The organism is Streptomyces sp. NPDC057253 (genome assembly GCF_042669125.1).
Lineage (GTDB): Bacteria > Actinomycetota > Actinomycetes > Streptomycetales > Streptomycetaceae > Streptomyces.
On record NZ_JBHUXV010000060.1, the window covers coordinates 1 to 55,982 of the forward strand.

At 71.5% G+C, this 55,982-nt stretch carries 53 protein-coding genes; 30 read left to right on the forward strand and 23 right to left on the reverse strand.

Features of this window, described 5'->3' with window-relative positions:
• From ACFULQ_RS28505 to ACFULQ_RS28515, 3 genes are all read right to left on the reverse strand, one after another.
• The coding region (locus ACFULQ_RS28505) for an NAD(P)/FAD-dependent oxidoreductase (protein ID WP_383549078.1) at positions 1 to 961 on the reverse strand (961 nt) is incomplete at its 3' end.
• Positions 958 to 1,320: a bifunctional 3-phenylpropionate/cinnamic acid dioxygenase ferredoxin subunit gene (locus ACFULQ_RS28510; RefSeq protein WP_383549081.1), complete on the reverse strand. Its 363-nt coding sequence runs from the start codon at positions 1,318 to 1,320 to the stop codon at positions 958 to 960. The genes ACFULQ_RS28510 and ACFULQ_RS28505, both read right to left, overlap by 4 nt.
• A 148-nt stretch (positions 1,321 to 1,468) precedes the next feature.
• Positions 1,469 to 2,554: an S-(hydroxymethyl)mycothiol dehydrogenase gene (locus ACFULQ_RS28515; protein ID WP_383549084.1), complete on the reverse strand. Its 1,086-nt coding sequence runs from the start codon at positions 2,552 to 2,554 to the stop codon at positions 1,469 to 1,471.
• Positions 2,555 to 2,780: 226 nt separating this feature from the next.
• On the opposite strand from ACFULQ_RS28515, the gene ACFULQ_RS28520 reads away from it, so the two are divergent.
• The gene (locus ACFULQ_RS28520) at positions 2,781 to 4,832 is read left to right on the forward strand and encodes a PAS domain S-box protein (protein WP_383549087.1); all 2,052 of its coding nucleotides are present in this window, start codon (positions 2,781 to 2,783) and stop codon (positions 4,830 to 4,832) included.
• 46 nt (positions 4,833 to 4,878) lie between these two features.
• Here ACFULQ_RS28520 and ACFULQ_RS28525 read toward each other — a convergent pair whose 3' ends face one another.
• The 5 genes from ACFULQ_RS28525 to ACFULQ_RS28545 form a co-directional block, all read right to left on the reverse strand.
• Positions 4,879 to 7,254, reverse strand: a complete 2,376-nt coding sequence (locus tag ACFULQ_RS28525) for an ATP-binding cassette domain-containing protein (RefSeq protein WP_383549090.1) — start codon at positions 7,252 to 7,254, stop codon at positions 4,879 to 4,881.
• A 54-nt stretch (positions 7,255 to 7,308) separates the two neighbouring features.
• Positions 7,309 to 7,656: a VOC family protein gene (locus ACFULQ_RS28530; RefSeq protein WP_383549092.1), complete on the reverse strand. Its 348-nt coding sequence runs from the start codon at positions 7,654 to 7,656 to the stop codon at positions 7,309 to 7,311.
• A 54-nt stretch (positions 7,657 to 7,710) separates the two neighbouring features.
• Positions 7,711 to 8,301, reverse strand: coding sequence for a TetR/AcrR family transcriptional regulator (locus ACFULQ_RS28535; protein WP_383549095.1), 591 nt, complete (start codon positions 8,299 to 8,301; stop codon positions 7,711 to 7,713).
• Between the two features lie 15 nt (positions 8,302 to 8,316).
• A complete protein-coding gene (locus tag ACFULQ_RS28540) occupies positions 8,317 to 10,368 on the reverse strand; it encodes a discoidin domain-containing protein (protein WP_383549097.1) in 2,052 nt (683 codons plus the stop codon).
• Between the two features lie 156 nt (positions 10,369 to 10,524).
• Positions 10,525 to 12,153, reverse strand: coding sequence for a cellulase family glycosylhydrolase (locus ACFULQ_RS28545; protein ID WP_383549100.1), 1,629 nt, complete (start codon positions 12,151 to 12,153; stop codon positions 10,525 to 10,527).
• 187 nt (positions 12,154 to 12,340) lie between these two features.
• Between ACFULQ_RS28545 and ACFULQ_RS28550 the strand changes: the two genes are divergently transcribed.
• The 5 genes from ACFULQ_RS28550 to ACFULQ_RS28570 all read left to right on the forward strand — a co-directional run bounded on the left by ACFULQ_RS28550 (position 12,341) and on the right by ACFULQ_RS28570 (position 15,846).
• Complete coding sequence (locus ACFULQ_RS28550) at positions 12,341 to 13,507, forward strand: NUDIX domain-containing protein (RefSeq protein ID WP_383549103.1); 1,167 nt, start codon at positions 12,341 to 12,343, stop codon at positions 13,505 to 13,507.
• Positions 13,508 to 13,633: 126 nt separating this feature from the next.
• Positions 13,634 to 13,786, forward strand: coding sequence for a hypothetical protein (locus ACFULQ_RS28555; protein ID WP_383549106.1), 153 nt, complete (start codon positions 13,634 to 13,636; stop codon positions 13,784 to 13,786).
• 43 nt (positions 13,787 to 13,829) lie between these two features.
• Entirely contained in the window at positions 13,830 to 14,081 is a 252-nt protein-coding gene (locus ACFULQ_RS28560) for a hypothetical protein (protein ID WP_383549109.1), read from the forward strand.
• Between the two features lie 67 nt (positions 14,082 to 14,148).
• Complete coding sequence (locus ACFULQ_RS28565) at positions 14,149 to 14,535, forward strand: DUF779 domain-containing protein (RefSeq protein ID WP_383549112.1); 387 nt, start codon at positions 14,149 to 14,151, stop codon at positions 14,533 to 14,535.
• 72 nt (positions 14,536 to 14,607) lie between these two features.
• Complete coding sequence (locus ACFULQ_RS28570; protein ID WP_383549115.1) at positions 14,608 to 15,846, forward strand: phosphodiester glycosidase family protein; 1,239 nt, start codon at positions 14,608 to 14,610, stop codon at positions 15,844 to 15,846.
• Positions 15,847 to 15,858: 12 nt separating this feature from the next.
• Here ACFULQ_RS28570 and ACFULQ_RS28575 read toward each other — a convergent pair whose 3' ends face one another.
• From ACFULQ_RS28575 to ACFULQ_RS28595, 5 genes are all read right to left on the reverse strand, one after another.
• Positions 15,859 to 16,053 (reverse strand): hypothetical protein, encoded by a 195-nt coding sequence (locus ACFULQ_RS28575; RefSeq protein ID WP_383549118.1) that lies wholly within the window; start codon positions 16,051 to 16,053, stop codon positions 15,859 to 15,861.
• 130 nt (positions 16,054 to 16,183) lie between these two features.
• Positions 16,184 to 17,041 (reverse strand): phosphatidylinositol-specific phospholipase C/glycerophosphodiester phosphodiesterase family protein, encoded by an 858-nt coding sequence (locus ACFULQ_RS28580; protein ID WP_383549120.1) that lies wholly within the window; start codon positions 17,039 to 17,041, stop codon positions 16,184 to 16,186.
• A gap of 180 nt (positions 17,042 to 17,221) precedes the next feature.
• The gene (locus tag ACFULQ_RS28585; protein WP_383549123.1) at positions 17,222 to 18,304 is read right to left on the reverse strand and encodes an acyl-CoA dehydrogenase family protein; all 1,083 of its coding nucleotides are present in this window, start codon (positions 18,302 to 18,304) and stop codon (positions 17,222 to 17,224) included.
• The gene (locus ACFULQ_RS28590) at positions 18,301 to 19,482 is read right to left on the reverse strand and encodes an acyl-CoA dehydrogenase family protein (protein WP_383549126.1); all 1,182 of its coding nucleotides are present in this window, start codon (positions 19,480 to 19,482) and stop codon (positions 18,301 to 18,303) included. The genes ACFULQ_RS28585 and ACFULQ_RS28590 overlap by 4 nt, the downstream gene beginning before the upstream one ends.
• Positions 19,479 to 20,447 (reverse strand): NADPH:quinone oxidoreductase family protein, encoded by a 969-nt coding sequence (locus tag ACFULQ_RS28595; protein WP_383549129.1) that lies wholly within the window; start codon positions 20,445 to 20,447, stop codon positions 19,479 to 19,481. Before ACFULQ_RS28595 ends, ACFULQ_RS28590 begins: the two co-directional genes overlap by 4 nt.
• A gap of 177 nt (positions 20,448 to 20,624) precedes the next feature.
• On the opposite strand from ACFULQ_RS28595, the gene ACFULQ_RS28600 reads away from it, so the two are divergent.
• Positions 20,625 to 21,188 carry a CGNR zinc finger domain-containing protein gene (locus ACFULQ_RS28600; protein WP_383549132.1) on the forward strand — a complete coding sequence of 188 codons (564 nt, stop codon included), beginning with the start codon at positions 20,625 to 20,627 and terminating at the stop codon, positions 21,186 to 21,188.
• Positions 21,189 to 21,192: 4 nt separating this feature from the next.
• Here the strand turns inward: ACFULQ_RS28600 and ACFULQ_RS28605 are convergent, their stop codons facing one another.
• Entirely contained in the window at positions 21,193 to 21,387 is a 195-nt protein-coding gene (locus ACFULQ_RS28605; RefSeq protein ID WP_383549212.1) for a hypothetical protein, read from the reverse strand.
• 158 nt (positions 21,388 to 21,545) lie between these two features.
• On the opposite strand from ACFULQ_RS28605, the gene ACFULQ_RS28610 reads away from it, so the two are divergent.
• Positions 21,546 to 21,920, forward strand: a complete 375-nt coding sequence (locus ACFULQ_RS28610) for a VOC family protein (RefSeq protein ID WP_383549134.1) — start codon at positions 21,546 to 21,548, stop codon at positions 21,918 to 21,920.
• A 56-nt stretch (positions 21,921 to 21,976) separates the two neighbouring features.
• Entirely contained in the window at positions 21,977 to 22,522 is a 546-nt protein-coding gene (locus ACFULQ_RS28615) for a GNAT family N-acetyltransferase (RefSeq protein ID WP_383549137.1), read from the forward strand.
• 172 nt (positions 22,523 to 22,694) lie between these two features.
• Here the strand turns inward: ACFULQ_RS28615 and ACFULQ_RS28620 are convergent, their stop codons facing one another.
• From ACFULQ_RS28620 to ACFULQ_RS28630, 3 genes are all read right to left on the reverse strand, one after another.
• Positions 22,695 to 23,624 (reverse strand): prephenate dehydratase, encoded by a 930-nt coding sequence (locus ACFULQ_RS28620; protein ID WP_383549139.1) that lies wholly within the window; start codon positions 23,622 to 23,624, stop codon positions 22,695 to 22,697.
• A 61-nt stretch (positions 23,625 to 23,685) separates the two neighbouring features.
• Positions 23,686 to 25,332, reverse strand: a complete 1,647-nt coding sequence (locus ACFULQ_RS28625; RefSeq protein WP_383549141.1) for a dolichyl-phosphate-mannose--protein mannosyltransferase — start codon at positions 25,330 to 25,332, stop codon at positions 23,686 to 23,688.
• 139 nt (positions 25,333 to 25,471) lie between these two features.
• Positions 25,472 to 26,044 (reverse strand): helix-turn-helix domain-containing protein, encoded by a 573-nt coding sequence (locus ACFULQ_RS28630; protein WP_383549142.1) that lies wholly within the window; start codon positions 26,042 to 26,044, stop codon positions 25,472 to 25,474.
• A gap of 64 nt (positions 26,045 to 26,108) precedes the next feature.
• Here ACFULQ_RS28630 and ACFULQ_RS28635 point away from each other — a divergent pair, with 64 nt between their 5' ends.
• The 6 genes from ACFULQ_RS28635 to ACFULQ_RS28660 all read left to right on the forward strand — a co-directional run bounded on the left by ACFULQ_RS28635 (position 26,109) and on the right by ACFULQ_RS28660 (position 32,135).
• On the forward strand, positions 26,109 to 27,032 hold the full coding sequence (locus ACFULQ_RS28635; protein WP_383549145.1) for an NAD(P)/FAD-dependent oxidoreductase: 924 nt from the start codon (positions 26,109 to 26,111) through the stop codon (positions 27,030 to 27,032).
• A 29-nt stretch (positions 27,033 to 27,061) separates the two neighbouring features.
• Complete coding sequence (locus tag ACFULQ_RS28640) at positions 27,062 to 28,600, forward strand: ATP-dependent DNA ligase (protein WP_383549147.1); 1,539 nt, start codon at positions 27,062 to 27,064, stop codon at positions 28,598 to 28,600.
• Positions 28,597 to 29,058 (forward strand): NUDIX domain-containing protein, encoded by a 462-nt coding sequence (locus tag ACFULQ_RS28645; protein ID WP_383549149.1) that lies wholly within the window; start codon positions 28,597 to 28,599, stop codon positions 29,056 to 29,058. Before ACFULQ_RS28640 ends, ACFULQ_RS28645 begins: the two co-directional genes overlap by 4 nt.
• 71 nt (positions 29,059 to 29,129) lie before the next feature.
• Positions 29,130 to 30,515, forward strand: coding sequence for an NADP-dependent succinic semialdehyde dehydrogenase (locus ACFULQ_RS28650; protein WP_383549151.1), 1,386 nt, complete (start codon positions 29,130 to 29,132; stop codon positions 30,513 to 30,515).
• Positions 30,516 to 30,539: 24 nt separating this feature from the next.
• Positions 30,540 to 30,776 carry a DUF6213 family protein gene (locus ACFULQ_RS28655; protein ID WP_383549154.1) on the forward strand — a complete coding sequence of 79 codons (237 nt, stop codon included), beginning with the start codon at positions 30,540 to 30,542 and terminating at the stop codon, positions 30,774 to 30,776.
• A 171-nt stretch (positions 30,777 to 30,947) separates the two neighbouring features.
• Positions 30,948 to 32,135, forward strand: a complete 1,188-nt coding sequence (locus ACFULQ_RS28660) for a cytochrome P450 (RefSeq protein ID WP_383549157.1) — start codon at positions 30,948 to 30,950, stop codon at positions 32,133 to 32,135.
• 25 nt (positions 32,136 to 32,160) lie between these two features.
• Here the strand turns inward: ACFULQ_RS28660 and ACFULQ_RS28665 are convergent, their stop codons facing one another.
• Complete coding sequence (locus ACFULQ_RS28665) at positions 32,161 to 33,390, reverse strand: acyl-CoA dehydrogenase family protein (protein WP_383549160.1); 1,230 nt, start codon at positions 33,388 to 33,390, stop codon at positions 32,161 to 32,163.
• Positions 33,391 to 33,561: 171 nt separating this feature from the next.
• Here ACFULQ_RS28665 and ACFULQ_RS28670 point away from each other — a divergent pair, with 171 nt between their 5' ends.
• Entirely contained in the window at positions 33,562 to 34,206 is a 645-nt protein-coding gene (locus ACFULQ_RS28670) for a TetR family transcriptional regulator (protein ID WP_383549164.1), read from the forward strand.
• 90 nt (positions 34,207 to 34,296) lie between these two features.
• Here the strand turns inward: ACFULQ_RS28670 and def are convergent, their stop codons facing one another.
• Positions 34,297 to 34,842: a peptide deformylase gene (def, locus tag ACFULQ_RS28675; protein ID WP_383549166.1), complete on the reverse strand. Its 546-nt coding sequence runs from the start codon at positions 34,840 to 34,842 to the stop codon at positions 34,297 to 34,299.
• Between the two features lie 112 nt (positions 34,843 to 34,954).
• Here def and ACFULQ_RS28680 point away from each other — a divergent pair, with 112 nt between their 5' ends.
• The 7 genes from ACFULQ_RS28680 to ACFULQ_RS28710 all read left to right on the forward strand — a co-directional run bounded on the left by ACFULQ_RS28680 (position 34,955) and on the right by ACFULQ_RS28710 (position 42,861).
• Positions 34,955 to 36,193 carry a MurT ligase domain-containing protein gene (locus ACFULQ_RS28680; protein WP_383549169.1) on the forward strand — a complete coding sequence of 413 codons (1,239 nt, stop codon included), beginning with the start codon at positions 34,955 to 34,957 and terminating at the stop codon, positions 36,191 to 36,193.
• 16 nt (positions 36,194 to 36,209) lie between these two features.
• Entirely contained in the window at positions 36,210 to 36,938 is a 729-nt protein-coding gene (locus ACFULQ_RS28685) for a type 1 glutamine amidotransferase (protein ID WP_383549171.1), read from the forward strand.
• 191 nt (positions 36,939 to 37,129) lie between these two features.
• Entirely contained in the window at positions 37,130 to 38,155 is a 1,026-nt protein-coding gene (locus ACFULQ_RS28690; protein ID WP_383549174.1) for a 6-phosphofructokinase, read from the forward strand.
• A 184-nt stretch (positions 38,156 to 38,339) separates the two neighbouring features.
• Positions 38,340 to 39,290, forward strand: coding sequence for a cytochrome c oxidase assembly protein (locus tag ACFULQ_RS28695; RefSeq protein WP_383549177.1), 951 nt, complete (start codon positions 38,340 to 38,342; stop codon positions 39,288 to 39,290).
• A 70-nt stretch (positions 39,291 to 39,360) separates the two neighbouring features.
• On the forward strand, positions 39,361 to 40,767 hold the full coding sequence (locus ACFULQ_RS28700; RefSeq protein WP_383549180.1) for a DUF6777 domain-containing protein: 1,407 nt from the start codon (positions 39,361 to 39,363) through the stop codon (positions 40,765 to 40,767).
• 35 nt (positions 40,768 to 40,802) lie between these two features.
• Complete coding sequence (locus ACFULQ_RS28705) at positions 40,803 to 42,674, forward strand: protein kinase (RefSeq protein ID WP_383549182.1); 1,872 nt, start codon at positions 40,803 to 40,805, stop codon at positions 42,672 to 42,674.
• Between the two features lie 13 nt (positions 42,675 to 42,687).
• The gene (locus ACFULQ_RS28710) at positions 42,688 to 42,861 is read left to right on the forward strand and encodes a hypothetical protein (protein ID WP_037710178.1); all 174 of its coding nucleotides are present in this window, start codon (positions 42,688 to 42,690) and stop codon (positions 42,859 to 42,861) included.
• 1 nt (position 42,862) lies between these two features.
• Here the strand turns inward: ACFULQ_RS28710 and ACFULQ_RS28715 are convergent, their stop codons facing one another.
• From ACFULQ_RS28715 to ACFULQ_RS28730, 4 genes are read right to left on the reverse strand one after another with little or no spacing between them, the layout of a single operon-like run.
• Positions 42,863 to 44,068: a sensor histidine kinase gene (locus ACFULQ_RS28715; protein ID WP_383549185.1), complete on the reverse strand. Its 1,206-nt coding sequence runs from the start codon at positions 44,066 to 44,068 to the stop codon at positions 42,863 to 42,865.
• Complete coding sequence (locus ACFULQ_RS28720) at positions 44,065 to 45,777, reverse strand: cation acetate symporter (protein ID WP_383549188.1); 1,713 nt, start codon at positions 45,775 to 45,777, stop codon at positions 44,065 to 44,067. Before ACFULQ_RS28720 ends, ACFULQ_RS28715 begins: the two co-directional genes overlap by 4 nt.
• Positions 45,774 to 46,133, reverse strand: a complete 360-nt coding sequence (locus ACFULQ_RS28725; protein WP_383549190.1) for a hypothetical protein — start codon at positions 46,131 to 46,133, stop codon at positions 45,774 to 45,776. The genes ACFULQ_RS28720 and ACFULQ_RS28725 overlap by 4 nt, the downstream gene beginning before the upstream one ends.
• 2 nt (positions 46,134 to 46,135) lie before the next feature.
• Positions 46,136 to 46,885: a LytR/AlgR family response regulator transcription factor gene (locus tag ACFULQ_RS28730; RefSeq protein ID WP_383549193.1), complete on the reverse strand. Its 750-nt coding sequence runs from the start codon at positions 46,883 to 46,885 to the stop codon at positions 46,136 to 46,138.
• 77 nt (positions 46,886 to 46,962) lie between these two features.
• On the opposite strand from ACFULQ_RS28730, the gene ACFULQ_RS28735 reads away from it, so the two are divergent.
• The 7 genes from ACFULQ_RS28735 (at position 46,963) to ACFULQ_RS28765 (ending at position 55,928) form a co-directional block, all read left to right on the forward strand.
• A complete protein-coding gene (locus ACFULQ_RS28735) occupies positions 46,963 to 47,451 on the forward strand; it encodes an Lrp/AsnC family transcriptional regulator (protein WP_383549196.1) in 489 nt (162 codons plus the stop codon).
• 151 nt (positions 47,452 to 47,602) lie between these two features.
• Positions 47,603 to 48,427 carry a dimethylargininase gene (gene ddaH / locus ACFULQ_RS28740; protein ID WP_383549198.1) on the forward strand — a complete coding sequence of 275 codons (825 nt, stop codon included), beginning with the start codon at positions 47,603 to 47,605 and terminating at the stop codon, positions 48,425 to 48,427.
• Entirely contained in the window at positions 48,424 to 49,644 is a 1,221-nt protein-coding gene (gene rocD / locus ACFULQ_RS28745) for an ornithine--oxo-acid transaminase (protein ID WP_383549201.1), read from the forward strand. The genes ddaH and rocD overlap by 4 nt, the downstream gene beginning before the upstream one ends.
• Before the next feature lie 142 nt (positions 49,645 to 49,786).
• A complete protein-coding gene (locus ACFULQ_RS28750; protein WP_383549203.1) occupies positions 49,787 to 52,462 on the forward strand; it encodes a SpoIIE family protein phosphatase in 2,676 nt (891 codons plus the stop codon).
• 89 nt (positions 52,463 to 52,551) lie between these two features.
• A complete protein-coding gene (locus tag ACFULQ_RS28755; RefSeq protein WP_383549206.1) occupies positions 52,552 to 53,781 on the forward strand; it encodes a PP2C family protein-serine/threonine phosphatase in 1,230 nt (409 codons plus the stop codon).
• Positions 53,782 to 54,102: 321 nt separating this feature from the next.
• Positions 54,103 to 54,828 (forward strand): lysophospholipid acyltransferase family protein, encoded by a 726-nt coding sequence (locus tag ACFULQ_RS28760; RefSeq protein WP_383549209.1) that lies wholly within the window; start codon positions 54,103 to 54,105, stop codon positions 54,826 to 54,828.
• A 74-nt stretch (positions 54,829 to 54,902) separates the two neighbouring features.
• Positions 54,903 to 55,928 carry an NAD-dependent epimerase/dehydratase family protein gene (locus tag ACFULQ_RS28765; RefSeq protein WP_383549215.1) on the forward strand — a complete coding sequence of 342 codons (1,026 nt, stop codon included), beginning with the start codon at positions 54,903 to 54,905 and terminating at the stop codon, positions 55,926 to 55,928.
• Positions 55,929 to 55,982: the final 54 nt, after the last annotated feature.

Here is a 55,982-nt window from a genome sequence, read left to right on the forward strand (position 1 = left end):
AGCAGTACGGCGGCCTCGGCGCGGCCGGTTCGACCGCGCCGCCGGCCAGCAGCGCCGCCACGGCCGCCTCGGGCCGCTCCCGGGCGCCGGTCCAGTGCTCGACGCGGCGGTGCCGGCCCGCGCGCGGGTCGTACCAGGAGGCGCAGTCACCGACCGCGACCACTCCCGGCAGGCCGGTGCGGCCGTCGCTGCCGCACACGACGCCGTCGGCGAGTTCGATGCCGGAGCCGGCCAGCCATTCGACGCACGGGCGGGCGCCGACGCCCACGACGACGAGGTCGGCGGGCAGGCTGCGGCCGTCCTCCAGCAGGACGGCCTCGACACGGCTCTCGCCGCTCAGTCCCTTGACGCCGGTTCCGCACAGCAGCCGTACGCCGTGGTCCGCGTGGAGGGCGGAGACGATCCCGCCCATGGCCGCGCCGAGCGGCCCGGCCAGCGGGGTCGGGGCGGCTTCCACGACGGTCACGTCGAGGCCGAGGGCGTACGCGGTGGAGGCGACCTCGGCGCCGATGAAGCCGCCGCCGATCACCACCAGCCGCCCGCCCAGGGCGAGTTCGTCGCGCAGGGCGCGGGCGTCCTCCAGGGTGCGCAGGGTGTGCACCCCGGCGAGGCCCGCCGTGCCGGGCAGGGTGCGGGCGGCGGCGCCGGTCGCGATGACGACGCCGTCCGCCCGGACCTCGCTGCCGTCGGCGAGCCGTACGGCGCGCTGCGGGCCGTCGAGGCCGGTGGCGCGGACGCCGAGCAGCCACTCGGCGCGCAGGTCCTCGTCGTCCGACTCCAGTGCCAGGTCCGCCTCGCCCAGGGAGCCGGCCAGGAACTCCTTGGACAACGGCGGCCGGTCGTAGGGGCGGTGGTGTTCGTCGCCGATGACGACGAGCCGCCCGTCGTAGCCCTGCTTGCGCAGGGAGCGTGCCGCCGACAGGCCGGCGAGGGAGGCGCCGACCACGGCGACGGTTTTCACGCGGGTCCTCCGGCGAGCCGGGCGGCCACGCAGGGCGGCAGGTTGGGCGCGTCCGTGGAGAGCTCGACGTAGATCATGCCGTCCTCGACGCGGACCTCGTGGGTGCGCACCGGGCGCTTGGCCGGCGGGGCGTCGACGGCACCCGTGCGCAGGTCGAACTTCGAGGCGTGCAGCGGGCATTCCACCTCGCAGCCCTCCAGCCAGCCGTCGGCGAGCGAGGCGTCCTGATGGGTGCAGGTGTCGTCGATGGCGAAGACCTCGCCGTCGTCGGTGTGGAACACCGAGACCGGCGGATCGATGTCGAGCCGGTAGGCCTCGCCTCGGGGGAGATCCACGAGACGGCACGCGGGAATCATCATGACACCTCGGTGCGTATAGCGAAACGGATTGCGGTGAACGCAACGTCAGTGTGCGGGCGCCCACAAACCCTTGTCAAGGAGTCCAGGGGGCGGACACAGGGGCGGCTGCCGGTTGCCTTATGCGCAACGCTGTGCGCGATGAGGAACATCACAGCACTACCACGGAGCGCAGCACCTCACCCCGGTGCATCTTCTCGAACGCCTTCTCCACGTCCTCGAGGCCGATGGTCTCGGAGACGAAGGCGTCCAGGTCGAAGCGCCCGGACAGATAGAGGTCGATGAGGGCGGGGAAGTCGCGCGAGGGCAGACAGTCGCCGTACCAGGAGGACTTGAGCGCGCCGCCGCGGCCGAAGACGTCCAGGAGCGGCAGCTCCAGCTTCATCTCGGGGGTGGGCACACCGACCAGGACGACGGTGCCGGCGAGGTCGCGGGCGTAGAAGGCCTGTTTGTACGTCTCGGGGCGGCCGACCGCCTCGACGACCACGTCGGCGCCGAAGCCGCCGGTCAGGTCGCGGATTGCCTCGACCGGGTCGGTCGCACGTGAGTCGACGGTGTGGGTGGCGCCCATCCCGGTGGCCCGCTCCAGCTTGCGCGGGTCGACGTCGACGGCGATGACCTTGGTCGCGCCGGCGAGGCGGGCCCCCGCGAGGGCGGCCATGCCGACCCCGCCACAGCCGATGACGGCGACGGAGTCGCCGCGGCCGACGGCACCGGTGTTCACGGCCGCGCCGAAGCCGGCCATGACCCCGCAGCCGAGCAGTCCGGCGGCGGTCGCCGGGGCCGCCGGGTCGACCTTGGTGCACTGGCCGGCCGCGACCAGGGTCTTCTCGGCGAAGGCGCCGATGCCGAGGGCGGGGGCGAGCGGGGTGCCGTCGGTGAGGGTCATCTTCTGCCGGGCGTTGTGGGTGGCGAAGCAGTACCAGGGCCTGCCCTTGCTGCACGCCCGGCAGGTGCCGCACACCGCACGCCAGTTGAGGATGACGAAGTCACCCGGTTCGAGCCCGATGACACCCTCCCCGACGGCCTCGACGCGCCCGGCCGCCTCGTGCCCCAGCAGGAAGGGGAAGTCGTCGTTGATCCCGCCCTCCCGGTAGTGCAGATCGGTGTGACAGACCCCGCACGCCTCGACCTTCACCAGCGCCTCGCCGGGCCCCGGGTCGGGGACGACGATCGTCTCAACGGAGACCGGGGCGCCCTTCCCCCGGGCGACGACAGCACGAACCTCGTGAGCCATGGGTCACTCCTCTGATGGACCTGTGGGTTGCCTCATTCGATACACGTATCACCATGCGCAACTGAGCATCGAGGAAGGGGAGACATCGGGTCAAGAGGTCGGTTCCGGCCGGATCCGGAAGGGGTTCCGGCAAGGAAAGGACAGTTGGCGACATGTGGTCACGGCGTCGGCCGGGGTGCACTGTGATGGCCCCTACCGCACGCCGGAGGCACGGGTAGGGGTGGGCATGGGCGACGTCACAGGAACGGACCCGACAGCAACGGCGCCGGTCGCCGCCCCACCACCGCACGGTTGCGCCGCGGCCCGCTCGGCGAGGGCCACCGACTACGGCACGGCCGTCCCCGGTACGACCCTCCCGGGCCCCGCGGCCCCGCCGTCAGCCGTACCGGGAGCCCGCGCAACGGGTGCCGTCGTACCGGGAGCGGCCGAGGAAAGGTTCCGCGGGTTGTTGGAGGCCGCTCCGGACGCCATGGTCATCGTCGACGACGCCGGCATCATCAAGCTCGTCAACGCCCAGACCGAGGCGCTCTTCGGCTACGCACGCGAGGACCTGCTCGGCCGTCCCGTCGAACTGCTCATGCCGCACCGCTTCCGCGGCCAGCACGGCGTGCACCGCGGCCGGTACGCCGCCAACCGCCAGGTCCGTCCGATGGGCGCCGGACTCGACCTGCACGGACTGCGCGAGGACGGCACCGAGTTCCCGGTCGAGATCAGCCTGAGCCCCATGGAGACGGCGGACGGGCTGCTGGTGTCCGCCGCGGTGCGGGACGTCAGCGACCGCAAGGCGGCCGAGGCTCGTATCAACGAACTCGCCGCGCTCGTCGAGTCCTCCCAGGACGCGATCCTCGCCAAGACGCTCGACGGATACATCACCTACTGGAACGCGGCCGCACAGCGGCTCTACGGCTACACCGCCGAGGAGGCCATCGGCCGCCATGTGTCGATGCTCTCCCCCGACGCACTGCACGGCGACATCAACGCCCTGCTGAAGCGGCTGCGGCACGGCGAGAAGGTGGAGCACTTCGAAACCCTGCGGGTCACCCAGTCCGGCACTCTGCTGGACGTCGACGTGACCCTGTGGCCCACCCGGGACACCCACGGCAAGGTCGTCGGGGCCTGTGCGATCGTCCGGGACATCAGCGACCGCAAACGCGCCGAGGCCGAACTCACCGAACTGTACGAGCAGCAGCGGCACATCGCGCTCACCCTCCAGCGCAGCCTGATGGGCACCCCGCCGGCCCTCCCCGGACTCGCCACCGCCAGCCGCTACCGCCCGGCCACCCAGGGCGCCGGGGTGGGCGGCGACTGGTTCGACCTGATTCCGCTGGGCGCCGGCCGGGTCGGAGTCCTCATCGGCGATGTCATGGGCCGTGGCCTGGAGGCGGCCGCCGTCATGGGCCAGCTGCGCTCGGCCGCGCACGCCCTCGCCAAGACCGGGATGCAGCCGCGTCAGCTCATGCAGGAGCTGGAGAGCTGCGTCACCGACCTCGACGTCCCCGACCAGCTCGTCACCTGCTGCTATCTGACCATCGCCCCCGACACCGGCACGGTCACCGTCTGTTCCGCCGGTCATCTGCCGACGCTGGTCGCCGTCCCCGGCGAAGGGGTGCGCCGGCTGGCCGTGCCGGTGAACGCGCCGCTCGGGGTCGGCGACGTGCTCTACGAACAGTCGTCGGTGGCCGTCCCGCCCGGTGCCACGCTCGTCCTCTACACCGACGGACTGATCGAGACGCCCGGCAGCGACATCGAGGAGCGGGTCGGCGAACTCACCTCGGTGCTGAACGACTTCTTCCTCGACCAGCCCAGCCTGGAGGCGGCCGCCGACCACGTCCTCGCCGGACTGCTCCCGGACGCGGAGAGCCACAACGACGACGTCACCCTGCTGCTCGCGCAGTTGCCCGACGTGCCGCCCGCCGCCGTGAGCACCGACCTGTCCGCCGTCCCGGAGTCCGTGCCGGAGGGCAGGGCCTTCCTGCGCAAGGCCCTGCTCTCCTGGGACTGCGCCGAGTCCGCGGACGAGGCGCTGCTGCTGCTCTCCGAGACCCTCACCAACGCCGTTCAGCACGCCGAGGGACCCGTCGGGCTGCATCTGTGCCGCACCGACACCGGCCTCACCGTCGAGGTCAGCGACCACAGCCCGCACCTCCCCCAGCCCCGCCTGGCCGCCGACGACGAGGAGTCCGGCCGTGGCCTCCTCCTGGTGAGGACCCTCGCCGAGACCTGGGGCGTGCGCCCGACGGACGACGGCAAGACCACGTGGTTCACGCTGAAGATGTGAGACGGGGACGGGCGGCACCGGTCACTCCCCCACGTAGGCCTCCAGATCACTCCCCCACGTAGGCCTTCAGATGCTCCGCCGTCAGCGTCGACCCGGCGGCGACGAGCTCGGCCGGCGTCCCCTCGAAGACGACGCGGCCGCCGTCGTGGCCCGCGCCCGGGCCGAGGTCGATGATCCAGTCGGCGTGGGCCATGACCGCCTGGTGGTGTTCGACGACGATGACGGACTTGCCGGAGTCGACGAGGCGGTCGAGCAGGCCCAGCAGCTGTTCGACGTCGGCGAGGTGGAGGCCGGTCGTCGGTTCGTCGAGGATGTAGACGCCGCCCTTGTCCCCCATGTGGGTCGCCAGCTTCAGCCGCTGCCGCTCACCGCCGGACAGCGTGGTGAGCGGCTGCCCGAGGGTGAGATAGCCGAGCCCGACGTCCGAGAGCCGCTCCAGGATCCGGTGCGCCGCCGGCGTCCGCGCCTCACCGGTGTCGAAGAACTCCTCCGCCTCCGTCACCGGCATCGCGAGCACCTCGCTGATGTCCCGCCCGCCGAGGTGGTACTCGAGCACCGAGGCCTGGAACCGCTTCCCCTCGCACTCCTCACAGGTCGTCGCGACCCCGGCCATCATCGCGAGGTCGGTGTAGACGACCCCGGCACCGTTGCAGGTGGGACAGGCCCCCTCGGAGTTCGCGCTGAACAGCGCCGGCTTCACACCGTTGACCTTCGCGAACGCCTTCCGGATCGGTTCGAGCAGTCCGGTGTACGTCGCCGGGTTGCTGCGCCGCGAGCCGCGGATCGCCCCCTGGTCCACGGACACGACCCCCTCCGCGGCCGGGATCGACCCGTGCACCAGCGAGCTCTTGCCGGATCCCGCGACCCCGGTGATCACGGTCAGCACCCCGAGCGGGATGTCGACGTCGACGTCCTGGAGGTTGTGCGTGCTCGCACCCCGGATCTCCAGCGCCCCGGTCGCCTTGCGGACCGTGTCCTTGAGCCCGGCCCGGTCGTCGAAGTGGCGCCCGGTGACGGTACCGCTGGTCCGCAGCCCCTCCACCGTGCCCTCGAAACAGACCGAACCGCCCGCCGTGCCGGCCCCCGGACCGAGGTCGACGACATGGTCGGCGATCACGATCGTCTCCGGCTTGTGCTCCACGACCAGCACCGTGTTGCCCTTGTCCCGCAGGCGCAGCAGCAGGTTGTTCATGCGCTGGATGTCATGCGGGTGCAGCCCGATCGTCGGCTCGTCGAAGACGTAGGTGACATCGGTGAGGGAGGAGCCGAGGTGCCGGATCATCCTGGTGCGCTGCGCCTCACCGCCGGACAGCGTGCCCGAGGGGCGGTCCAGGGAGAGATAGCCGAGCCCGATCTCCACGAAGGAGTCGAGGGTCTCCCCCAGCGCCGTCAGCAGCGGCCCGACCGAGGGTTCCTTCAGCGCGCGCACCCACTGGGCGAGGTCGCTGATCTGCATCGCGCAGGCGTCGGCGATGCTGATCCCCTTGATCTTCGAGGAGCGTGCACCCTCGTTGAGCCGGGTACCCTCGCACCCGGGGCACACCATGAAGGTGATCGCCCGGTCCACGAACTCGCGGATGTGCGGCTGCATCGATTCGCGGTCCTTGGCGAGCATCGACTTCTGGATCCGCGGCACGAGACCCTCGTACGTCATGTTGATGCCCGCGATCTTCATCCTGACCGGCTCGCGGTACAGGAAGTCCTGGAGCTCGCGCTTGGTGAACTTCCCGATCGGCTTGTCCGCGGGGAAGAAGCCGGACTCGCTGTACAGGCGGTAGTTCCAGCCGCCGGCCTTGTAGCCGGGGATGGTCAGGGCGCCTTCGTCCAGCGACTTGGAGTCGTCGTAGAGCTGGGTGAGGTCGATGTCGTTGACCGTGCCCCGGCCCTCGCACCGCGGGCACATGCCGCCGACGATGCTGAAGCTGCGGCGCTCCTTCACGGTCTGCCCGCCGCGCTCCATGGTGACCGCGCCCGCCCCGCTGATCGAGGCGACGTTGAAGGAGAACGCCTTGGGCGAGCCGATGTGCGGGGTGCCGAGCCTGCTGAACAGGATGCGCAGCATCGCGTTGGTGTCGGTGACGGTGCCGACGGTGGAGCGCGGGTCGCCGCCGAGCCGCTGCTGGTCGACGGTGATCGCGGTGGTCAGACCGTCGAGGACGTCGACCTCGGGCCGGGCGAGGGTGGGCATGAAGCCCTGCACGAAGGCGCTGTAGGTCTCGTTGATCAGCCGCTGCGACTCGGCGGCGATGGTGTCGAACACCAGCGAGCTCTTGCCGGAGCCGGAGACTCCGGTGAAGACCGTGAGCCGGCGCTTCGGGATCTCGATGCTGACGTCCTTGAGGTTGTTCTCGCGCGCCCCGTGCACGCGGATCAGGTCGTGGCTGTCAGCGGCGTGCCGGTCGCCCGAAGTGGCCTTGCCCATGGTCTTTCGTCCTCCCGTTTCGACAACTTCGAACACTATGTCGATGCGCGCGGCTCAGCGCAGCTCCTGGACCCGGATCAGATTGCCCGCGGGGTCGAGGAAGGCGCAGTCCCGCACGCCGTACGGCTGCTCGATCGGCTCCTGGATCACCTCGGCGCGGGCCTGGAGCCGCTCGAACACCGAGTCGAGGTCCGGGGTGGTGAGCAGGAGCCCCGGGCCCTCGCCCACCGGGTGCAGGACGACCGAGCTGTCGGCCTGGCCCGCCGGGCCGACCGTGATCCAGCGCAGCCCGTCGCGGCCGACGTCGCCGCGGACCTCGAAGCCGAGCACGTCCCGGTAGAAGGCCAGGGAGGCCTCCGGGTCCTGGTGCGCGAGGAAGCCCGCCCGAATCGTGATGTCCATGTGCGTCACGCTAGCCAGGGCCCCGGGCGGGCGCTTCTCGAATCCTGACCGGTCTCAGCGCACCAGGCCCGCGATGTGCGCGGTGACCGTGTCGAGGATGTCCGCCCACGCCGCCGCGTCACCGAGGACCAGGTAGTTCAGGGTCAGCCCGTCGGTCATCGCCGCGAGATAGCGGGCCAGGACGGAGACGGGCACCCTCAGCTCCAGCTCCATGTCCTTGCGGAGCTGCTCGATGAGCTCGGCGTAGGCCTCGCCGTACAGCTCGTACTGGCGTCGGGCGAGGTGCTCGAACCCGGGCTCACGCAGCGCGTACTGGGTGAGCTCGTAGGTGAGCATGTGCGCCTCGGGGTTGGCGCGGACATGGTCCCAGTACGCCCGGAACCCGGCGGCGACGGTCTCCTCCAGGGTGTCCCTGGGGCGCAGCGCCTCCTGGACCACGCTCACCGAGTGGTCGGTGAGCGTGGTGATCACGGCTTCGAGGAGGGCCTGCTTGGAGTCGAAGCAGTAGTGGAAGACGCTCAGGGACACCCCGGCCTCGGCGGCGATGGACCGGGTCGTCGTCTTCGCGACGCCGTCCCGGGCCATCGCCCTGATCGCCGCTTCCGTCAGCTGTCTGCGCCGCTCGGCCGACGGCATGCGTGCCATGGAGGAACCCCTGTCTCAGCCGCTGTGGACGCCCACCTCGTAGAGCGAGTATCCCCAGTCGGTGCCGCGGTCCAGGCCGTGCACCCGGACGTAACGGGCCGGTGTCCCGGCGAACTTGGCGGTGTCCAGGCCCCCGTCACCGGAGGACGTGGACCAGACACTCTGCCAGTTCGTGCCGTCCGTCGACAGCTCGATCCGGTACGCCTTGCCGTACGCCCGCTCCCAGTCGAGCGTGACCTTGGAGACCAGGTTGGTGGAGCCCAGGTCGACCTGCCACCACTGGTCGTCACTCCAGTCGCTCGCCCAGCGCGTCCCGTCGTCCCCGTCCACGGCCCGTCCCGGCTGGTAGCTGGTGAAGGGGTTGGACTCGGACGAACTGGCCGTGGCCGCCCGCCCGTTGGCAAGGTTGACGGATGCCTGGTGTCGCTCGGTCGTGCCCCAGGTGTCGAGGTAGGACTCCGCCCCGCGGAACAGGTCGTCGACCACGTCCTGACCGCCGACGAGCCGGATGTCCTCGATCCAGTCGGGGATCAGACCCACATGGGCGGCCCCGTCGGTGTTGAAGTCGAAGGTGCGCTGCCCGGAGGTCTGCTTGTCGATCACCGAGCCGCCGTCGACGCTCTTGAAGGGGTACGTCACCTTGTTCGCGGCGTCCGCTCCGCGCGGTGCGGGGTGGTCGCCGATGCCGTTGAAGTCGGTGCCGTAGCCGTAGCCCACGCCGTACTTGTCGCGCAGGGCGTTGGTGCGCTTGGCCTCGGCGGCGAACCCTTCGGAGCCGTGCATGTACTGGGCGACGAACCCGCCGAGCGAGTAGACCCGCTCGGTCCAGTTGAGGTCCATCCAGCTGTGCGAGGAGAGCACGCCCGGGTAGTTCGCGGCCTCGAAGATGTCGAGGACCTGGCCGGTGGCCTTGACGCTCATGTGGTCGATCTCGAGCATCATCTTGCGTTTCATCATGCCGCGCACGGCGTACTCGCCGAGATCGGTGAGCCCGCGGACATTGCACTGCGCGGCCTTGTCGTACGACGGGACCTCGACGCCGGCCGGCAGGTCCTCCTCGGCCTCGGAGGCCGCCGTGCCGATGGGGTTGTCGTGCTGGGGGCCCTTGCAGTCCTCGGTCTGCCAGAAGGTGCCGGTGGACAGGAACTGCCCGACGTTGATGGCGGTGCCGAGCCCGCCCTCGTCGAAGCGGACCCCGCACAGGGCGTTGTCGAACTTGTGGCACAGGAACATGGAACGCACGCCCAGCCCGTACAGCTCGTCGAGCCCCTTGTCGATGTCCGCCTTGCTGCACTGCCCGATGTCGAGGATCTGCTTGCAGCCGAAGGGCTCGGAGGTCTCGACGCCGAGAATGACGGCCAACTTGCCCTGCTCGATGACCTGTCGGGCCTGCGCGCTGTCGGTGACGATCCGGAACCAGCCCTTGCCGGTGCCGCCGTACATCTTGTCGATGAAGGCCTGGAGGTCGTAGGTGAGCTTGGCCTGGAGGCGGATCGAGGTCATCTCGTCACAGCTGCGGTCCTTGAACGGGTAGATCGAGCAGATCATCCCGTTGGTGACGAGGTCGTTGACGAGTACCCGCTGGCCACCGCGCCAGGCTCGTTCCACCCAGGCGTAGTAGTTGGCCTGGTGGGTCATCGAGTCGTACGCCGGCCAGTCCTTGAAGGTCGGCCAGCCGACCGGGTCGTGCCTGCCGTCGCCGCCGTGGGTGATGTAGTCGAAGATCGCGAGGGTGCCGTCGGGGTAGTGCTCGGGGCAGTCCTTGAGCGCGTCGGCGACTCCGGCCTCGGAGAAGACCTTGCCGCAGATCAGCCGCCCGCCGAAGGCCTCGTTGGAGAAGAGGTGGTTGTGCGCGTCGACGAACCCCCTTACCTCACCGGCGGAGTTGGTGCCGGTGAAGGGCGCTCCGGTGACGTTGATCTGGGCGTCGGGGGTGGGCCGTGCGGTCGGTGTCCACCAGTCGGTGGCCGCCGAGCTCGGCGTGGGGCCGAGGATCGCGGCCAGTACCAGGAAGAGCACGGAGACGACGGTGATGTTCTTGCGTCTGCGGCAGGAGCGTCCAGTCACGGCCCACGTCCCTCGGTCGGCGGGGGCGCCGTCGACCGAGGGCGTTTTGACTGCCCTTGGGATTGTCATGACCGGCGCAAGAGATACGTCGAGGATCGCGACTGAGCGCGTTCCGAGTCAAGAGTCCGGGACAGTTGACCTGATACCTCGGGTCCATCAACTGTTCACGCAGGACGCCCCGTTGAGGGTGAACGCGCCCGGCGCCGTGTTCACGGCTCCCTTGCTGCCGATGAAGCCGACGGTCACCGAGCCCCCGGCGGGAATGGTGTTGGTGTAGGAAGCCGGGGTGACGGTCACCGAGCCACCGCTCTGCGCGGCGGTGCCGCCCCACATGTTCGACACGGTCTGCCCGTCCGCGAAGGAGAAGCCCAGCTTCCAGCCGGTGACCGCAGCCGTGCCCGTGTTGCGGATCGCGATCTCGCCCTGGAAGCCGCCGGGCCAGTCGCCGACCACGCGGTAACCGACGGAGCAGCTTCCGGCGGGCGTGGCGGTGGTGGTGACGCTCACCGTGGCCGAGCGCGCCGACCTGTTGCCGGCCGCGTCGCGCGCGTAAACGGCGAAGGAGTAGGCGGTGTTGGCGCTCAGCCCGGTCACCGTCACCGAGGTGCCGGTGGCGGAGGCGACCGTGGTCTCGGTGCCACCGCTCACGCGCACGACGTCGTATCCGGTGACGCCAACGTTGTCACCGGACGCCGTCCAGGCGAGGTGCGCGGAGGTCGCCGTCACCGCGGAGGCGGTCGGGGTGCCGGGAGCGGTCGGGGCCTGGGTGTCGCCCGCGCCGCCGCCGAAGACCGTGGCTTCCTTGGCGGTCTGCGCGATGCCGTTGACGCCGTGGAAGACGCGCTGACCCCATGAAGTCATCCGTGCCGGGTCGAAGTTGAGGACGAGGTCGAGGATCGGGTCGGTGTTGCCGCTCCAGGACCAGGCGAGGTAGCCGAGTCCCAGCTGTTGGGCGGCGGCCATCATGGTGTCCTCGTCGGGATCGCCCCACTGGTCGGCGGGGCCGCCGAACTCCCCGATGAGGATGGGCAGTCTGGCCTCGCCGAAGGCGTTCAGATAGTCGGTGATCTCAGCCGCGGTGTCGAAGACGCTGTACATGTGGATGGAGAAGATCAGATTGCCGGTGGTGTCGGCGGCGTACACGGACCGGGCGTTGGTCCGCATGACCTGCTGCCAGTCCTGGCCCCAGTTGGGCGCGTCGACCATGATCGTGTGCTCGAAGCCGGCGTTGCGCAGCTTCTGGATCGCGGCGATCGTCGGGGCGGTCCATCCTTCCGGACCGGTGTTGCCCCAGGGCTCGTTGCCGATGTTGATGACGATGTAGTCCTCCTGGCCGGCGAGCACGTCCTTCAGGCCGATCCAGTAGTCGGCGGCCTGGTCGAGGGTGCCCGCGGCGGCGTCCTCGCCGTAGCCGGTGGTGTCGTGCACCTCCAGGACGCAGATGAGCTTGTTGGCCTTGCACCGGGCGATGACGTCGGCCACGTCCGAGGCGCTGTTGGCGGTCCAGCGGTGGCCGTCGGCGAGGACGACCCTGACCGTGTTGGCGCCCTGGGCCTTGATGTCGGCCAGCGAGCCCAGTTCGTTGGGGTACCAGGTGTGGGCGTGATTGACGCCGCGCATGACGAAGTCGTTGCCGTTGCCCTCGACCAGGCGGCCGTTGCTGATGTGCAGACCGGTGGCGGCCGGGGCGCGGGCATCCCCGGCGGCCTGGGCCGCACCGGGAGCGAGGGCGCCGAGCACCACCAGTGCCACGAGGGTGGCCAGCCTGGCCAGGAGGGTGCTCAAGGGGCTCTTTCCTGTTCTTCTCACTGCGGCTCCAGGGGTGGGTGAGACAGCCGGAAGGGGCGTGGACGTAGCGTGGGAGCGCTCCCATAGAAGCCACTCCGTCAAGTACACGTCAAGACGCGTGACGGCAAAGGGCGTCGGCCGCGCATAGGGTTCCGAGCCTCGACCACCGCACCCGGGAGGCACGTTGACCACGCGACCCGTCGACCCCGACGCCGTCAACGCCGAGGCATGGCAGGCCTACGGCGACCATCATCTGCGGCGCGGAACCGTGCTGCCGGAGTTGGAGCGGTTCGACTGGGGCCCGGGAGGCACCGGCCCGGGCGCCGAGATCCTCGGCGAACTCGCCGGGCGGCGGGTGCTGGACCTCGGCTGCGGTACGGCCCGGCACGCGGCGCACCTGGTCCGCACGCACGGCGCCCAAGTGGACGCGGTCGACTCCTCCCCGACCCAGCTCGAACGGGCCCGCGCCCGCTACGACTCCCTGCCCGGCCTGCGCCTGATCAGCGCCGACGCCGTCGAGCACCTCGACTCGGCGGAGCCGTACGACGTCGTCTGCTCCGTCAACGCGGTGCCGTACACCGACCCCCGCCGTCTGCTGCCCGCGCTGGCCGCGGCGCTGCGCCCCGGCGGGCGGCTGTGCTTCACCGTGCTGCACACCAACTCGCTCGGCGACGGGCCCTCGTCGGCCGTGGAGTCCCGGCCCGAGGTGCTGCGGCTCGCCGGGGGCGGGTCGACGACCGTGCGGATGTGGGTGCTGACGCCGGAGCTCTGGACCGACCTGCTCGCCGAGCACGGGCTGCGGGTGGAGGGCATCGACGTCCTCGACGCACCGGAGGAGGGCAACCACGCCTCCTACCGGCTCTTCCGGGCGACCCGGCCGGTCCGGGTCTCCTCCCGCCCGCGCAGCAGCCGGCCTCCGGTCCCGCACGCGGCGATCGGGGTCGGCGCCATCCTCTACGGCCCGCGCGGACTGCTCCTCGGCCGGCACCGGCGCGGCACCTGGGAGCTGCCCGGCGGCACGGTCGAGCCCGGCGAGTCCCTGGAGCAGACCGTCGTACGCGAACTCCGCGAGGAGACCGGGATCGAGGCCCGCCCCACCGACGTTCGGCTCCTGGGCACGCTCCTCGACGAGGCCGGCGGCGTGGTCCGGATGACCGTGGCCACCGAGGTCACGGCCTGGCACGGCGAGCCGTCGGACCAGCCCGACGAACGCGTCGGAGACTGGCGCTGGTTCCCCCTGGACCGCCTCCCGGAAAACCTGTTCGTGTGCAGCGCGCAGGGCCTCACGTCCTGGCGCCCGGAACTGCCGATCGACCACACTCCGGCACACTTCACGCGGTACGCACCCTGACGCGGCAACGGGCGACCCACGCCCGCAACGCCCCGCCATCTCCGCTCGCGGAACAGGGGCCTACAGTCGGTCCGTGCTCTTCATCGCGGACGGCCAGTCCGCCGCCCCAAGTGGAGGCAGCCGGCCGTGGTGCAGGGCGAGGACCCGGGCCGTCTGCAGAAGCTGGGCCGCAAGCGGTCGCGGCTGCTGGCGGTGGGGCTCGTCGCGGCTGCGGTCCTGTGGCCCGTTCTCGTCTTCTTGTTCCTCCTCGACTTCGGCTGCGACGTCGCCACCTGCTAGCGCCGCGACACGCGGTAGGCCCGTTGAGAAAGGATGACCGCGTTTGGAGCTCAAGGACGTCCTGGCCGACTGGCGGGACTACGACGACGCGGCGTTCCGGCTCGGAATCATCCTCGGGGTCTTCCCGCCCGACCAGAAGTTCTCCTCGGTGAAGCGGATGTTCTGGGTCGACGGATATCCCCTGGGCGACATGCTCGTGGACATCCTGGACCGGATGGCCGAGGCGGGCGTTCTCCTCAAGGACGAGGACGACGCCCGGTACAAGTGGAACCCGGAGCCCATCGACCTGTCCTGAGGCCGGTCGCCCGAGCAGCGGACCGTGCAACCCCCTCGCAACCTTCCCCGTGCTGCACTCGACCACCATGGACGAGGATTCCGCACGTGTCGGGTACGACGAGGTGCCGCGGGTCGAGCTCACGCCTGCGGCCGCCGGGCTGTTGCGGCGGCTGCACGAGGCGCACGGACCGTTGATGTTCCATCAGTCCGGTGGCTGCTGTGACGGCAGCGCGCCGATGTGCTACCCCGAGGGCGAGTTCCGGACCGGTGGCTCGGACGTGCTGCTCGCCGAGCTGGACGTGGCGGGGGTCGAGGCGCCGGTCACGTTCTGGATGTCGAGGAGCCAGTACGAGGTGTGGGCCCACACCCGGCTGATCGTCGACGTGGTCGAGGGCCGGGGCAGCGGGTTCTCCCTGGAGGCACCCGAGGGGGTGCGTTTCCTCATCCGTTCGCGTGTGGTCGGTCCCGAGTAGGCCCCCCGGCCGTCGTCGTCTGGTGCACTTCCCCTGAGTTCTGGGACAGTTGACGAGACCTCAGGGAGAGCTGTGACGCACCGTCAAGGACGTTTCGGCGCAGGCAGATCGGTACTGACGTTACTCGCGGCACTCGGCACGCTGGCCGGTGCGACCCTGGTGGGCGCGGCCCCGGCCGGCGCCGCGCCGCAGTGGACACGGCTCGCGACGGGCGTGCGCTACGGGCAGTTCGACATCCCCGCGGCCGCGGGGCCGGCGCACGCCCATGTGCTGAGCGTGGACCTGCGCGACCCGCGGGTGCGGGTGGAGCTGCTGTATCCGGGAGCGGTGGCCGCGCGGGACACGGTGTCCCGGCAGGCGACCGCGCAGGGTGCCCTCGCGGGGGTGAACGGCGACTTCTTCAACATCTCGGAGGTTCAGCACCCGGGCGTGCAGGCGACCGGCGCGAGCGTGGGACCGGCGATCGCACGGGGGCGGGTGCTCAAGGGGGCGGTGCCGGACGGCCAGCGTTTCGGGCCCGCGCTGCCCCCCGGTACCGGCACCGAGGACGTGTTCGGGGTGGGCACCGACCGCCGGGCCCGCCTGGACGACCTGGCCCTCGCCGGGTCGGTCCGCACCCCCGAGGAGCGGCTGCCGCTCGGCGGGCTCAACCAGTACGCCCTGCCGGTCGGTTCGGTGGGAGCCTTCACCTCGGACTGGGGCAGCGCGTCCCGGGTGCGGGCGACCTGCGGGACGGACGCGGACCGGGCGGCCCCGTGCAGCACCGACACCCATGAGGTGACGGTCCGTGCCGGGCGGGTCGTGGCCACCGCCGACACCCCGGGCAGCGGACCGATCTCCGCGAAGACCACCGTGCTCGTGGGCCGCGAGGCGGGCGCGCAACAGCTGCGCAAGCTCGCGGTCGGCTCGGCGGTGTCGGTGGAGCACCGGCTGGTCGCCGCCTCGTCGTGGATCCCGTACCGCTTCGCGCTCGGCGGCTATCCGGTGCTGGCGCACGGCCGTCCGCTGCCCGGCCTCGACCGCAGGACGTCCGCCGTGCGTACGGCCGTGGGGATCGCGAACGGCGGCCGGACGCTGTATCTCCTGGCGCTGGACGGGGCGCCCGCCTATCGCAGCGGGCTGACAATCGCCGAAGTCGCCGACACCATGCGGACGTTGGGCTCGGTCGACGCCTTCAGCCTGGACGGCGGCGGTTCTTCGACCATGGCCGCCCGGCTGCCGGGCACGCGTTCCGTCGCCGCCCTCAACCACCCTTCGGACGGCGCCGAACGCCCGGTCCCCAACGGCATCGGGGTCTTCTCGAAGCGCTGACCCCGGCCCGGGTCAGGGGCGCAGACTGCTGACGATGTCGGCGGTCGCCGTCATGCCGCTGTGGATGGTGGGCGCGATGTTCGTGCCGGCGAGGTAGAAGCCGAGCAGCGCGCACACCAGCGCGTGGGAGACCTTGAGTCCACCGCTGCGAATGAAGATCACCGCAAGGATCAGCAGCAGCACCAGCACCGAGATGGAAATCGCCATGGACAGCCTCCTCCGCCACGCCGCCGGGTCCGTTTCACGGCGTTCGGGCGCAAGTGTGGCGTAGCGGAGGGTTCGTCCGGGCGGCTGAAGTGTCCTCCGAACGAGTGGTGTCACACCCGTGGGGGTCCGGCTATCGGTGGGCGTCCAGGAAGGCCTCCAGGCCTGCCAGGTCGTCGGTGTTGAAGTAATCGACGTCGGCGGCGAGGAGTTCGGTCCACAGCGCGTCCCGGGCCGGGCCCGGCAGGTCCGGGGTGGCCCAGAAGCGCACCTTCTGCCCACGCGCGTGGGCCTGCCCGACGATGCTCCGCAGCTTCTGCCGCTCGGCCTCGGGGAAGGCCCCTTCGCCGAGCCAGGTGAAGTTGAGCGTCCAGTTGTCGCTGATCAGCGGGATGAAGGCGGCGGGCGCCGAGGTGCCGAGGTCGGCGAGCCTGCCGTCGTAGAAGGCCCGCCGTACGGTCTGGGCCGCCATGGGCACCCGGGCGGCACGGTCGCCGGAGATCACGGCCGTGACCGCGCCCGGCACGACCTTGCCGTGGACGTAGGTCGTGAACAGGTGCCGGTAGCGCCGCAGATGGCGGTCGAGTTCGAGGTACGTCGAGGAGCCCTCGGTCTTGATGTCGACGAGCAGTTGGAGGGGACGGCGGTCTCCCCGGTACACCGAACCGTGGTGGGCCTTCACGATCCTGGCCAGCGGGTCGAGGTAGAGGGACTCCAGGGTGCGCGTCGGGTCCAGGTCCTCCACGGTGTGGCCGATGAGGAGTTGGTCGCCGACGAGGAAGATGTCGGCCTCGACGCTGCCGAAGCGGTGGTCGAGGGCGTCGAGAAGTGGGCGCGGATGCTCGTAGTCGTTGTGGGCGTGGGCGCGCCACAACGGGCGCGGGCGGTGCTTGTGTTCGGCGGCCCAGGCGCTGCCGGCGGGTGGGGCGAGTACCGCGGCGGCCGCGAGGCCGAAGGTGGTGAGGGCTCTGCGACGGGTGGTGCGGGCCATGTTCTGCCTCCCTGTGGGGCCGGTCGGAACCACAGGGAGTATGGGGCCGTTTCCCCCTCAAGGGACCTGTACGCGACAGGAGTTGGCCGGACCGCCGTCGCCCGTTCACTCCTTCCGCGCAGCCGCACGGGAAAGCCCGCCCCAGGTGGGGCGGGCTTCACCGGACTGCGAGCGGTGTGCTCAGGGCGCCTGGAGGTCGACGAGTTCGGCCAGTCGGGCGCGGTGCGCACCCGCCGTACCGTACGCGATCGAGTCGGACTTGGCCCGCTTCAGATACAGGTGCACCGGGTGCTCCCACGTCATGCCGATCCCGGCGTGCAGTTGGAGCGCCTCCTCGGCGGCGTGCACGGCGACGGACGCCGCGTAGGCCTGGGCGACGGCGACCGCCACGTCCGCGTCCGCACCGGTGGCGAGCGCGTCGGCCGCGTTGCGGGCGGCGGCACGGAGGTTGACGACCTCCAGCCACAGCTGGGCGAGCCGGTGCTTGAGCGCCTGGAAGCCACCGACGGGCCGGTTGAACTGCTTGCGCTCCTTGAGGTAGCGCACGGTCTCGGTCAACGTCCATTCGGCGAGCCCGAACTGCTCGGAGGCGAGCAGCCCGGCCCCGGCCCTCAGGGCCCGGTGCACGGCGGCCTCGGCGTCCCCGAGAAGGCGGCCCGGCGCCGCGTCGAGCGTGACGGTCGCGAGCGGCCGGGTCAGGTCGAAGGAGATCTGCGGGGTGACGGTCACCGCGTCGGCGTCCACCGCGTAGAGCCCGCCGTCGTCCGCGGGCACCAGCAGCACATCGGCCGCCTGAGCGTCCGCGATCGCGGTCAACTCCCCGTGCAGGGCTCCGTCTTCATGGCGTACGACCTTGTAGGCGCCGCCCGGGGCGATGTTCAGGGCGACGGCGAGGGCGCCGATCCTCCGCCCGGACGCGAGCTCGGCGAGGAGGTCGTCGGCGTCGCAGGCGAGCAGTGCCTCGGTGGCGACGACCGCGCTGGTGAGGTAGGGCACGGGGGCGACCGTGCGGCCCAACTCCTCCAGGACGACGGCGACTTCGCGGTGGGTGGCGCCCTGGCCGCCCTTGTCCTCCGGGACCAGGAGGCCGGCGAGGCCCATGCCGTCGGCGAGGGCCTTCCAGGCCGCGAGGTCGTGCGGGGCGTCGGACTCGGTGCGGGCGATGACACCCGGCGCGTCGCAGTGGTCGGCGAGCAGGTCCCGTACGGCGGCCCGCAGCGCCTCTTCCTCCTCCGAGTACAGCAGATCGGGCTGTGCGCTCATCGGGACAGGTCCTTCCATGCGACGTCCTTGTCGGTGCGCGGCTCGGCCGGGAGGCCCAGGACCCGCTCGGCGACGATGTTCAGCAGTACCTCGCTGGTCCCGCCCTCGATGCTGTTGCCCTTGGAGCGCAGATAGCGGTAGCCGGCGTCGCGGCCGGTGAAGTCCACCAGTTCGGGCCGGCGCATGGTCCAGTCGTCGTACAACAGGCCTTCCTCGCCGCGGAGTTCGACCTCCAGGCCGCTGATCTCCTGGTTGAGGCGGGCGAAGGCGAGCTTCATGCCGGCGCCCTCGGGTCCGGGCTGTCCGGCGACGAGCTGCTGGCGCAGCCGCTCGGCGGTGAGGCGGGCGACCTCGGAGTCGACCCAGAGCTTCAGCAGACGCTGGTGCAGGTCCTGGGTGCGCAGGTCGGGGCGCTCGCGCCAGGTCTTCGAGACCGGGCCGATCATGCCGCCCTCGCGGGGCAGCCGCATGCCTCCGATGGCGACGCGCTCGTTGTTCAGGGTGGTCTGGGCGACCCGCCAGCCGTCGCCGATCTCGCCGAGGCGGCGGTCGTCGGGGATGCGGACGTCGGTGAGGAAGACCTCGTTGAACTCGGCCTCACCGGTGATCTGCCGCAGCGGACGCACGTCGACGCCCGGGTCGGTCATGTCGCAGATGAAGTAGGTGATGCCCGCGTGCTTGGGCACGTCCGGGTCGGTGCGGGCGATGAGGATGGCCCAGCGGGAGTTGTGGGCGCCGGACGTCCACACCTTCTGCCCGTTGACCACCCACTCGTCGCCCTCGCGGACGGCACGTGTACCGAGCGCGGCGAGGTCGGATCCGGCGCCGGGCTCGCTGAAGAGCTGGCACCAGACCTCCTCCCCCACCCACAGGGGCCGCAGATAGCGCTGCTTCTGCTCCTCGGTGCCGTACTTGAGGATGGTCGGCGCGGCCATGCCGAGGCCGATGCCGTTGCGCCGCGGGTCGTTGTCGGGGGCGCCCGCCGCCTCCAGTTCGGCGTCCACGACGGCCTGGAGGGAGCGGGGCGCGTCCAGTCCGCCGAGGCCCTCGGGGTAGTGCACCCAGGCGAGCCCCGCGTCGAAGCGGGCCCTGAGGAAGTCGAGCCGGTCCGTGGTCGCGGGCGGGTGGGCGGCCAGCAACTCGGCGGTGCGGCGCTGGAGTTCGGCTGCGTCGGTCATGCCTGTGCTCCCGTGGGTACGACGGCGATCCGGCCCGTGGTCACCCCGTCGGCGAGGCGCTGGACCGCGTCCGCGGCCCCGGCGAGCGGTACCCGCTCGCTGATCAGCGGCTTGATCGCGCCCCGGGCGGCCAGTTCGGTGAGCTGCTCGTGGCAGTGCTGGACCAGCTTGGGGTTCTTGGTGTTGTACAGGCCCCAGTGCAGGCCCAGGATGGCGTAGTTCTTCACCAGGGCGTGGTTGAGGCCGGGGTTCGGGATGGTCCCACTGGCGAAGCCGACGACCACGATCCGTCCCTCGAAGGCGACGACCTTGGTCGACTGCGTGTAGGCCTCGCCGCCCACGGGGTCGTAGATCACATCCGCGCCCCGGCCCCCGGTGGCCTCCTTCACGGCGGCGACGACGTCCTCGCTCCGCCGGTCGATCACCACGTCGCACCCCAGCTCCCGGGCCACGGCGGCCTTGTCGGCACCGCCGACGACACCGATCACGGTGGCCCCGGCCGCCTTCCCCAGCTGCACGGCCGCGCTGCCGACCCCTCCCGCGGCAGCGTGGACGAGCAGGGTCTCGCCGGCCTCCAGGTGCGCCCGTCGGTGCAGCCCGAACCAGCCGGTCTGGTAGCCGATGTGCAGCGCGGCGGCCTCGGCGTCGTCCAGCGAGTCCGGGGCGGGCAGCAGTGCGGCGGCCTCGGCGACGGCGTACTCGGCGAAACCGCCGTGGGGCAGCGCGGGGTTGGCGATCACGCGCCGCCCGTCCTCGGTCTCGCCGCAGATCTCCACGCCCGGGGTGAAGGGCAGGGGCGGGCGGACCTGGTAGTGGCCGCGGCACATCAGGACGTCCGGGAAGTTGATGTTCGCGGCGCGCACCTTCAGCAGGACCTGGCCGTCGCCGGGCACGGGACGGGCCACGTCCTCGAGGCGCATCACCTCGCTCGGCTCGCCGTTCTCGTGCACTTGCCATGCCTGCATGGGGGGCCTCCACAGGACTGCGTCGTCTTGCCGGGGTCTGACCGGGGTCCTTCGCATACTAAGCGGTCGCTTGCCCATCAGGGAACAGTCCGCGGGAGAAAGCACCGATCCGGGTACACCGGGCGTCGCCGACGACGCTCCTTGCCCCCCGTCACAATCACCTGTCAAGATGGTGATGTGAACCTTGACCACGTCTTCGTGTGCGGGCACCCGGCCCTGGACTTCGCGGCCACCCTGCGCGCCCGGCGCTCGACCCGTTTCGAGATGTTCGTGACGCCCGAGCGGCTCAACGCCTGGTATCTGGAGGCGGGGCTCGTGGACGCGATCACCCCCGGCGAGGAGGCCGACGTCCGGGCGGCGATCACGGTACGGGAGGCGGTCTACCAGCTCGTCACCGACCGCCGCCTCGGTGACGGGTTCGACCCGCAGGCACTCGCCGTGCTCAACGCCGCCGCGCGCAGGACCCCCGCGACCCCGCAGCTCACCCGCTCGGGGCGGCACACCGACGCGACACCCGAGCAGGCCCTCGCGACCGTCGCCCGGCAGGCCGTGGAGCTGCTGAGCGGCCCGGACGTGCCCCTCATGAAGGAGTGCGGCAACCCCGAGTGCACCCGCGTCTACCTCGACCGCTCGCGCGGCATGCGACGCCAGTGGTGCGGCATGGAGTCCTGCGGCAACAGGATCAAGGCGGCCGCGTACCGCGCGCGCAAGAAGGACGCCCCCGCGACGACGGCGGGCTGACCCCCTACAGCCCCAGATCGAGGGCGAGGCACGAGTAGTACTTCCAGCCCCCCTCGGGGTCGTACGACGCGTTCGCCCCGCCCCCGGGAGCGGCCTCCACCTCCTCGGTCATGTCCTCGAAGCGGATGCGCTCGGGGAGGCTGCCGTAGCGCGCCCGCCGGGCCGCCGTGTCGGCATCCGAGGTGAGGTCCTTGTTCATGACGTGCTCCCCTTCGTGGACCGTGTCCGGCTCGACGCCTTGGACGGTGCCCAGCGTGCACTCGGGGTTCGTCACCTGTCAAGGTGGTGACGGATCGCATCGAGGGGCGTCCGGCACGCGCCGCGCATGTCCGCCCCGGCCGTGGGTACGCCCCCACCATGATTCGAAAGCTGCAGGCGGTCGCACTGGACTGCGCCGACCCGGTACGGCTCGCCGAGTTCTACGCGGAGCTGCTCGGCGGCCGGGTGGTCGCGGACGCGGAGGATCCCGACTGGGTCGAGGTGCACGGGTTCGAGGGCATCCCGCTGGCCTGCCAGCGGGTGGACGGCTACCGGCCGCCGCAGTGGCCCGGCCAGGACCACCCGCAACAGCTCCACCTGGACTTCGACGTGGACGACCTCGACGGGGAGGAGCAGCGGGCACTCGCCCTCGGGGCGACCGTGCTGGAGCGCACGGACCAGCTGCGTCCCGAGGCCAACTGGCGGGTCTACGCGGACCCGGCCGGCCATCCGTTCTGCCTCTGCTTCCACTGAGCCCGCCGCCGGCTATTCGGTTGCCGCGGGGCGGCCCGCTCCTATAGGAAGATCACATGTTGAAGGGCAGCAAGGTCGGGCTGAGGGCCCGTCACGAGGACGACGTCCCGGTCCTGCGCACCGAGCTCTACGACGACGTGGTCAACGCCTCGCGCGCCGAGGGCGGGCCGTGGCGGCCGATCACGCCCGGCGCGAAGGACCCGCGGCTCGTGGTGGACGACAAGGAGCAGGGACACGTGCCGTTCTCCGTGGTGGAGCTGGAGGGCGGCACGCTGGTCGGCACCGCGACCCTATGGGGCATCGACACCCACAACCGGTTGGCGCACATCGGCCTCGGACTGCTGCCGTCCTGCCGCGGCAAGGGCTACGGCACCGACGTGGTCGCGGTCCTGTGCCACTACGGCTTCGTCGTGCGCGGTCTGCACCGGCTCCAGATCGAGACCCTGGCGGACAACGCGGCGATGCTGCGGTCCGCCGAGCACAACGGCTTCGTCCGCGAGGGCGTGCTGCGCTCCTCGGCCTGGGTGATGGGCGAGTTCCTGGACGAGGTCCTGCTCGGCCTCCTGGCCCGGGACTGGAAGCCGGCCCCGCTCACACAGTGATCGTCTTGAACTCGGTGCAGGTCCCCAGTCCGAACGGCCCACGCGGCGGTCCTGGAAGGCGTCTACCTCGGCGACGCAGGCGTCGCGGCGGGCCACCGCCGAGGGCCTGCTGCGCCCGGACGTCCCCGGCGGCTGGACCGGCGCTCTGCTGCCCCAGCTCATGCACCTGGTGTCACGTCAACTGCCCCGGCTGAGCCCCGCGCAGGCCGCGGACGTCGTCGTCGACACGCTGCTGAACGGCCTCGGCAGGTCCTGAGGCGGCCACGGCGGTCCGGGACCGGTGCGGGTGGGCCGGGTACACGCCGAGGATCCGCACCTCGGTGGAGAAGAACCCCAACTCGTGCAGGGCGAGGGCGACGTGCCGCTCGTCGGGGTGGCCCTCGATCTCGACGTAGAAGCGGCTGGCGTCGAGCCCCGCACCGACCTGATAGCTCTCGATCTTCGTGAGGTTCACCCCGCTGGTGGCGAATCCGCCGAGCGCCTTGAACAGCGCGCTCGGGATGTTGCGCACGGAGAAGAACAGGCTCGTCATGGTCGGCTGCCCGGTGTCGGGAGCCACGGCGGCGTCCCGGGACAGGACGACGAACCGGGTGGTGTTGTCGGGGTCGTCCTCGACCCCGGCGCGCAGCACGTCGAGGCCGTACCGCTCGGCCGCCGCGGGCGGGGCGAGCGCCGCGTGCCGCGGATCCCCGAGCTCGGCCACCTCGCGCGCCGCGCCGGCGGTGTCGTCGCTGACGAGGGTGCGCCAGCCGCCCTCCCGCAGCACCTTGCGGCACTGCCCGAGGGCGTGCACATGACTGCGTACGCACTCCACCTGGTCCGCGGTCGCCCCGGCCACGCCCATCAGGTCGAAGCGGATGGCGAGGAAGTGCTCGGCGATGATGAACAGCCCCGACTCGGGCAGCAGATGGTGGACGTCGGCCACGCGTCCGGCCGCGGAGTTGTCCACCGGGATCACGGCCACGTCGGCGGTGCCGAGCGTCACCGCGTCCAGGGCCTGCTCGAAGCTCGTGCAGGGCTGCTCGGCGCACCCGGGGTACAGGGTGTGCGCGGCGGTCGCCGAGTTGGATCCGGGTTCACCTTGGTACGCGACGGTCGTCACTGTGCTCGGTCTCTGGTCGTGGGGCGGCGGAAGCTCCGTAACGTACCAGGGTTCGGCCGGCTCAGATCCAGGTGTCCAGCCACATCCGCGAGTGCCAGTCGGCGTACGGGATCGTCTGCCCGGTGTAGAGCGGGAAGAAATAGATGAAGTTCCAGGCGATCAGCAGGACGAGGGTGCCCGCGGCCACCGCGCCCAGGGTGCGCCGGCCGCGGTCCGCCCCCGGTGGGCCCAGGATCGCGCCGACCGTCATCGCCACCGCCAGGCACAGGTACGGCACGAGGACGACGGCGTAGAAGGAGAAGATCGTGCGGTCCTGGTACAGGAACCAGGGCAGATAGCCGGCGCCCACCCCGCACAGGATCGCCCCGGCCCGCCAGTCGCGGCGCAGCGCCCAGCGGAAGAGCAGATAGGCGAGGGCTCCGCAGGCCGACCACCACAGCAGCGGGGTACCGAGCGCGAGGACGGTCTGCGAGCAGTCGACCGCCGTACGGCAGCCCTCCTGGCCCGGTTTCGGCGACTGGTAGTGGAACAGCACGGGACGGCCCTGGACCAGCCAGCTCCAGGGGTTGGACTCGTACTTGTGCGGGGTGTGCAGTCCCACGTTGAACGCGTACACGGCGTGCTCGTAGTGCCACAGACTGCGCAGCGGGGCCGGGATCCAGGACCAGGTGCCGCCGCGGCCGTCGGCCCAGTGGCGTCCGTAGCCGTCGTCGGACAGGAACCAGCCGGTCCAGGTGGCCAGATAGGTCAGCACGGCGACCGGCACCAGGGAGAGCAGGGACCAGCCGAGGCCCTTGTTCAGCACCGCCAGGTACGGGCGCCGGGAGCCCGCCACGCGGCGGGAGCCGACGTCCCACAGCACGGTCAGGACCGCGAAGAAGACCAGGACGTACAGGCCGTTCCACTTGGTGGAGGCGGCCAGGCCCAGGAAGACGCCGGCCGCGACGCGCCAGGGGCGCGGGCCGGTTCCGGCGTGGTCGGCGGTGTGCTCGTCCGGGCGGGCGCGGCCGTCCGCGTCGACCGGCAGGGCGGCCGCGAGCCGGGCCCGTGCATGGTCCCGGTCGATCAGCAGGGAGCCGAACGCCGCCAGGACGAAGAACATCACGACGAGGTCCAGCAGGGCGGTCCGGCTCATCACCACGTGCAGCCCGTCCACCGCGAGGAGCGCGCCGGCCAGGCAGCCCAGCAGGGTCGAACGCAGCAGCCGGCGTCCGATGCGGCACAGCATGAGCACCGACAACGTGCCGAGGGCCGCCGTCATGAAGCGCCAGCCGAAGGGGGTGAGGCCGAACATCCACTCGCCGAGGGCGATGACCCACTTGCCGGTCGGCGGGTGCGCGACGAAGGCGCCCGTGTCGGACAGCGAGACGACCTGGGGGTGGGCGAGGATCTGCGGGTCGGCGATCTTGCGGTCCGGCCAGGTGCCCTCGTAGCCCTGCCGCAACAGGGACCAGGCGTCCTTGGCGTAGTAGGTCTCGTCGAAGATCAGGGCCCGGGGCCGGCCGAGGTGCCAGAAGCGGATCACCCCGGCCACGGCGGCGACGAGGACCGGCCCCAGCCAGTCCCACACCGACCGCTTCGGGAAACTCGGGACGAGGCGCTCACGGACGTCGGCCGCCGGGCGGGGCGTGTATCCGTGCCGCCGAAGCCGGTCCTGCCAGGTCAGGGGCTCCGGTACCGGGTCCTCGGCGACGGGGGGTCGGGTCATGGGGCTGCTCGTCACCGGACACCCTGCCGTGCGGCGGGGTGCGGCCGCCGCGCTATCTCGTCCATCCGGTGAACTTACCCGGCCCGTCCGCCAGTTGTCTCGGACGGGGGTCGCTCACGCTGTCTCGGACGGGGGTCGCTCAGGTCCTACGGGGACGCGCGCGGACGTGCATCCGCTCGCCCTGCGGTCCGAAGAGGCTGAGGAACTCCGCGGGCCCCTCCCCCGTCGAGCCGAACCAGTGCGGCACCCGGGTGTCGAACTCCGCCGCCTCCCCCGCCGTCATCACCACGTCATGGTCCCCCAGCACCACCCGCAGCCGCCCCGCCAGGACGTACAGCCACTCATAGCCTTCGTGGGTGCGCGGCTCCGGCTCCTCCGCGCGGCGCGGCACCAGCACCTTGAAGGCCTGGAGGCCGCCCGGCTGCCGGGTGAGCGGCCAGAACGTGCGTCCATGACGTTCGAGCGGCGCGGACCGCACCCGGGGATCGCCGACCTGCGGGGCACCGACCAGCTCGTCGAGCGGCACCTGATGGGCCTGGGCGATGGGCAGCAGCAGCTCCAGGCTGGGCTTGCGCAGGCCGGACTCCAGGCGGGACAGGGTGCTCACGGAGATCCCCGTCGACCGGGACAGCGAGGCCAGGGTCACCTCCCGGTCCTTCCGGAGCCGCCGCAGCCGGGGCCCGACCTCCGCGAGAACGTCATCGGTAGTCATGGGACAAATTGCAGAATCGGCAAAGAAGTTTGTCAATCCCGCACCCCAGGACGACGGTGGCGGCATGACCGAGACCTACGAAGCGATCGTCATCGGCGGCGGTGCCGCCGGGCTGTCCGCCGCCCTCGTCCTGGGCCGCTCCCGCCGCCGCACACTCGTCGTCGACGCGGGCGAGCCGCGCAACGCACCCGCCGCCCACATGCAGGGCTTCCTCACCCGGGACGGCATGCCGCCCGCCGAGTTCCTGGCGATCGGCCGCGAGGAGATCAAGGCGTACGGCGTCGAACTGGTCCGCGACGAGGTGGTGGACGTCGCCCCGGGCTTCGCCGTGACCCTGGCGAGCGGACCCGTGCTCCGGGCCCGGCGCCTGGTGGTCGCTACCGGCCTGAGGGACGAGCTGCCCGACGTGCCCGGCGTCGCCGAGCGCTTCGGCAAGGACGTGCTGCACTGCCCGTACTGCCACGGCTGGGAGGTCCGCGACCAGGCCTTCGGCGTGCTCGCCACGAGTCCGCTCAGCGTGCACCAGGCGCTGATGGTCTCCCAGTGGTCCAAGGACGTGACGTTCTTCCTGCACACGGTCGCCGAGTCCGACCTCGCGGACGACGACCTGCGCAGACTGGCCGCGGCCGGCGTCGAGCTGGTGCCCGGCGAGGTCGCCGAGCTGGTGGTGGGCGACGACCGGCTGACCGCCGTACGACTGGCGGACGGCCGGGTGTTCGCCCGCGAGGCGCTGTTCACCGCACCTCGGGCCGTTCCGCGGAGCGGCCTGCTGGAACGGCTCGGGGCCGAACTGACCGAGACCCCGTTCGGCGCCTTTCCGGTGGTCGACGCAACGGGGCAGACGACCGTGCCGGGGGTGTGGGCCGCGGGCAACGCGATGGGCTTCGGCGAGCAGGTGATCAACGCGGCGGCGGGCGGCTACCGGGCCGGGGCCACGATCAACGGGGACCTGCTGATGGCGGACCTCGATGCGGCCGCCAGGGTGTAGACCCGGCGCCTCCGGTACACCCTGGAGGCATGCTGCTTGCCCGACTGGCACAGGTGTCCCAGGAGGTCGCCGCGACCTCGGCGCGCTCCCAGAAGATCGCGCTGCTCGCGGAGCTGTTCCGAGAAGCCGAGCCGGACGACGTGCCGATCGTCATCCCGTACCTCGCGGGCCGGCTCCCGCAGGGCCGGCTCGGCGTCGGCTGGAAGGTGCTGAGCCGCCCGGTCGCACCCGCCACCCAGCCGACCCTGACCGTGCGCGAGGTGGACCAGGGCCTCACCGCGCTCGGCAAGGTCGCGGGCGCCGGCTCCCAGGCCGAACGGGCCCGGCTCGTCGGGGAGTTGATGGGTGCGGCCACGGAGGACGAGCAGCGGTTCCTGTTCGGGCTGATCACCGGCGAGGTACGGCAGGGGGCGCTGGACGCGGTGGCGGTGGAGGGGCTCGCGCAGGCGACCGAGGCACCTCCCGCCGACGTCCGCCGTGCCGTGATGCTCGCCGGCTCCCTCCAGACGGTCGCCGAGGCCCTGCTCACCGACGGTCCGCCCGCCCTGGACCGCTTCCGCCTCACCGTCGGCCGCCCGGTGCTGCCGATGCTGGCGCACAGCGCCTCCTCGGTGGCCGAGGCGGTCGAGAAGCTCGGCGTGTGCGCGGTCGAGGAGAAGCTGGACGGCATCCGGGTCCAGATCCACCGCGACGGCGATGTCGTACGGCTGTACACCCGCACCCTCGACGACATCACCGACCGGCTGCCCGAGCTGACGGTCGCCGCGCGGGAGTTGAGGGGCGAGCGGTTCATCCTGGACGGCGAGGTGATCGCGTTCGACGAGGAGGGGCGGCCGCGTTCCTTCCAGGAGACCGCGGGCCGGGTCGGCTCCCGGGTGGACGTGGCGACGGCCGCCGAGGCGGTCCCCGTCTCCCCCGTCTTCTTCGACGCCCTGTCCGTCGACGGCCACGACCTCCTCGACCTGCCGTTCGCCGAGCGGCACGCGGAGCTGGCCCGGCTGGTGCCGGAGCCGATGCGGGTGCGGCGGGCCCTGGTGTCGGGGCCGGAGGAGATCCCGGCGGCGGAGGAGTTCCTCGCCGAGACGCTGAAGCGCGGGCACGAGGGCGTGGTCGTGAAGTCCCTCGACGCCCCCTACAGCGCGGGCCGGCGCGGCGCGTCGTGGCTGAAGGTCAAGCCCGTGCACACCCTGGACCTGGTGGTGCTGGCCGCCGAGTGGGGCCACGGCCGCCGCACCGGCAAGCTCTCCAACCTGCACCTCGGCGCCCGCACGGCCGACGGCGGCTTCGCGATGCTCGGCAAAACCTTCAAGGGCATGACCGACGCGATGCTCACCTGGCAGACCGAGCGGCTCCAGGAGCTGGCGGTGGACAGCAGCGGCTACGTCGTGACCGTACGGCCCGAACTCGTCGTCGAGATCGCCTACGACGGCCTCCAGCGGTCGACCCGCTATCCGGCCGGTGTCACCCTGCGGTTCGCGCGCGTGGTCCGTTACCGGGAGGACAAGCGGCCCGAGGAGGCCGACACCGTGGAGACGCTGCTGGCCGCGCACCCCGAGGTGAGGCCGTGAGGACGAGCGCGGGGCTGCTGTTGTTCCGGCACACGGAGAACGGTCTGGAGGTGTTGCTGGGCCATATGGGTGGCCCGTTCTTCGCGCGCCGGGACGCCGGGGCGTGGAGTGTGCCGAAGGGCGAGTACGAGCCAGGTTCGGAGTCCGCCTGGGACGCGGCCCGGCGGGAGTTCCAGGAGGAGCTCGGGCTGCCGCCGCCCGACGGGGAGGCCGTACCCCTGGGCGAGGTGCGGCAGACCAACGGCAAGGTGGTCACGGCGTGGGCGATCGAGGCGGACCTCGATCCGGCGACCGTGGTGCCGGGGGTGTTCAGCATGGAGTGGCCGCCCACATCGGGTCGGATGCAGGAGTTCCCGGAGCTGGACCGGGTGGCGTGGTTCGGCCTCGACCGGGCCCGGGCCGTGATCGTGAAGGCGCAGGCCGCGTTTCTGGACCGGCTGGCTGAGCACTCGGCCTGACGTCCACGCGTTGCGGTCGTCCCCGCCGCGCGGGAAGGTCGAAGCACAGTCAGCTCTTCAGGAGGTCGGTCATGCCCATCGCGACGGTGAACCCGGCGAACGGCGAGACGCTCAAGACGTACGAGGCCATGGGCGAGGAGGAGATCGAGCGCAGGCTCCAGCTCGCCGAGGCCACGTTCCGCACCTACCGCACGACATCCTTCGCGGAGCGCGCCCGTCTCCTGAACCGGGCCGCCGAGCTCCTCGACGAAGCCGGGCCGGACATCGCCCGGATCATGACCACCGAGATGGGCAAGCCGGTCAAGCAGGCCCGCGCGGAGGCCGCCAAGTGCGCCAAGGCGATGCGCTGGTACGCCGAGCACGCCGAGTCGCTGCTGGCCCCCGAGGAGCCCTCGGAGTCCGACGTCAAGGACTCCGGCGCCTCACGCGCGCGCGTGCTCTACCGGCCGCTGGGTCCGGTGCTCGCGGTGATGCCGTGGAACTTCCCGCTGTGGCAGGTGATCCGGTTCGCCGCGCCCGCGCTGATGGCGGGCAACGTCGGTCTGCTCAAGCACGCCTCGAACGTGCCGCAGACCGCGCTGTTCCTGGAGGACCTCTTCCACCAGGCGGGCTTCACCCAGGGCTGTTTCCAGACGCTGCTCGTCGGGTCGGGCGCGGTCGACGACATCCTGCGCGACGAACGCGTCAAGGCGGCCACGCTCACCGGGAGTGAGCCCGCGGGGCGGGCCGTGGCGTCCACCGCCGGGGACATGGTGAAGAAGACCGTGCTGGAACTCGGCGGCAGCGACCCGTATCTCGTGATGCCGTCCGCGGACATCGACCGGGCCGCCGAGATCGCGGTGACCGCGCGGGTGCAGAACAACGGGCAGTCCTGCATCGCCGCCAAGCGGTTCATCGTGCACACCGACGTCTACGACCGGTTCGCCGAGCGGTTCGTGGCGGGCATGAAGGCGCTCAGGGTCGGCGACCCGCTGGAGGAGGACACCGAGGTCGGGCCGCTCTCCAGCGAACAGGGCAGGACCGATCTGGAGGAGCTGGTCGACGACGCCCGGCGCAGCGGCGCGAGCGTGCTGTGCGGCGGGGAGCGGCCCGAGGGGCCCGGCTGGTACTACCCGCCCACCGTCGTCGCCGACGTCACCCGCGAGATGCGCATCCACCGCGAGGAGACCTTCGGTCCGGTGGCCACGCTGTACCGGGCCGCCGACCTCGACGAGGCGGTGCTGATCGCCAACGACTCTCCGTTCGGGCTGAGTTCGAACGTGTGGACGCGGGACGAGGCCGAGGTCGACCGGTTCGTACGGGATCTGGAGGCGGGTGGGGTGTTCGTCAACGGGATGACCGCCTCGCATCCGGCGTTCCCGTTCGGCGGGGTGAAGCGGTCCGGGTACGGGCGTGAGCTGTCCGGGCACGGAATCAGGGAGTTCTGCAACATCACGACGGTTTGGCACGGAGCGTGACGCCTGCGCGGCTACGATCCCGGTGTGAACCGCGAAGTGACTCTGCCTCTGATCGTCGACGACCGCGGGACCTTGCAGGTGTCCGCCGCCGACGTGAGCAAGCTGCTGCGCAGTCTTGGCGGGCGGTGGCTGCACTTGGTCGAAGCCGGGGCCGACGGGCTGGACGAGGACACGGTGGCCGCGCTGACGATCGAGCTCGCGAAGCTGGCTGATCGGATCGACGTCGCGTGCATTGCGCACAGTAGCGGTGGGGCGCCGTAGGGGTTGCTCGTCCGTTGCCGACCGCGGGTTCGTGGTGGCTTGTCGCGCAGTTCCCCGCGCCCCTGTGGGGCGCGCCCCCTCATCCCTCGTTCGGAGCAACCCGGCGCGAACTCGCCGCCTCCTCAGGTGATCGTTGTCTGGACCACTCACTGAGCTGAAGGCAGGCGGTTCATGGCGGCCACCGAAGAGACGATGACCGAGATCCTGCCCCCGATCCGGCACTGGCCCGCGCTCCACCTGAACGGTCTCGACTTCGACCCGGTGCTCACCGAGCTGATGCGCGAGGGCCCCCTCACCCGGATCCAGCTGCCCGACGGGGAGGGCTGGGCCTGGCTGGTCACCCGGTACGAGGACGTCCGGATGGTGACCAGCGACCCGCGCTTCGGCCGCGAGGCCGTCATGGACCGGCCGGTCACCCGGCTCGGCCTCCTCGACCCGCCGGACCACACCCGGCTGCGCCGCTCGGTGGCCGCCGCGTTCACCGCGCAGGGCGTGCAGCGGGTACGGGAGAAGTCGCGGCGGCTGCTGGACGAACTGGTCGACGAGCTGGTCCAGGACGGCCCGCCCGCGGACCTCACGGCCGCCGTCCTGACCCCCTTTCCCCTCGCGGTGATCTGCGAGCTGATGGGGGTGCCGGCCGCCGACCGGCACGGCATGCACATCTGGACCCGGCTGATCCTGTCGTCCTCGCACGGCGCGAAGGTCGGCGAGCGGGCGCGGGACGAGATGGGCGCCTACTTCGCCGACCTCATCGGGCTGCGGGAGGGCAGCTCCGGCGAGGACGTGACCTCGCTGCTCGGGGCGGCCGTGGGCCGGGGCGAGGTGACACTGGAGGAGGCCGTGGGGCTCGCGGTGCAGGTGCAGATCGGCGGCGAGGCGGTGACGAACAACAGCGGCCAGCTGTTCTATCTGCTGCTGACCCGGCCCGACCTGGCCGAACGCCTGCGCGCCGAACCGGAGATCCGCCCCGCGGCCGTCGACGAACTGCTGCGCTGGATCCCGCACCGCAACGCCGTCGGGCCCTCCTGGATCGCCCTGGAGGACGTGGGGATCCGCGGCGTACGGATCCGGGCGGGCGACGCGATCCACGTGTCGTACCTGGCGGCGAACCGCGACCCGGACGTGTTCCCGTACCCGGAGACGATCGACTTCTCCCGCAGTCCCAACCCGCATGTGTCCTTCGGGTCCGGCCCGCACTCCTGCCCGGGCGGGATGCCGGCCCGGCTGGCGTCCGAACTCCTGGTGGACGCACTGCTCGACCGGCTGCCGGGGCTGCGGCTGGCGGTGGAGCCGGAACGGGTCCCGTTCCGGAAGGGCGCACTGATCCGCGGCCCCGAGGCCCTTCCGGTGACGTGGTGACGGCACCGGAAGGGAGGGGCGCGGACTAGCGGATGGACATTCCCGAGAGCGTCCGCGCGATCACCAGTCGCTGGATCTCGCTCGTGCCCTCGAAGATGGTGTAGATCGCGGCGTCCCGGTGCATCCGCTCCACCGGGTACTCCCGGGTGTAGCCGTTGCCGCCGAGGATCTGGACCGCCTGCGCGGTGACCTTCTTCGCGGTCTCGCTCGCGAACAGCTTGGACATCGAGCCCTCGGCCGCCGTGAACTGCTTGCCGTTGATCGCCATCCAGGAGGCGCGCCAGACCAGCAGCCGGGCCGCGTCGATGGACGTCCGCATGTCCGCGAGCTGGAAGGCGACGCCCTGGTTGTCGATGATCGGACGCCCGAACTGCTCACGGGTCTTGGCGTAGTCGAGGGCGACCTCGTAGGCGGCCCGAGCCGTACCCACGGCCATCGCACCCACCGCCGGCCGCGAAGCCTCGAACGTGGCCATCGCCGCGTTCTTGACGCGCTCACCGCCCGCCGCCTTCGCCCGCTCCCGGGCCCGGGCGAGGCGCTGGTCGAGCTTCTCCTTGCCGCCGAGCAGGCAGGAGCCCGGCACCCGCACGTTGTCCAGGACGACCTCGGCGGTGTGCGAGGCGCGGATGCCGTGCTTCTTGAACTTCTGGCCCTGGGACAGCCCCGGGGTGTTCGGCGGCACGATGAAGGACGCGTGGCCCTTGGAGCCGAGCTCGGCGTCCACGACGGCCACGACCACGTGGACGTTGGCGATACCGCCGTTGGTCGCCCAGGTCTTGGTGCCGTTGAGGACCCACTCGTCCTTGGCCTCGTCGTAGACGGCACGCGTGCGCATGGAGGCCACGTCGGAGCCGGCGTCCGGCTCGGAGGAGCAGAACGCGGCGACCTTGACATCGTTGGCGTCGCCGTACATCTGGGGGATCCAGGTGCCGATCTGCTCCTCGGTTCCGTTGGCGAGTACGCCCACGGCGGCGAGTCCGGTGCCTACGATCGACAGAGCGATGCCCGCGTCGCCCCAGAACAGCTCCTCCATCGCCATCGGGATACCGAGCCCGGTGGGGTCGAAGTACTGCTGGGCGTAGAAGTCGAGGGAGTAGATGCCGACCTTCGCGGCCTCCTGGATGACCGGCCAGGGAGTCTCCTCACGCTCGTCCCATTCGGCGGCCGCGGGGCGGATGACGTCGGCGGCGAAGCCGTGCAGCCAGTCCCGCACCTCCTTCTGTTCGTCGTTGAGCTCCATGGTGAACTCGGCCATGTCCCCTCCAGCGGCGGCGCACGTACATGTTACTAGCGGTAACCCGAGTCTGTTACCCACGGGTAGGAAAAGTCAACTCCCGAGGGCAGTCAGCAACCTGTTCGATGTCAATCGCCCGCCGGGTGTTAGTTTGCGCAGGCGTCACCGATTAAGCACGGGTGGGGAGAGCTCATGGACACCACACAGCGGACCGATCAGCAGCGGTCCGCCGACCGCCGTCGGCGCGAGCTGTTGGAGGCCGCGGACCGAGTGGTGCTGCGTGACGGGCCGCAGGCCTCTATGAACGCGATCGCCGCGGAGGCGGGTATCACCAAGCCGATTCTGTACCGGCACTTCGGTGACAAGGGGGGACTTTACGCCGCGCTTGCCAAGCGGCACACCGACGCGCTGCTGGACTCGCTGCGGGCCGCGCTGGACGCTCCGGCGGAGCGGCGTGAGCGGGTCGAGGCGACGCTCGACACGTATCTCGCGGCGATCGAGGCGCGGCCTCAGGTGTACCGGTTCCTGATGCATCCCGCGGAGGGGGGCCAGACGGCGGATCAGGGGTTCGACGTCGGTAAGCATTCCGCGCCTCTTCTGCGCAGGATGGGTGAAGAGTTGGCGCAGGTCATCGAGGACCGGCTGGATCTGGGGCCCGGGAGTCAGTTGCTGGCTCGGGTGTGGGGGCACGGGATCGTCGGGATGATGTACGCGGCGGGTGACTGGTGGCTGGGGGAACGGCCGTGTGGGCGGGGGGAGTTGGTGCGGAGTATGGCGGACCTGTTGTGGGGGCGGCTTGCGGCGGCGGGGGACAAGGTGGGGGGTCCGGGGTTCTGACGGCCGTATGTCGGGTGCGGCGCGGTGGGGGCTGGTCGCGCCCGCGCGGCGGAGCCGCATATCGATACAGCCCCGCGCCCCTGAGTGGGTTCAGCCACCCCGGCGCCAAGACGATCCGGCCACTTGTCGCATGAGCTTTCGCTTGCGCCAACCCGTCAGGTGGTCTGCGTAGACCGTCCCCTCCAGGTGGTCCATCTCGTGCTGGAGGCACCTCGCGAAGAAGCCCGTGCCGTGGATCGTCACGGGCTCTCCAGTCACCGTGAAACCCTCCACCACCGCGTGGTCGTGGCGTTCCACCCCCGCCTCCAGGCCCGGCAGGGACAGGCAGCCCTCCGGGCCGCGCAGGAGTACGCCGTCCGTCTCCGTCAGGCGGGGGTTGACCACGTGGCCCAGGTGGCGGGTCTCCTCGTCGTCGGGGCAGTCGTAGACGAACACGCGCAGGGGGACGCCCACTTGGTTCGCCGCGAGGCCCACCCCCTCGTGCGCGTACATCGTCGCGAACAGGTCCTCCACGAGGCTCGCCAGTTCCGGGCCGAAGTCCGATACGTCCGCGCCGGGTTCGTGCAGTACGGGGCTGCCGAGCAGGGTGAGGGGCCGGACCCGGCCATGGGTGCCCGGAATGGAGCCGTTTCGCATGGCCGCAAGGGTACGGCGATTCGGGAGTGCCTACGGATCTCGATAGGCTGAGGTCCACACCACGTGGCCGGAGGCTGAGGCGCGGCGCGTACGCAAGGAGGATCGAGAACTGATGACAGGCAACTCGGACCCGCTCTCGCCGCGGGCCAAGCTGGCCGTGACGGCGGGCAAGGCCGTCGCGGCGGCATCCCGAGCCGCGGGTCGCGGCAGCGGTTCGGTCATCGGCGGCAAGGTCGCGCTCAAACTCGACCCCGACCTCCTCGCCCGGCTCGCCCAGCACCTGGACGTCGTCCTCGTCTCGGCGACCAACGGCAAGACCACCACCACCCGGTTGATCGCGGAGGCGCTGGGCGCGGCCGGACCGGTCGTCTCCAACGCGCTCGGCGCCAACATGCCCGCCGGCATCACCTCGGCGCTCGCCGGCGGCTCGGACGCCCGCTACGGCGTGATCGAGGTCGACGAGAAGTACCTCGCGGGCGTCGCCCGGGACACCGACCCCAAGTGCATCGCCCTGCTGAACCTCTCCCGCGACCAGCTCGACCGCGCCGCCGAGACCCGCATGCTCGCCGAGAACTGGCGTGAAGGGCTCGCCGGAAGCAAGGCCGTCGTGGTCGCCAACGCCGACGACCCGCTCGTCGTGTGGGCCGCCTCCTCCTCCCCCAACGTCATCTGGGTCGCCGCCGGACAGATGTGGAAGGACGACGCCTGGTCCTGCCCGGCCTGCGGCGGTGTGATGCAGCGGCCGGGCGACGACTGGTTCTGCGGCGAGTGCGGGTTCCGCCGGCCCACGCCGAGCTGGGCGCTCTCCGGCGACCACGTGCTCGACCCGCACGGCTCCGCCTGGCCGATCCACCTCCAGCTGCCCGGCCGCGCCAACAAGGCCAACGCCGCCTCCTCCGCGGCCGTCGCCGCCGTCTTCGGGGTGCCGCCGCAGGTCGCCCTGGAACGCATGTACCGGGTGCAGGCCGTCGCCGGACGCTACGACGTGGTGCAGTTCCAGCAGCGCGACCTCAGGCTGCTGCTCGCGAAGAACCCGGCCGGCTGGCTCGAGACGTTCAGCCTGATCGACCCGCCGCCCACCCCGGTGATCCTCTCCGTCAACGCCCGCGGCGCCGACGGCACCGACACCTCCTGGCTGTGGGACGTCGACTACACCCGGCTGACCGGCCACCCGATCTGCGTGATCGGCGACCGCAAGCTGGACCTCGCGGTGCGTCTGGAGGTCGCGAACCAGAACTTCCAGGTCTGCGACAACCTCGACCAGGCGGTCTCGATGAGCCCGCACGGCCGCATCGAGGTCATCGCGAACTACACCGCCTTCCAGGACCTGCGCCGCCGCGTCGGCAACTGAGACACAGGGGACTTTTGTGAGCGACAACCAACTGCGGGTCGTCTGGATCTACCCCGACCTGCTCAGCACCTACGGCGACCAGGGCAACGCCCTCGTCATCGAGCGCCGGGCCCGCCAGCGCGGCCTCGACGTGGCCCGCCTGGACGTGCGCAGCGACCAGCCGATCCCGACCTCCGGCGACATCTATCTGATCGGCGGCGGCGAGGACCGGCCCCAGCGGCTCGCGGCCGAGCGGCTGCGCCGGGACGGCGGACTGCACCGGGCCGTGGGCAACGGCGCGATCGTCTTCTCGGTGTGCGCCGGCTACCAGATCCTCGGCCACGAGTTCATCAACGACCTCGGCCAGCGCGAACCCGGCCTCGGCCTGCTCGACGTGGTCTCCGTGCGCGGCGAGGGCGCCCGGTGCGTCGGTGACGTACTCGCCGACATCGACCCGCGTCTCGGCCTGCCGCCGCTGACCGGCTTCGAGAACCACCAGGGCGTCACCCACCTCGGGCCCACCGCCCGCCCGTTCGCCAACGTCCGGCTGGGCAACGGCAACGGCACCGGGGACGGTACGGAGGGGGCGTACAACGACACGGTCTTCGGTACGTACATGCACGGGCCCGTCCTCGCGCGCAACCCGCTCATCGCCGACCTGCTGCTGAAGCTGGCCCTCGACGTGAACGCGCTGCCGCCGACCGACGACCGCTGGTACGAGGCGCTGCGCAACGAGCGCATCGCCGCCGCTCAGCAGCCTGCGTGAGCAGGGCGTACACCTCGGGTCCAGACGCCCGTCACCGGCCCGTCTGACGAGGTGTCCGCACAGGTGAGCGGGGTCGTCCAGCAGGCGGACGCGTTCTTCGGCCCCGCCCCCTCCTGCCGCTAGGGTGGCGGGGTTCGAGCCGGACGACGTGGTCCGGATCCGGCCCCTGTCGAGAAGGTTGTAGCGGGCTTATGCGCATTGGTGTCCTCACGTCCGGCGGCGACTGCCCCGGCCTGAACGCCGTCATCCGGTCCGTCGTGCACCGTGCCGTCGCCGACCACGGCGACGAGGTCATCGGTTTCCGGGACGGCTGGCGGGGTCTCCTGGAGTGCGACTACCTCAAGCTCGACCTCGACGCCGTCGGCGGCATCCTCGCCCGCGGCGGCACGATCCTCGGCTCCTCCCGGGTCCAGCCCTCGCACCTGCGGGACGGCGTGGAGCGGGCCAGGGGACACGTCGAGGAACTCGGCCTCGACGCGATCATCCCCATCGGCGGTGAGGGCACGCTCAAGGCCGCCCGGCTGATGTCGGATGCCGGGCTGCCCGTCGTGGGCGTGCCGAAGACCATCGACAACGACATCGCGGTCACCGACGTCACCTTCGGCTTCGACACCGCCGTCGGGGTCGCCACCGAGGCCCTCGACCGGCTCAAGACCACCGCCGAGTCCCACCAGCGGGTGCTCGTCGTCGAGGTCATGGGGCGGCACACCGGGTGGATAGCGCTGCACTCCGGCATGGCGGCGGGCGCGCACGCCATCGTCGTGCCGGAACGGCCCTTCGACATCGAGGAGTTGGCCCGGCGGGTCGGCGAGCGGTTCGAGGCGGGCAAGCGGTTCGCGATCGTCGTGGCGGCGGAGGGGGCCAAGCCGGCGCCCGGGTCCATGGCCTTCGACGAGGGCGGCAAGGACATCTACGGTCACGAGCGGTTCGCCGGGATCGCCCGCCAGCTGTCGATCGAGCTGGAGGAGCGGCTGGGCAAGGAAGCGCGGCCGGTGATCCTCGGGCATGTGCAGCGGGGTGGTACTCCGACGGCCTACGACCGGGTGCTGGCCACGCGGTTCGGGTGGCATGCGGTGGAGGCTGCGCATCGGGGGGAGTTCGGTCACATGACGGCTCTTCGGGGGACCGACATCGTGATGGTGCCGTTGGCGGAGGCGGTGGAGACGTTGAAGACGGTGCCGTCGGAGCGGTACGCGGAAGCGGAGTGCGTTCTTTAGGTTTCTTGCCGGGTGCGCGTCCGTCGTGGCTTGTCGCGCCCACGCGGCGGAGCCGCACATCGATACAGCCCCGCGCCCCCGAAAAGGTGGGTTCACTCGCCCCCGGTGCCAGACGTCGCCGGGGGCGGTTCTACGCTGGGGGCGGACGTAAGCGCACAACCCCCACGAATCAGGAGCCGCCGCGATGGATCACAGCGGGCACGGCATGGTCCACGATCTGCCGCCGTTCACGCTGGGACGAGGGCTGCAGTGGTCGGCCGACCCCTTCTTCCTCGTCGCCTGCCTCCTCGCGCTCGGCCTCTACGCCTGGGGCGTGGTCCGGCTGCGGCGGCGGGGGGATTCGTGGTCCGTGGGGCGGACCGTCTCCTTTGTGATCGGTGTGCTGACCATCGCGCTGATGATGTGCACCGGGCTGAACGACTACGGCATGGTCATGTTCAGCGTGCACATGGTGCAGCACATGGTGATCAGCATGCTGTCGCCGATCCTGCTGCTGCTCGGCGCCCCGGTCACGCTCGCCCTGCGGGCGCTGCCGGTCGCCGGCAAGGGGCACAAGGGGCCGCGTGAGCTGCTGCTCGCGCTGCTGCACAGCCGGTACATGCGGATCATCACGCATCCGGCGTTCACCATTCCGTTGTTCATCGCGAGTCTGTACGGGCTCTATTTCACGCCGTTGTTCGACTTCCTGATGGGGTCGAAGACCGGACACATCGCGATGATGGTGCACTTCCTCGCGGTCGGTGTCGTCTTCTTCTGGCCGATCATCGGCGTCGACCCGGGACCGCACCGGCCCGGGTATCTGATGCGGATGCTGGAGCTGTTCGCGGGGATGCCGTTCCACGCGTTCTTCGGCATCGCGTTGATGATGGCGTCCGAGCCGATGGTCGGGACGTTCAAGAACCCGCCCGCCTCGCTCCACATCGACGCCCTCTCCGACCAGAACTACGCGGGCGGAATCGCCTGGGCGTTCAGTGAGATTCCCTCCGTGCTGGTGCTGATCGCACTGCTGTTCCAGTGGTACAGCTCGGAACAGCGGCAGGCCAAGCGCAAGGACCGGGCCGCCGACCGGGACGGCGACAAGGAACTCGAGGAGTACAACGCATATTTGGCCTCATTGAACGCACGCGGGCGTTGAAGCCTTCGTCTTTCCGGAGCATTCAGTAGCATGAAGCGCGTTGGGGGAACCGCCTTCGGGGGGAGCGGTCATGACACTTCGCGCATTTATGCACAGGATCGCCGTGCTGGCGATTTTCTCGCTGCTGCTCAGCGGCTGCGACAAGGGAAATCCACTGACCGTGGTCAAGGCGGTCGCCGCCGGTGTGCCCACGCTCGCGCCGTTCTTCGACGAGAACAGCGGGATCGGCAAGGACGCCACCACCGTGCGGTCGCAGGCCGTGCGGGGCACTCTCCAGCAGGGGGACACCCCTGGCCTCTACGGCGGCAGCAAGCAGCCGACCATCTGTGACGTCGCAAAACTCAAACGCTTCCTCACCGATCCCAGGAATCACCAAAAGGCACAGGCGTGGGCCGACGTGCTGAACATCGGTACGGACGGGATACCGGAATACCTGGATCGACTCACACCGGTTCTGCTGCGTCACGACACTCTCGTCAAGAACCACGACTACAAGAAGGAAAAGGCCGTCCCGTACAACTCCTTGCTCCAGGCGGGAATCGCGATTCTCGTCGATGAACAAGGGCTTCCGGCTGTGAAGTGCTCGTGTGGGAATCCGCTGCGGCCCTTCGAGGGTGACACCGGCCGGATTTCCGTCCAGTTCGAGGACGGCAACAAGAAGTGGGCCGGATACGAGCGGAAGTCGGTCGTGGCCGTGAAGCCCGCTCCGCGGAAGCTGGAACGGATCGCTCTCGTCGACGTCCAGGAGCCCGCCCGCGGGATCGACCGGCCGGTCGGGACGACCGGTGAGAAGGACACCACCTTCAACGCGAAGAAGCCGCGTGTCGTGCCGGAACTCACCGGGGCGACCTTCGCCCGAGCGAGTCGGGAACTGATCGACGCCGGGCTCGCGGCCGGTTACGCGGGGCAGCAGGCGCCGCCCGACGGCGCGAGGGTCACGGCGACGGATCCGCCCGCGGGGAGCGAGCTGGCGTTCGGGCAGTACGTGCTGCTGACCGTGGCCGGGGGCGGCGACAGCACCTCCGGCGGGACGACCGGGCCGACGACCGGGCCCACCACCACTCCCCCGCCGCCGTCGTCCGGCTCAGCGACACCGCCCGCGAGCAAACCGCCCTCGTCCGGTCCCAAGTCCGGTGGCTCCTCCTCCGCACCCCCGTCCTCGTCGAGCGGCAAGCCCCGGGAGTCCTCGTCCCCGCCGCCGTCGACCACGGCACCCGGCCCGTCGTCGCCCTCACCCGAGAAGTCGAGCAGCCCGCCGCCCACCACGGCATCGCCGCCCACCAGCGCGCCGGTGACCAGCAGCGCCCCGGTGACCAGCAGCGCGCCGCCCCCGCCGCCCCCACCGCCACCGCCTCCCTCGACGAGCAGCGAGCCCACCACCAGCGCACCGCCGCCCGTCACCTCGCAACCGGCCACCAGTGAGCCCCCGAGCAGCGAGCCCGCCACCGAGGGGCCGAGCGCCACCGTCGCCGCTTAACAGCCCGAAGAACCGCAGAACCGGAGAGTCACCGGATGCCTTCAGGATCACCGACGTCGGGAGTGGGCCGGGTCATCGCCGGCCGTTATCTGCTGCTGAACCCGCTCGGCAGCGGCGGCATGGGCCATGTGTGGCTCGCCCACGACCAGAGACTCGCGTGTGAGGTCGCGCTCAAGGAGATCGTCTTCCGTGACCCCGTGGAGGCGGGCCATGAGCGGGAGGCACGAGTGGCGCGGGCCCGCGCGGAGGCCCGGCACGCGGCCGGGCTGCGCGGCCACCCGCACGTGGTGACCGTGCACGACGGGCTGGAGCACGAGGGGCTGCCCTGGATCGTCATGGAGTACGTCGCGGACGCCGTGGACCTGCGCGACCTGGTCGACGCGCGCGGGCCCCTCCCCCCGGCCGAGTGCGCCCGTGTCGGGCTCGCCGTGCTGGACGCGCTGACCGCCGGGCACCAGCGGGGCGTGATGCACCGGGACGTGAAGCCGGCGAACATCCTGCTGGCGCCGGACCGCTCCGGCTCGCCGTACGGACGCGTCCTGCTCACCGACTACGGCATCTCGGTACAGCCGGACGCCGGGGAGACCCGGTACACGCTGGCGTCAGTCCTGGTGGGGACGGCCGGCTATCTGGCGCCGGAGCGAGCCACGGGCGGGGCGCCCACCCCGGCCGCCGACCTGTTCTCGCTGGGCTGCACGCTGTACCACGCCGTGGAGGGCGTGGGCCCCTTCGAGCGGGAGTCGCATCTCGCCGAGGTGACCGCGGTGGTCATGGAGGAGCCGCGGCCCGCCGTGCGCGCCGGTGCGCTCGGTCCCGTACTGCACTCCCTGCTCGCGAAGGACCCCGGGCAGCGGCTGTCCGCGGCGGAGGCGGAGGCCGCGCTGTCGGCGATCGTGGCGCCCCCGGCCGAGCCGTACGTGCGCACGCAGACCGACCTCGGCTCGCAGCCGCCCTGGGCGGCGGTGCAGGTGCCGCCGCCCGGACCGGTGCAGATGCCGCCGTCCGGGCCGCCCCCGAACGGGCACCGGCCGCCTCCCACGGCGCTGCCGTCGCAGGGCGGCCGTCGGCGGCGGGAGCGTTCGCACGCCCTGCGGGCCGTTCTCGCCTGCGGCCTCGGACTGCTCCTGGCGCTCGGTGGTGTCTGGTACGCCATGGCCGACCGGTCGCCGGGCGGTGGCGGGGGCGGTCATCAGGGCTCGAGGCAGCCGTACGGCGAGACCGTCGGGCTCGGCAGGGCGCTGCGGGACGGTGACTGCGTGATCGCCGACTGGCCGGGAGCGGAGCGGTTCCGGGGTACGCCCCGGCTGCGGCTGGACCCCACCTGCGGTACGGCCCCGGACGGCCAGGTGATGGCGTTCGTGCCGGCCGCCTCGGCGGACGAGGCCCGGCGGACGGGACCGGCCAAGTGCGAGGAACGGACGCGGGAGGTCCGGGACCGGCTCGCGGACGTACGCGGCCAGGCCGTCGTTCCGACCGACGGGGGCTTCGCGGCCGCGGGGCGGCGCACGGCCTGTCTGGTGCTGGGGGCGAACGGGCCGGTGTACGGGCCGATCGGCCCGCATCGCGCCCTGGGTTCGGGGTTCGCGGACACCGCGACCATGCAGCGGCGGGACTGCCTGGACGTGCGCACCAACCGGGACGCCCGGCTGGTCTCCTGCGCGGGGTCCTACGACGAGCAGGTGCTCGGATTCACCCGATTGGACCCCGACGTCACGCTGCCCGAGGCGCGCACCGAGTCGGACACGGCGTGCGCGCGTGAGGTGCCGCCGGGCGACTACGGCTTCGATCCGTCGGTCTACACCGCCGGTTCCTGGACCAGCGAGGGCCCCTGGAAGAACGGCACTCATTTCGTCGTGTGCACCGTCCGCAAGCAGAACGGGGGCACCATGGAAGGGGACGAATCCTGAGGAGGGTGTCGCGATGCCCGGTACCGGTTCCACGGATGGCTCGACCAGAACGATGGGGGTCCTCACCGTCGGCGGTCTCGTCGCGGTGACGGCGTACACGGTGGCGCTCGGCAGCAATGGCTGGCTGTGGTTCGGCTGGGTGGTGCTGGGCCTGATCACCCTCGGGATGGTGGCCACCCGCGGCTGACTCAGCCGCCCGTGAGGCGGCCCGCCGAGTGCACGCCCGGCTGGTACTTGGGCACCCGGGCGGTGATCTTCATGCCCGCGCCCATGGCGGTCTCGATGACGAGGCCGTAGGAGTCGCCGTACACCTGGCGGAGCCGGTCGTCGACGTTGGACAGTCCGATGCCGCCCGAGGGGCTGACCTCGCCGGCGAGGATACGGCGGAGCAGGACCGGGTCCATTCCGGCGCCGTCGTCCTCGATGACCACGAGGGCCTCGGCGCCCGCGTCCTGTGCGGTGATCTGGATGTGGCACTTCTCGGTCTTGCCCTCCAGACCGTGCTTGATGGCGTTCTCCACCAGCGGCTGGAGGCACAGGAACGGCAGGGCGACCGGCAGCACCTCCGGGGCGATCTGGAGGGTTACGGAGAGGCGGTCGCCGAAGCGTGCCCGCACCAGCGCCAAGTAGTGGTCGATGGCGTGGAGTTCGTCGGCGAGGGTGGTGAAGTCGCCGTGCCTGCGGAACGAGTAGCGGGTGAAGTCGGCGAATTCGAGGAGGAGTTCGCGGGCGCGTTCGGGGTCGGTGCGGACGAAGGACGCGATCACCGCGAGCGAGTTGAAGATGAAGTGCGGGGAGATCTGGGCCCGAAGTGCCTTGATCTCGGCCTCGATCAGCCGGGTCCGGGACTGGTCCAGGTCGGCCAGCTCCAGTTGGACGCTGACCCAGCGGGCGACCTCTCCGGCGGCGCGGACCAGGACGGCGGACTCGCGGGGCGCGCAGGCGACGAGGGTGCCGTGGACGCGGTCGTCGACGGTGAGCGGGGCGACGACCGCCCAGCGGACCGGGCAGTCGGGGGCGTCGCAGGTGAGCGGGAAGGCCTCGCCACGGCCGGTCTCCAGCGGGCCGGCGAGGCGTTCCATGATCTGGGTGCGGTGGTGGCCGCCGACGCCGTCCCAGGCCAGGACCTGCTTCTGGTCGGTGAGGCAGAGCGCGTCGGTGCCGAGCAGTGAGCGCAGTCTGCGGGCCGACTTGCGGGCGGTCTCCTCGGTCAGCCCGGCCCTGAGCGGGGGCGCGGCCAGGGAGGCGGTGTGCAGGGTCTCGAAGGTGGCGTGTTCGACGGGGGTGCCGAGGCCGCCGAGGTTCTGCGGGTGGGCGGTGCGCCGGCCGAGCCAGAAGCCGGCGGCGAGCAGCGGCAGGATCGCCACGCACAGCCCGGCCAGGAATCCGCTCATGCCTTGACCTCCGCCCGCAGTTCCTCCGGCAGATGGAAGCGGGCCAGGATCGCCGCCGTGCCCGCAGGTACCCGGCTCGCGGTGGTCAGGGACACCAGCACCATGGTGAGGAAGCCGAGCGGCACCGACCAGAGCGCGGGCCAGGCGAGCAGGGTGTGCAGCGACCCTGTCGCGGGGAGCCCGGCCATGGTCGCGGCCACGGCGAGGAACGCGGAGCCGCCGCCGACCAGCATGCCCGCGGCGGCGCCGGGCGGGGTGAGCCGCCGCCACCAGATGCCGAGCACGAGCAGGGGGCAGAAGGAGGACGCGGAGACGGCGAAGGCCAGCCCCACCGCGTCGGCGACGGGCAGTCCGCCGACGAGGACGCTCGCGGCGAGCGGGGCGCACATGGCGAGGACCGTGCCGAGCCGGAAGTGCCGTACGCCGCGCGCAGGCAGGACGTCCTGGGTGAGCACGCCCGCCACGGCCATGGTGAGCCCGGAGGCCGTGGACAGGAACGCGGCGAAGGCGCCGCCCGCCACCAGCGCGCCCAGCAGGTCGCCGCCGAGGCCGCCGATCATGCGCTCGGGGAGCAGCAGGACGGCCGCGTCGGCGTCCCCGGTGAGGGTCAGTTCGGGGGCGTACAGGCGGCCGAGGGCGCCGTAGACCGGGGGCAGCAGGTAGAAGCAGCCGATCAGGCCGAGGACGGCGACCGTGGTGCGGCGGGCGGCGACGCCGTGCGGGCTGGTGTAGAAGCGCACCACGACGTGCGGCAGGCCCATGGTGCCGAGGAAGGTGGCGAGGATCAGTCCGTACGTGGCGTACAGGGGACGTTCCTCGCGGCCCGCGGCCAGCGAGGTGGACATGCCGTCGCCGGTGCCGCGGTCGGCGGCGGGGACGGTGGTGCCCTGGGCGAAGGTGAGCCGGGTGCCGCGCTCGATGTGGTGGGTGCCGGCCGGGAGTCGCAGCTGCTGGTCGTCGTGCGGGCGGCCGTCGACGGTGCCGGTCACCGTGACGGTGAGCGGCTGGTCCAGGGTGAGGTCGAGGGTGTCGGCGACCTTGACGATCCGCTGCTCGCGGAAGGTCGCCGGTTCCTCGAAGGCGTGGCTGGGGGCGCCGTCGCCCTGCCAGGCGAGGATCAGGAAGAGGGCGGGGACCAGCAGGGCGGTGAGCTTGAGCCAGTACTGGAAGGCCTGCACGAAGGTGATGCTGCGCATGCCGCCCGCGGCGACGGTGGCGACCACCACCGCGGCCACGATGACCCCGCCGAGCCACTGGGGTGCCCCGGTGAGGACCGTCAGCGTGAGGCCGGCGCCCTGGAGTTGGGGCAGCAGGTAGAGCCAGCCGACACCGACGACGAAGGCGCCCGCGAGCCGTCGTACGGCTTGGGAGGCCAGGCGCGCCTCGGCGAAGTCGGGGAGGGTGTAGGCGCCCGAGCGGCGCAGCGGGGCGGCGACGAACAGGAGCAGGACGAGGTAGCCGGCGGTGTAGCCGACCGGGTACCAGAGCATGTCGGGGCCCTGGACGAGGACCAGGCCCGCGATGCCGAGGAAGGAGGCGGCGGAGAGGTACTCGCCGCTGATGGCGGCCGCGTTGAGGCGGGGGCCCACGGTGCGGGAGGCGACGTAGAAGTCGGAGGTGGTGCGGGAGATGCGCAGGCCGAAGGCGCCGACGAGGACGGTGGCGACCACGACCAGGGCGACCGCCGGCACCGAGTAGTTGGAGTTCATCGGTCCTCGACCAGCCGCACGAAGTCCCGTTCGTTGCGCTCGGCGCGGCGCACGTACCAGCGGGCCAGCAGGACCAGCGGGACGTACAGGCCGAAGCCGAGGACGGCCCATTCGAGGCGGTGGGCGTCGGGCATCGCCGCGAAGAGCAGCGGGAGCGGGCCGATGAGCAGGCCCAGGACGGCGAACACCGCGAGGGCGGCGCGCAGTTGGGTGCGCATCAGGGAGCGGACGTAGGTGTGGCCGAGGGTGGTCTGTTCGTCGATCTCGGTGCGCGGCCGGTAGTAGCCGGAGGCGGGACGGCTGCGGCGGGGCGGGCCGGTGACGACGACGCGCCGCTCGGCGGGGTCCTGGGGCACGGCTAGGGCCTCCTCATCAGCAGGTCCCGCAGCTCGCGTGTGTGGCGGCGGCTGACCTGGAGCTCCTCACCGCCGACCAGGACGCTCACCGTGCCGGCGTCCAGGCGGAGTTCGCCGACGTGGCGCAGGGCGACGAGGTGGCGGCGGTGGATGCGGACGAACCCGCGGGAGCGCCAGCGGTCCTCCAGGGTGGACAGCGGGATGCGGACGAGGTGGCTGCCCTTGTCGGTGTGCAGGCGGGCGTAGTCGCCCTGGGCCTCGACGTGGGTGATGTCGTCGACGGCGACGAACCGGGTCACCCCGCCGAGCTCGACGGGTATGTGGTCGGGGTCGGGTTCGTGCACCGGGATGCGGGGCGCGCTGCCGAGGCGTTCGGCGGCCCGGCGGACGGCCTCGGCGAGGCGTTCCTTGCGGACCGGTTTGAGGACGTAGTCGACGGCCTTGAGGTCGAAGGCCTGGACGGCGAAGTCCTCGTGGGCGGTGACGAAGACGACCAGCGGGGGTTTGGCGAACCCGGTCAGCAGCCGGGCGAGGTCCAGGCCGTCGAGCCCGGGCATGTTGATGTCGAGGAAGACGACGTCGATGGCCTCGGGCCCGTGCGGCCCGGACTCCAGCGCGCGGTTGATGCGGCGCAGCGCCTCGGTGGCGTCACCGGCTCCCTCCACGCTGCCGATCCGGGGATCGGCGCCGAGGAGGTAGAGCAGTTCCTCCAGCGAGGGGCGTTCGTCGTCGACAGCCAGGGCGCGCAGCATGAACCCGGAGTGTAGGAGTAATTCGTACGACTGGACACGTGCTCAGGTGTGGACGTCCCGCTGGATACAGTGCGCACATGAACAGCAGGACCGCCGCGTTCGACGAGCTCGACCGGAAGATCATCACCGCGCTGATGGCGAACGCGCGGACCTCCTTCGCGGAGATCGGTTCGGCGATCGGGCTGTCCTCCACGGCGGTGAAGCGGCGGGTGGACCGGCTGCGGGAGACCGGGGTGATCACCGGGTTCACGGCCACGGTCCAGCCGTCCGCGCTGGGCTGGCGCACGGAGGCGTACGTGGAGGTGTACTGCGAGGGCGCGGCCCCGCCCCGGCGGCTCGCGGAGGTGGTCCGCAACCATCCGGAGATCACCGCGGCGATGACCGTGACCGGTGGCGCGGACGCGCTGCTGCACGTGCGGGCGCGGGACGTGGAGCACTTCGAGGAGGTGCTGGAGCGCATCCGTGTGGAGCCGTTCATCCGGAAGACGATCAGCGTGATGGTGCTGTCCCACCTCCTCCCGGAAAGCCCGGAGGCCGGGGCGAGCCAGCCCGCACCCGAGGCGTAGCGAATAAACGCACCAAGCATGCGTTTCACCGGATGAACTCGCAGCATTCCTGCGCGGACACGCAATTCCTGTTGCTTGTCGGGCCTGCCACCCGTTTTCTACCGTGGTGTCAACCCTCAGTAGACACCGCAGGAAGCGGAGGAACCCCTCTGTGTCCGAGACCCGTGTGCCGCGCCGGCGGCGATTCCTCGTCTGCGAGCCCAGACACTTCGCCGTGCAGTACGCGATCAATCCCTGGATGCATCCCGACACCCACGTCGACGTGGACCTGGCGCAGGAGCAGTGGCGGACACTGATCAGCGCCTACGAGGCCCATGGTCACAGCGTCGACGCGGTGGAGCCGGTCCCCGGTCTGCCGGACATGGTCTTCGCCGCGAACTCGGCGGTCGTCGTCGGCGGCCGCGTCTTCGGCTCCCTCTTCCACGCGCCCGAGCGGCGCCCCGAGTCCACGCACTACGACCTGTGGTTCAAGACCGCGGGCTACGAGGTCCAGCGCCCCCTGTCGGTCTGCGAGGGCGAGGGCGACCTCGTCTGGACCGGGCGGTACGTGCTGGCCGGCACCGGGTTCCGGACCACCCGCGAGGCCCACCGCGAGGTGCAGGAGTTCTTCGGGCACCCGGTGATCAGCCTGACCCTGGTGGACCCGCACTTCTACCACCTGGACACGGCGCTCTTCGTGCTCGACGACTCGGCGGCGGGCAACAACATCGTCTACTACCCGGAGGCCTTTTCGGCGGGCAGTCGCGCGGTACTCGCACGGCTGTACCCGGACGCGGTGCTCGCGACCCGCGACGACGCGATGGCGTTCGGCCTGAACTCCGTCTCCGACGGCCGTCACGTCTTCATCGCCCCGCAGGCCGAGGCGCTCGCCGTGCGCCTCGACGACCACGGCTATGTCCCCGTCCCCGTCGACCTCTCCGAGCTCCACAAGGCCGGCGGCGGCATCAAGTGCTGCACCCAGGAGATCCGCTCATGACCGCACCCGTAAGCACGCGTTCCTCCGCCGATCTCATCCGCGCCGAGGAGCCGGTCCTCGCGCACAACTACCACCCGCTGCCCGTCGTCGTCGCCCGCGCCGAGGGCACCTGGGTCGAGGACGTCGAGGGCCGCCGCTACCTGGACATGCTGGCCGGCTACTCCGCACTCAACTTCGGCCACCGCCACCCCGCGCTGATCGAGGCGGCCCACCGGCAGCTGGACCGGCTGACCCTGACCTCCCGCGCCTTCCACAACGACCGCCTCGCCGAGTTCGCGGAGCGCCTGGCCGAGCTGACCGGCCTGGACATGGTGCTGCCGATGAACACCGGCGCGGAGGCGGTGGAGAGCGGCATCAAGGTGGCCCGCAAGTGGGCGTACGAGGTGAAGGGCGTCCCGGCCGACCGGGCCACGATCGTGGTGGCGGCGGAGAACTTCCACGGCCGTACGACGACGATCGTGTCGTTCTCCACGGACGAGACCGCGAGGGCGGGGTTCGGCCCCTTCACCCCCGGCTTCCGCGTGGTCCCCTACAACGACCTCGCGGCGCTGGAGGCGGCGGTCGACGAGACCACGGCCGCGGTGCTCCTGGAGCCCATCCAGGGCGAGGCGGGTGTCGTCATCCCGGACGAGGGCTATCTGTCGGGCGTACGCGAGCTGACCCGCCGCAAGGGCTGTCTGTTCATCGCCGACGAGATCCAGTCGGGCCTCGGCCGCACCGGCCGCACGCTCGCCGTGGAGCACGAGCAGGTCGTCCCGGACGTGCTGCTGCTCGGCAAGGCCCTGGGCGGCGGCATCGTCCCGGTCTCCGCGGTGGTCGCCCGCCGGGACGTGCTCGAGGTCCTGCGCCCGGGCGAACACGGCTCGACCTTCGGCGGCAACCCGCTCGCGGCGGCGGTCGGCACGGCGGTGGTCGAACTCCTGGAGACGGGCGAGTTCCAGCGCCGGGCGGCGGAGCTCGGCGTCCTGCTGCGGGACGGCCTGGCGGACCTGGTCGGCAAGGGCGTGGTCGGCTTCCGGGCGAGGGGTCTGTGGGCGGGGGTGGACATCGACCCGGAGATCGGCACGGGCCGAGAGGTCAGCAAGCTGCTGATGCGCGAGGGCGTCCTGGTCAAGGACACCCACGGCTCGACGATCCGCCTGGCCCCACCGCTGACGATCACGGCGGAGGAGTTGGGATCGGCTCTGGGAGTACTGGAGAACGTGCTGAGGCACTGACCTGCCAGGGCGCGGGGAACTGCGCGAAAAGCCCCCACCGTCCCGCACGCGCCCCCTGCCCCCCGTAGGCGCACTGCCCCCACACCGGGTGAAGATGTGACGAAGAGGTGATAGACCACTCTCAGCGACAGAGAGGTCGTCCGTGGGCGCACAGGAGGAGCACGACACCGCCCGGCATCGGTTCGACGTGGCCGATGCCGCGCCTCTGCTGCTCGACGCCCACGGCATCGTCACCGGCTGGACGCGCGACGCCGAGCGCCTGCTGGACTACGGCGCCTCGGAGGCCGTCGGGATGGCCGCCGCCGCCCTGCTCACCGCCGAGGACGCCGACCGGCTGCCCGAACTCGCGCAGCGCTGTCGCGCCGACGGCGGCTGGGCAGGGCTGCTGACCGCGGTACGCAAAGGCGGCCGGCCCGCCCGGGTCATGGTGCGCATCACCGCGGCCGACGCGGGCGGATCGGCCCGCTGGCTGGTCCTGCTCTCCGAACTCGCCGAGGCACCCGGCTGGGACATGAGCCGCCCGGTGCTGGAACAGATGGTCACCCGCGCTCCCATCGGCATCGCGATCGTGGACACCGACCTGCGCTGTGTGTGGTCCAACCCGGCCCTGGAGCAGTTCGGCAGCGCCCCGGCCCCCCAGCGGCTGGGACTGCGGTTCGGGGAGATCCAGCCGGGCCTGGACGCCGAGGCGATCGAGGCGCAGATGCGGCGGGTGCTGGAGACCGGGGAGCCGGTCGTGGAGTACGAGCACGTCGGCCGGGTCCGTGCCGCCCCGCACCGCGAGACCGCCCACACGATGTCGTTCACCCGGATCGACGACGACCAGGGCAAGCCGATGGGCGTGTACTACACGGTCGTGGACATCACCGAGCGGCACCGAGCCCGGCAGCGCCTGGCACTGCTCGACCGGGCCGGTGAGCACATCGGCCGGAGTCTGGACATCCGGCAGACCGCGCAGGAGCTGGCCGACGTGGCCGTACCGGCGCTGGCCGACTACATCACGGTGGACCTGCTGGAGTCGGTGCTGCGGGGAGCGGAGCCGACCACCGACGTTCCGCTGCTGCGGGCCGGGCAGCAGTCGGTCAACGAAGGCGTGCCCGAGGCCGTCGTCGAGGTCGGCGAGGTGGCCGCCTACCTGCCCGGGTCGCCCCCGCTGCGCTCTCTGACCTCGGGCACCTCCTGGCGGGAGGAGCGGCTCGACCCGCTCGCCGCGGAGTGGGCCACCGACATACCCGGTGGTCGCGAGGCCACCTTCCTGGAGCTGGGCCTGCACAGCGTGATGGTCGTGCCGATCCGGGCGCGGGGCGTCACCCTGGGCGTCTCGGTCTTCTTCCGCCGGCGCCGCCAGGAACCCTTCGACGAGGACGATCTGAACCTCGCGGAGGACCTCGTCTCCCGGGCCGCCGTCTGCGTGGACAACGCCCGGCGCTACACCCGCGAGCGTGAGGCCGCGCTCGTCCTTCAGCGCAGTCTGCTCCCGCACCGGCTGCCCGAGCAGGACGCCGTGGAGGTGAGCGCCTGCTACCGGCCCGCCGACGAGCTGACCGGCCTCGGCGGGGACTGGTACGACCTGATTCCGCTCTCCGGCGCGCGGGTCGCCCTCGTGGTCGGCGAGGTCCCGGGGCACGGCATCGGCGCCGCCGCCGCCATGGGCCGGCTGCGGACCGCCGTACGGACGCTGGCGGCGCTGGAGCTGACGCCCGAGGAGGTGCTGGGTCACCTGGACGACCTGGTCGCGCGGGCGGCACGGGAGGAAGGGGAGCAGGGGGCGAGGCCGGGGGATTCGGGGGACTCGGGGTCTTCTGGGGACTCTGGCGTTTTGCGGGACTCTGGGGCTTCGCGGGACTCGGAGGCTTCGCGGGACTCCGGGGCTTCGCGGGACTCGGACGCTTCGCGGGACTCCGGGGCTTCGCGGGACTCGGAGGCTTCGCGGGACTCGGAGGCTTCGCGGGACTCGATGGCTTCGCGGGACTCGGTGGCTTCGCGGGACTCGGTGGCTTCGCCGGATTCGGGGGACGCGTCGGACAGTGCGCAGGCGGTGGGTTCCGGGTGCGTGTACGTCGTCTACGACCCCGTCGACGGGCAGTGCACGATGGCCGCCGCAGGGCATCCCGCGCCCGCCGTGATCCTGCCCGACGGCACGGTCGCCTTCGTGGACCTGCCCCAGGGGCCGTCGCTCGGCGTCGGGGGCCCGCCCTTCGAGTCGGTCGAGCTGGCCCTGGCGGCGGGCAGCACGCTCGCGCTGCACACCGACGGGCTGCTCGCGCGCGGCGAGGAGTGGGCGCTCGACGCCGGACGGGAGCGGCTGCGGCAGGCCCTGGAGCGACCCGCGGCCACCCTCGACCTGCACTGCCGGACCGTCGTGGACTCCCTCGCCCCGGACCGGCCGCACGACGATGTGGCCCTGTTGATGGCCCGTACCCGGCTGCTGGGGCCCGAACAGGTCGCGGACTGGGACGTCCCGGTGGATCCGGCCCGGGTCGCCGAGGCCCGCAAGACGGCGTCCCGGCAGCTGACGGAGTGGGGCCTCGAGGAGTTCGCGTTCACCACGGAGCTGGTCGTCAGCGAGCTGGTCACCAACGCCATCCGGCACGCCGTCGGACCGATCCGGCTGCGGCTGATCCGGGAGCGGACCCTGGTGTGCGAGGTGCTCGACGGCGGTGCCACCGCGCCTCATCTGCGCCATCCGCGGACCACCGACGAGGGCGGCCGGGGGCTGCTGCTGGTCTCCCAGTTCGCCCAGCGCTGGGGCACCCGGTTCGTGCCCGAGGGGAAGGTCATCTGGGCCGAGCAGTCCCTGCGGGAGCCGGGCGACTGAGCTCGGCAGACGGATCATTGCCTACGGTCCACTCCTACAACACCCCATACCGTGGAAAAATGGGTGATCCCGGCGGCGAGGCGGCTGCAATGAGCGACACATCCATCGACTATGCGGCGGTGTTCCAGGCGCTGCCCGGCATGGTCGCGCTGCTCACACCCGAGCTGGTGTTCGCGGACGTCAACGAGGAGTTCCTACATGTGGCGGGCCGGCGGCGCGAGGACGTCGTGGGCCGCTTTCTCTTCGACGTGTTCCCTGACAACCCGAACGACCCGGCGGCGACCGGCATGCGCAATCTGGCGGCCTCGCTGCGGCGGGTCCTGGACAGCGGCGAGCGCGACGCGATGGCGCTCCAGCGGTACGACGTGGAGGACCCGGAGCACCCCGGCGAGTGGGAGGTCCGCTACTGGAGCCCGGTCAACGCGCCGGTGCTCGGCGCGGACGGCAAGGTCGCGCTGCTGGTGCACCGGGTGGAGGAGGTCACCGAGCTGATGCGGGCCCGCGGGGGGCCGCGCGGCAGCCGGGCCCGGGTGCTGGAGGCCGAGCTGTACACCCGGGCCCGTGAGCTCCAGGAGCTCAACGACCGGCTGCGGCAAGCGCACGCCCGCGAGCGCGAGGTCGCGCTGGCCCTTCAGGAGGCGATGCTGCCGGTGAGCCGGCAGTCCCTGCACGACCGGGCCGCCGTCCGGTACCGGCCCGCGATCGGCGCGCTCAACGTCTGCGGGGACTGGTACGACCTGGTCGACCTGGTGGACGGCAGCGGGGTCGGCGTCTCGGTGGGCGACGTGGTGGGCCACGGACTGGGGGCGGCCTGTGTCATGGGCCAGCTGCGCAGCGCCCTGAGCGCGGCCTCGCGGGTGGCCGCGGGTCCGGCGCAGGCGCTGGACGTGCTGGGCCGGTACGCCCATGTGATCGACGGCGCGGAGTCGGCGACCGCGGTCACGACCTTCATCGACTTCGACAACGGCACGATCACCTACGCCAGCGCCGGGCACCCGCCGCCGATGCTGGTGCACGCCGACGGCCGCGTGGAGTGCCTCGACAAGGCCACCGACACGCCGCTGGACGCCCGCCCCGACCCGATCCCCCGGCCACAGGCGACCACCACCTTCGCCCCGGGCGCGACGCTGGCCCTCTACACCGACGGCCTCGTCGAGCGCCGCCACGAGGACGTCGACACCGGCCTCACCCGCCTCGCCGACGCCCTCACCCGCCATCGCAAGGACGACCCCGAAACCCTGGCCGACGCGGTCCTGGCGGAACTCCTCCCACCGGGGGGCGCGACGGATGACACGGCGCTGGTGATCGTGCGGTTGTGAGAGGGCCGGCGGGGCCGGGACGCGGAGGGCGGATGTCTGTGAGGGCCTGGCCGCCGGTCACGGGGGCCTCGGTGGGGGCTTTGCCGGGTGGCACAGGAGGGGGTGGTGGGGCAAGAGGGGGGGTCCGGCCTGTCTTCGGCTGGTTCGCGGTGTCGGTGGTCGTCGAGTTGCCGTCGGCCGGGCGGCGGTACCAAGCTGGAGCCGCGGTCGGGGCTGTTTCGGGCGCCGTCGGCTGCGCCTACACTGACAGCCCCATCTCACGCCGGTTGACCAGCCAGAACGCGGAGTTGAGCCGTCCGCCCGACCGAGGAGCGCCCCCTCTTGTTCTACTACCTGCTCAAATACGTGCTGTTGGGGCCGTTGCTGAGACTGGTCTTCCGGCCTCGAATAGAGGGCCTGGAGCACATCCCGGAGTCCGGTGCGGCCATCGTGGCGGGCAACCACCTCTCCTTCTCCGACCACTTCCTGATGCCGGCCGTCCTCAAGCGCCGCATCACCTTCCTCGCCAAGGCCGAGTACTTCACCGGCCCCGGCATCAAGGGCCGGCTCACCGCCTTCTTCTTCCGCAGCGCCGGCCAGATCCCGGTCGACCGCTCCGGCAAGGAGGCCGGCCAGGCCGCCATCCGCGAGGGCCTCGGCGTGCTCCGCAAGGACGAGCTGCTCGGCATCTACCCGGAGGGCACCCGTTCTCACGACGGCCGCCTCTACAAGGGCAAGGTCGGCGTCGCGGTCATGGCCCTCAAGGCCCAGGTCCCGGTCATCCCCTGCGCGATGATCGGCACCTTCGAGGCCCAGCCGCCCGGCAAGGTCATCCCCAACATCCACCCCGTGGTGATCCGCTTCGGCAAGCCCCTCGACTTCTCCCGCTACGCCGGGATGGAGAACGAGAAGGCGATCCTGCGGGCCATCACCGACGAGATCATGTACGCCATCCTGAAGCTCTCCGACCAGGAGTACGTCGACCAGTACGCGGCCGTCGTGAAGGCCGAGGAGGCCGCCGCCCGCTCGGAGAAGGAGCGCAAGTTCCCACGGATGCCGCTGAGCTGAGCTCTGCCGTCGGCAGAACCCCCTGGAGAAACGGGAGTTGACCGCCGTACGGTCACGCCATGACACGACGTGCTGTGGTGATCGGAGCGACGGGACAGATCGGGCGGGCGGCCGTGACCGCCCTGGCCGGGGACGGCTGGGAGGTGACCGCCGTCTCGCGGGGCGGCGCACGGGACGAGAGCTGGCCCGCCGAGGTACGCACCGCGCGGGCCGACCGGGCGGACGACGCCGCCCTGTCGGCCGCGGTGGGCGACGGCTGCGAGGTCCTGGTGGACGTGGTCGCCTACCGACCGGAGCACGCACGGCAGTTGGTGTCGCTGGCCGACCGCGTCGGCTCCGCCGTGGTGGTCTCCAGCATCTCGGTCTACGAGGACGACAAGGGCCGTAACTTCGACACGCAGGGCGAGCCGGACGGCTTCCCGGAGTACCCGGTGCCCCTGGCCGAGGGCCAGCGGACCGTCACGCCGGGCGAGTCCTCGTACAGCACCCGCAAGGCGGGCCTCGAACGCGAACTCCTCGCCGCGGGTGAGCAGTTGCCGACCACGCTGCTGCGGGCGGGCGCGATCCACGGGCCGTACTGCCGGACGCCCCGCGAGCTCTACTTCGTCAAGCGCAACCTGGACGGCCGCACCCGGCGCGTCCTCCCCTTCGGGGGGCTAAGCCGCTTCCACCCGGCGAGCGTCCACAACATCGCCGAGCTGATCCGGCTGGCGGCCGCGCGGCCCGGCAGCCGGGCGCTCAACGCCGTGGACCCGGACGCCCCGACCGTGGCCGAGATCGCCGCCGCGATCGACGCCGTCATGGGCGTCGAGACCGAGACGGTCCTGCTGGACGGCCCGCCGCCGGCGCCGACCGTGGGCGACACCCCGTGGTCGGTGCCGGTGCCGGTCGTCTGCGACATGTCCGCGGCGGATCGGGAGTTGGGCTACCAGCCGGTGGTGGCGCGGTACGCGGACCGGCTGCCGGAGACCGTCGCCTGGATCGAGGGGCACCTGGCCGGACGGGACTGGCGGGAGGCGTACCCGAAGATGTTCCAGGCCTACGGCGACCTCTTCGACTACGCGGCGGAGGACGCGTACCTCGACTCGCTCGGCGCATGAGGAAGGGGCGGCCCGTGGCCCGGGCCGCCCCTTCTTCGTCGTACGGCGTACCGC

Coding starts and splice junctions, on each gene's coding strand:
- ACFULQ_RS28730 (WP_383549193.1), bottom strand. CDS start 46,885: ATGCTGCGCGCCCTGGCTGTCGACGACGAACGCCCCTCGCTGGAGGAA.
- ACFULQ_RS28590 (WP_383549126.1), bottom strand. CDS start 19,482: ATGACCGACGCAGCCGAACTCCAGCGCCGCACCGCCGAGTTGCTGGCC.
- ACFULQ_RS28705 (WP_383549182.1), top strand. CDS start 40,803: ATGCCTTCAGGATCACCGACGTCGGGAGTGGGCCGGGTCATCGCCGGC.
- ACFULQ_RS28665 (WP_383549160.1), bottom strand. CDS start 33,390: ATGGCCGAGTTCACCATGGAGCTCAACGACGAACAGAAGGAGGTGCGG.
- ACFULQ_RS28535 (WP_383549095.1), bottom strand. CDS start 8,301: ATGGCACGCATGCCGTCGGCCGAGCGGCGCAGACAGCTGACGGAAGCG.
- ACFULQ_RS28630 (WP_383549142.1), bottom strand. CDS start 26,044: ATGACTACCGATGACGTTCTCGCGGAGGTCGGGCCCCGGCTGCGGCGG.
- ACFULQ_RS28650 (WP_383549151.1), top strand. CDS start 29,130: ATGCCCATCGCGACGGTGAACCCGGCGAACGGCGAGACGCTCAAGACG.
- ACFULQ_RS28710 (WP_037710178.1), top strand. CDS start 42,688: ATGCCCGGTACCGGTTCCACGGATGGCTCGACCAGAACGATGGGGGTC.
- ACFULQ_RS28610 (WP_383549134.1), top strand. CDS start 21,546: ATGATTCGAAAGCTGCAGGCGGTCGCACTGGACTGCGCCGACCCGGTA.
- ACFULQ_RS28605 (WP_383549212.1), bottom strand. CDS start 21,387: ATGAACAAGGACCTCACCTCGGATGCCGACACGGCGGCCCGGCGGGCG.
- ACFULQ_RS28515 (WP_383549084.1), bottom strand. CDS start 2,554: ATGGCTCACGAGGTTCGTGCTGTCGTCGCCCGGGGGAAGGGCGCCCCG.
- ACFULQ_RS28640 (WP_383549147.1), top strand. CDS start 27,062: ATGCTGCTTGCCCGACTGGCACAGGTGTCCCAGGAGGTCGCCGCGACC.
- rocD (WP_383549201.1), top strand. CDS start 48,424: ATGACCGCACCCGTAAGCACGCGTTCCTCCGCCGATCTCATCCGCGCC.
- ACFULQ_RS28700 (WP_383549180.1), top strand. CDS start 39,361: ATGACACTTCGCGCATTTATGCACAGGATCGCCGTGCTGGCGATTTTC.
- ACFULQ_RS28635 (WP_383549145.1), top strand. CDS start 26,109: ATGACCGAGACCTACGAAGCGATCGTCATCGGCGGCGGTGCCGCCGGG.
- ACFULQ_RS28660 (WP_383549157.1), top strand. CDS start 30,948: ATGGCGGCCACCGAAGAGACGATGACCGAGATCCTGCCCCCGATCCGG.
- ACFULQ_RS28530 (WP_383549092.1), bottom strand. CDS start 7,656: ATGGACATCACGATTCGGGCGGGCTTCCTCGCGCACCAGGACCCGGAG.
- def (WP_383549166.1), bottom strand. CDS start 34,842: ATGCGAAACGGCTCCATTCCGGGCACCCATGGCCGGGTCCGGCCCCTC.
- ACFULQ_RS28575 (WP_383549118.1), bottom strand. CDS start 16,053: ATGGCGATTTCCATCTCGGTGCTGGTGCTGCTGCTGATCCTTGCGGTG.
- ACFULQ_RS28695 (WP_383549177.1), top strand. CDS start 38,340: ATGGATCACAGCGGGCACGGCATGGTCCACGATCTGCCGCCGTTCACG.
- ACFULQ_RS28670 (WP_383549164.1), top strand. CDS start 33,562: ATGGACACCACACAGCGGACCGATCAGCAGCGGTCCGCCGACCGCCGT.
- ACFULQ_RS28580 (WP_383549120.1), bottom strand. CDS start 17,041: ATGGCCCGCACCACCCGTCGCAGAGCCCTCACCACCTTCGGCCTCGCG.
- ACFULQ_RS28625 (WP_383549141.1), bottom strand. CDS start 25,332: ATGACCCGACCCCCCGTCGCCGAGGACCCGGTACCGGAGCCCCTGACC.
- ACFULQ_RS28525 (WP_383549090.1), bottom strand. CDS start 7,254: ATGGGCAAGGCCACTTCGGGCGACCGGCACGCCGCTGACAGCCACGAC.
- ACFULQ_RS28720 (WP_383549188.1), bottom strand. CDS start 45,777: ATGAACTCCAACTACTCGGTGCCGGCGGTCGCCCTGGTCGTGGTCGCC.
- ACFULQ_RS28520 (WP_383549087.1), top strand. CDS start 2,781: ATGGGCGACGTCACAGGAACGGACCCGACAGCAACGGCGCCGGTCGCC.
- ACFULQ_RS28735 (WP_383549196.1), top strand. CDS start 46,963: ATGAACAGCAGGACCGCCGCGTTCGACGAGCTCGACCGGAAGATCATC.
- ACFULQ_RS28585 (WP_383549123.1), bottom strand. CDS start 18,304: ATGAGCGCACAGCCCGATCTGCTGTACTCGGAGGAGGAAGAGGCGCTG.
- ACFULQ_RS28680 (WP_383549169.1), top strand. CDS start 34,955: ATGACAGGCAACTCGGACCCGCTCTCGCCGCGGGCCAAGCTGGCCGTG.
- ACFULQ_RS28615 (WP_383549137.1), top strand. CDS start 21,977: ATGTTGAAGGGCAGCAAGGTCGGGCTGAGGGCCCGTCACGAGGACGAC.
- ACFULQ_RS28755 (WP_383549206.1), top strand. CDS start 52,552: ATGAGCGACACATCCATCGACTATGCGGCGGTGTTCCAGGCGCTGCCC.
- ACFULQ_RS28510 (WP_383549081.1), bottom strand. CDS start 1,320: ATGATGATTCCCGCGTGCCGTCTCGTGGATCTCCCCCGAGGCGAGGCC.
- ACFULQ_RS28595 (WP_383549129.1), bottom strand. CDS start 20,447: ATGCAGGCATGGCAAGTGCACGAGAACGGCGAGCCGAGCGAGGTGATG.
- ACFULQ_RS28715 (WP_383549185.1), bottom strand. CDS start 44,068: ATGAGCGGATTCCTGGCCGGGCTGTGCGTGGCGATCCTGCCGCTGCTC.
- ACFULQ_RS28690 (WP_383549174.1), top strand. CDS start 37,130: ATGCGCATTGGTGTCCTCACGTCCGGCGGCGACTGCCCCGGCCTGAAC.
- ACFULQ_RS28565 (WP_383549112.1), top strand. CDS start 14,149: ATGGACGAGGATTCCGCACGTGTCGGGTACGACGAGGTGCCGCGGGTC.